The following is a 57671-nucleotide window of genomic DNA, read 5'->3' as shown; positions in this document are numbered from 1 at the left end:
CGAGCAGATCAAGACCCTGCGTCTGGCCGCCGGGCTGTCCCAGCGAGAGTTGGCCGCCGCCGCGGGGCTGCACCAATCCGCCCTCAGCGCCATGGAACGCGGCGAGGGCAAGGACGGCCCGACCTATCGCAAGCTCCGTATGATCGCGAAGGCGATGGGCCTGCGCATGGTGTTCGTGCCCAATGAGGTGCGGGAGAACACGGCCAGCCACGCGGTCGAGGCAGTGTGCACTCCATCCCCTGGCAAACAGTACCGGATTTCGGGTTCAGAAAAGGTCGCGTCGAAGCAGTCTCGAAAATTCCGTAGCCTTCTGTCGACACAAGTGCGCGCACTAAACGTGCCCTCAAAGACGAAGACTAGGCGCGCTTGAGCGATCTTGCGGCCATCGAGGTAACCGGCGGCATCGCTGGTCTTCTGGGGTCGATTGTTCTGGCGGTCCCAGCCCTGCTCGACCTGCGCCACCGCGCCCTGTGGGACCGGCTCGACCGCCTTCGGGCGGTCCAGGGGACGACGGAGGCCGATGTCGACGCGGTGCGCGCCATGCTGCTCGACGACCTTCTTGGCGGGTACCGCCTGCACGCGCGCTGCACCCTGGGCGGCGGCATCCTGCTCGCCGTCGCCTTCCTCTGCGTTACCGCCGCCGGTCTCGGCCGCCTGACCGCCTAACCGGATGACCGAACCGGGTGCTGCTACCCGATCTGGCCCAGGGTCGGGAATGTCTCGATCATCCACTGCGCAACGTCGGCCATGCCGCCGGTCATGATGAGAATGCCGGTCAGGACCAGAAGGCCGCCGATCGCCTTTTCGACCGCACCCATGTAGCGGCGGAACCGGTTCTTGAAGCGCAGGAACGCCCCCAGCGCGAACGCGGCCAGGATAAACGGCACACCGATTCCGATGGCATACGTCCCCAGCAGCGAGGCCCCGACCCAGGGGTTCGGGTCGGACCCGGCCACGAACAGGATCGCCGCCAGAATCGGCCCGACGCAGGGCGTCCAGCCGAACGCGAACGCCAGCCCGACCACATAGGCCCCCAGCAGCCCGACCGGCTTGGTCTGCACATGAAACCGCGCCTCCCGATACAGCAGGCCGATGCGGAACACCCCCAGGAAGTGCAATCCGAGAATCACGATGATCCCGCCGGCGATGGGGCCGAGAATGTGGGCGTTCTCGGTGATGAAATTACCGGCCATGGCCGCGCCGACACCCAGAAGCACGAACACGGTCCCGAACCCGAGCACGAAGGCGATGGCCGCGCTGATGACGCGCAGGCGGGCCGCCCGCACTTCGTCAGCCTCGCCCTCCAGATCGTCCAGGCTCACCCCGCCGATGAAGCACAGGTAGGGCGGCACAATGGGCAGGATGCAGGGCGACAGAAAGCTGAGCACGCCGGCCGTCAGCGCCCCGATATAGGTGACGTTCAATCCGTCCATGAGCGGTCGGTCCCTCTCTGGCGGCCGGCCTCAGGCCTTGATGGTGATGGCGGTGTTCTCCGGCACCGAGACCGTGCCCTGGCGTTCGATGTACTGGGAGACGATGTCGTAGATCGGCGGCCCCTCCGTGCCCTCGTTGACCGAGGCCCAGCCCGCCACGATGTATTCGCGCGCCGGGTCGATGGGATCGCCGGTGGCCAACAGCGTCAGGTCGGAGATGCGCTCGCCCATCGGCTTGTGGATGTCGATGGCGTAGCCCATACCGCCGACCCGCACCATGTCGCCGCCCTGCTGGTAGAACGGATCCGTGTTGAAGAGGTTGTCCGCCACATCCTCCAGGACCGTCTTCAGCATCGCCCCCGTCATGGGCTGACGGTAGGCATTGGGATAGGTGATCGAGGTCATGGAATAGACGTCGTCCACCGTGATGTCCTGCCCCGGCAGCAGCGTCGCCCCCCAACGGAAGCCGGGGGACAGCGCGATCTCGGCGTCCCGCTCGGCCAGCAACGCCTGACAGATCAGGTCGTCGAAACTGCCGTTGAAGTTGCCGCGCCGGTACAGCAGGTCGTCGGTCTGGCCCAGCACCCGGGTGCATTCGGCCTCGTAGGGCGCCCTCACCTCCGTGATGACCTTCGCCATCTCCGGATCCGGCGTGATGACGTCCGAGAACACCGGGATCAGGCGGTAGCGGTAGTCCGTCACGCGGCCGTCCTTCACCTCCAGGTCCAGGCGCGACAGGAACTTCCCGTGCGAGCCGGAGGCGATCAGCAGCGTCTTGCCGACCGTGACCTCGCGCGGCAGGGCGTCATGGGTGTGCCCGGTCAGGATGACGTCGATGCCGTTGACCAGTGACGCCAGCTTGCGGTCGACGTCGAAGCCGTTGTGCGAGAGCAGAACGACCACCTCAGCGCCGTTGGCGCGGGCGTTGTCGACGTGCTCCTGCACCATCTCCGGCCGGATGCCGAACGACCACTCCGGGATCAGGTGGCGCGGGTTGGCGATCGGGGTGTAAGGGAACGCCTGCCCGATCACAGCGACGGCGACCCCGCCGCGTTCGAACATCTGGGTGGACTCGAACACCGGTTCTTCCCAGGTGGCGTCGATCACGTTGCCGCACAGGAACGGAAAGTCCAGTTCGCCCTCGACGGCCGCGCGCACGCGCGCCTCGCCGTAGGTGAACTCCCAATGCGCGGTCATGGCGTCGGTCTTCAGGGCGTTGAAGGCCCGGATCATGTCGGCGCCGTTGGTCTGGAGTGAGGTATACGAGCCCTGCCAGGTATCACCACCGTCCAGGAACAGCGTTTGATCCGGCCGTTCCGCGCGGATCGCGTTGACCAGAGTCGCCAGCCGGTCCAGGCCGCCCACGCGACCGTACGTCCGGGCCAAGGCGGTGAAATCCACACTGGTCAGGGCGTAGCATTCGGGCGAATCGGCCGGGATGTCATACCGAGCCAGAAAATCACGCCCGGTGATGTGGGGCGGATCGCCCGCCACCGCGCCGACCCCGAGATTGACCGAGGGCTCGCGGAAATACAGGGGACGAAGCTGCGCGTGCACATCGGTCACATGCAGCAGGGTCACCTGCCCCAGCGGATCGAAGCGCAAAAGGTCATCCTGGCTCAGCGTCTGCTGGGCCGCGGCCCGCCGCAGGGCCAGGGGGCTGCCCATCAGAATCGCGGTGGCAGCCGTGGTCCGCAGGAAGTCTCGCCGCGTGAACATGAGCGTGTCTTTCGTGTTGGCGCACCCGCATAGAGGGCCGCGTCAGGCCATGGGCCGCCCGCAGCGTCCGCCCCGCGATCAGGGCGGACACCGGCACGGACCACGCCGGAGGGGGACAGGAGGCCTACTTACGCACGGAGGGCGATTCGACGGGCAAGCCGTTGCCGCGCCACGTCACATACAGCTCCAGATTGGTGTACTCGTCCGAGCCGTAGGGGAACGGCTCCGCCCGGATGTTCCGGTTGCAGCCCCGGAAGCGGCGGTGCAGCGAGCCCAGCGTCTGCCATTTCAAACGATAAGTCGGGAACCCATTGGCCTGCCCTTGGCTGAGGGTCTCGGCGCGGATCAGGTCACCCGGATGGTCCACATGGCAGTGGGTACAGGCCATGTCGAGCTGCCCTCGCCGCTCCTCATAGAATGCTTTGCCCTTCTCGAAGAACGGCGCGGCGGGACCGTCCACGGACACATCAACCGGCAGCCCCTTGGACTGGTGCTTGACGAAGGCGGTGATCCCCAGCAGGTCGTCGCTTTCCCATTCGAACGGTTCGGCCTGCATCTGCGTCTCGCGACACCAGTTGATGCGCTGCTCGATGTTCATGAGCTTGCCCCAATCCTCGAAGTAGATCGGGTAGTGCGTGGCCACGTCCGCCATGCTCTCCTCGGCATCGCCGTGGCAGTCGGCGCAGGCCTTGCCGGCCGCGCCCTCGGCGGTGTCCCAGAGTTCCGCGCCGCGCTCCAGCCACAAGAACGCGGGGTTCTGGAAATCGTCGTCCTGCATGGCCCGGGTCTGTGCCCCGGCATACGTGTAGCCGGACCGGACATCCCCCACCTTGTACGGCCCCCAGTCGATGCGCGTGCCGTCCCCGTCTGCGGCGACCGCACCGGTCGCCGGCACCGCCGCGATCACAAGGCCCGCCATCAGGCGCGACAGGCGCCCCCCACCCGGGATCTTCACCATCCTGGTCATGTGTCCTCCCCCGTTCCTGGTCGTGAAGCCACCCCACGGGACGGATGCGCCGGTCCGCGCCTTTGCGGCGCTGTTGACGGGCGCGTGGATCGCATCGACCACAGCGCCCGATCCGACGCCCGCCCCCGGGCGCACAGGTGCCGTACCGGTCAGGTCACCTCGATGGACTTGGTGTCCTCGTAGACCGACCCGTCGTCGTCGAACCAGCGGAAGGTAAACTCCCCGCTTTCATCGACTTTGGCGTTGAAGGACAGGTACGGATTGGCCGAGATCGCAGGCGCCAGATCGACGGAGAAGAACTCCGTGCCGTTGAACTCGGCCGTGAACTTATGAATGATCTGGCGCGGGATCGGATTGCCATCCTTATCCTTGCGCTGGCCGGACTCCATGTCGTGGTTGATGAGGGTCTTGATCTCGATGATCTCGCCTGCGGCCGCCTTTTTGGGGGCCTTCACGCGCGGTCGTATGGTCGCCATGGTCTGAGTGCTCCTGAACGCTGTCCGGCGGCCGTCGTCGGGACGGCGCACCCCGGCTTGGGAACGATGCGGGGGGGCCGGCCGATCAGCCGCCGCAGCCGCCGATCGTCACCTTGACCTGCTTCGAGCCCATCAGGGCGGTTCCGTCGCTGAGGCGGGCGACCGCCACAACATTCTGGGTTCCGGCCAGCCGCATGCGGGTCGACCCTGCGGCCACGCCGCTCATGGGGGTGAAGTGGAACACGGCGACATCCGGGGATGGATTGCCATCGGCCATCACCATCACGTCCTTGACGTACAGGTCCTCGCCCATGGGCGCGTCGACCGTGAACGACAGTGGCACCGTGTTGCCGTTCTCGGCGATTTCCGGCAGGTCGAGCGCCACACCCGACTCGTCCGGAACGTCGCCGACCATGCCCTTGATGGCTTCGGTCACCGCCGCCTCATCGGCATTGGCGAGCCCGGGGATCACGGTCAGGCCAGCCACAACGGCCGCCCCGCCGCCCAGGCTGAACAGCACGCTGCGACGGCGGATACCGCCATCCTCTATGTTTACTTGCATAGGAACTGTCTCCTCTCCGTTCGCGCCGCCCCGGTCGAACCGACTCCAGCGCGCCGTTAGTTCTTCGCCTTGCTCGTATCCTTAAGGGTCATCAGGTAGGCAATGATGTCCTCGACCTGCTGCGCGGTCAGGATGGGCCTGCCCTCGAATCCCTTCAGCACGCGATTCAGGCCCTCGGTCTTGTAGAACGCGGGCATCATCGACTGGGGGTTCAGCACCTTCGGGTCTACAATCCGCAGGCGCAACTCGCCCGCGCTGTACAGGTCGCCGACCCCGTACAATGCCGGAGCAGTCTCGCCGTGGAACTGTTCCTCCGGGATGGGCATCTGATGGCAGCTCAGGCAGTTGCCGAGCTTGCGGTTGATGACCCAGTTGCGGCCCATCGCCGGATCGCCCGGTGTGTCCGTTAGCGGCTCCGGAATCGTATAACCGCCCTGGACGGTGTACGACGGCGGCGCGGCAGCGTGGGCCGGGACCGAGGCCGGCACCGCGACCAGGGTCAGGCCCGACCCGGCCAGACCCAGCTCGGCCAGAAGACCAAGACCGGGCCATCCGGCCCGTGTTTTGGAGCGTCCGTTGCTGTGCATTCCCCCAGATCCTCCCTTCGTCGGTCCTGTCGCCGGGACACCCGATCGAACACCGGGCATCGGGCGACGCGCCGCGCCCGTCCACGGGACAGACGACCGCAGCCATGCCGCGACGACGCCACGCAGGGCGTCGTCCGCCGAAGCGGGAGAGACTCGTCCTTTGGGATCGTTGCCCACGCCTCAGGCGCCGGCCCCCATGGGGCCGTCCGACGGCGGGTCCGTCCCTCCCTGAACACGGGTTCCGTCGTTGCGGAACCGCTTTTGTTTTGCGAACCCCGACCGCGCCCCCAGACAAACCGGCGCGCGGTGGTGCCCGATGTGGTTCGCCCGGTTTGGACGAACGCTACTGGACCGTAGCGCATTAGCTTTTTATAATTCAAGCATGATCCAATGGATCTCTGATGGCAAGACTCCGTTTTCCGCCTCAAACCGAGCGGCCGACGGCGCCTGCGACGGGGGTTGGATCGCACTCCGAACCCGCGAGAGGGAGGCCGTCCAATGTCCGAAGCCCACGGTTTCCTCTCGATGCACGTGCGCCGAACGCCCCGCCGAATCGGTCGGCCGGGGTTGGCGGCGGCGGCATTCCTGGTCCTCGGAACGTGTGTCGCGTGGGCCCCGGCTCCGGCGACGGCCGCCGAACTGGTGATGTTCGAATCGGCAACCTGTCACTACTGCGCGCAGTGGCATACCGACCTCGGCCCGATCTATCCGAAGACAGCCGAGTCGCGGACCGCGCCATTGCGGCGGGTCGATCTGCAGGACCCATGGCCGGCGGACCTGCGCGACCTGCGGGCCGTCTCGTTCACCCCCACGTTCGTTCTTGTGGACAACGGGGCCGAAGTGGGTCGCATCACCGGCTATGCCGGGGACGAGTTTTTCTGGTTCCAGCTCGACGCCCTGTTGCAGAAGCTGCCGGCACCCGACGGCGGACGCTGACCGACGCGAACGGCCGAGCTGTCCGCATCCAAGAACACAAAAACCTAAAAAGACGTTCCCAAACCGGATCACTCAGGGAGGATCACGCCATGCAGTCTTTTTCGGATCGGCGATTGACCGGACTCGTCCGCGCAATCGCGGCCGGGGCGCTCGCGCTCGGCCTTCTTGCGGCGCTGGTCACCGGCCCGCTGACGCCTTTCGCCCCCTCCGCCCACGCCAGCGACACCGCCCTTATCGAGCCGACCCTGGGCGAGGACGGCCTGTATCACCATGACTTCTTCCTGCAATCATTCCTAGATATCAGCGAGGATCTCGCCGACAGCCACGCGCAGGGCAAGCGGCTGGTCGTGGTGTTCGAGCAGCGCGGCTGCATCTACTGCAAGAAGGTCAACACCGAGGTCTTGGCCGATCCGGCGATCAATGCCTATGTGCGTGAGCACTTCAACGTCCTGCAACTCAACCTGTTCGGCGAGCGCCATGTGACGGATCTGGACGGCGAGGAGATGCCGGAGAAGCAGTTGGCTCGCCGCTGGGGCGTGCTGTTCACCCCCACGTTCATCTTCCTACCCGAGGACCCCGCCGACGCCGCGGGTCAGACCGGCAAGGAGGCGGCCGTGTTCCATATGCACGGCGCCTTCGGCAAGGGCACGTTCACGTCTGCGTTCGAATGGGTGAAGCAGAAGGGCTACGCGACGGACAGGCACTTCCAGCAGTTCGTCGCCGACCGCATGGCCGCGCGACAAGCCGCCGAAAGCGAGGCGGCAAGCCAGTAGCGTCCTCGCCGAGCCAAGACACGCAGCACCCGGCGCCACCCCAGGGCGGGGCCGGGTGTGATCCCTCATGCGTTCCGCCCGTCACGCATCCAAGTTAACGACGTTCAGGGCGTTTTCCTGGATGAAGTCGCGGCGCGGCTCCACCAGATCGCCCATCAGGCGGGAGAAAATGCCCTCCGCCGCGTCGACGGCGCTGACCTTCACCTGCAACAGCGAGCGCGCGTTCGGGTCCAGCGTGGTCTCCCAGAGCTGGTCCGGGTTCATCTCGCCCAGGCCCTTGTAGCGCGAAAGGCTGATGCCCTTGCGACCGGCGGCCATGACCGCGTCCGCCAGCCCGACCGGGCCGTGCAACGTCACCTCGCCCGCGCTCGACGTCAGCGTCATGGGGTGGTCGTAGACCTCGCGCAGTTCCGCCGCCCGCCCGTGCAGGTACACCGCCTCCGGGCTGTGCAGCAGCGCCGCGTCCAGATGGTAGCGTTCCGTCACCCCGCGTCGCGTGCGGGTGAACAGAATGCTGCCGTCGCCCGCCAGCGCCTCGCCGCGCCAGCCGCGTTCGCCTTCCGCCGACAGGGTGTCCAGGCGGGTCGCCACCTCCGTCGCGCGGGCCGTGGTGGCAGCAGGATCGGCCAGCGTCTCCGGATCGAACCCGTCCACAATGGCCACCTGCTCCAGCAGCCACACCGGCACCCGATGGCTGATCGGCAACAGCGTCGCTTTCATCAGGCGGGCGTGTTCGGCCTGCTGGCGCAAATCCTCGCCGATCACCGCGGTGCCATCCCCCAAAGTCAGGCGCAGATCGCCCAGACCAATGTCGATGAGGTGGCGTTCCATCGCGCGCTCGTCCTTGAGGTAAACCTCGGAACTGCCCCGCTTGGCACGGAACAGTGGCGGCTGCGCGATGTAGAGATAACCGCGTTCGATGATCTCCGGCATCTGCCGGAAGAAGAAGGTCAGCAGAAGGGTGCGGATGTGGCTGCCGTCCACATCGGCGTCCGTCATGATGATGATCTTGTGGTAGCGGATCTTCGATATGTCGAAGTCGTCGGGGCCGATCCCCGTGCCCAGTGCGGCGATCAGCGTGCCGATTTCCTGCGACGACAGCATCTTGTCGAAGCGCGCCCGCTCCACGTTCAGGATCTTGCCGCGCAACGGCAGAATGGCCTGGAACCCACGATCCCGCCCCTGCTTGGCGGAGCCACCAGCCGAATCACCCTCCACGATGAACAGTTCGGACTGGGAGGGATCGCGGTTCTGGCAGTCCGCCAGCTTGCCCGGCAAACTGGAGATGTCGAGCGCGCCCTTGCGCCGCGTCAGTTCCCGGGCGCGGCGCGCCGCCTCGCGCGCCGCCGCCGCCTCAACGATCTTGCCGACGATCTTGCGGGCTTCCTGCGGATGCTCCTCCAGCCACTGGCTCAAGCGGTCGGACATGATGCCCTCGACCACCGGCCGGACCTCGGACGACACCAGCTTGTCCTTGGTCTGACTGGAGAACTTCGGATCCGGCACCTTCACCGACAGAACGCAGGTCAGGCCCTCGCGCATGTCATCGCCGGTGGGCGTGACCTTTTCCTTCTTCAGCAGGCCAGAGTCCTGGGCGTACTGGTTCAACGTGCGCGTCAGCGCGCCCCGGAAGCCCGCGAGATGGGTCCCGCCGTCGCGCTGGGGGATGTTGTTGGTGAAGCACAGCATCGTCTCGTGGTAGCTGTCGGTCCACTCCATGGACACTTCCACGATGATGCCGTCCCGCTCCCCGGTCACGGTGACCGGCGGGGTGTGCAGCGGCGTCTTCGACGTGTCGAGGTACGCCACGAACGCCTGGATACCGCCCTCGTAATGCAGATCGACCGAGGCCGGGCTGCCCGTACGGCTATCGGTCAGCTTCAGGTACACCCCGGAGTTCAGGAACGCGAGCTCCCGCAGGCGGTGCTCCAGCGTTTTGAAATCATAGGCGATATTGGAAAAGATCCCGGTCGACGCCTTGAACGTGATCTCGGTGCCGGTGCGGTCGCCGCACGGCCCGACGACGGCCAGCGGCGACTCCGCCTTACCGTCGCGGAAGCGCATGTGGTGCTCGTTCCCGTCGCGCCAGATTCGCACCTCCAGCCACTCGGAAAGCGCGTTCACCACCGACACGCCGACCCCGTGCAGGCCACCCGAGACCTTGTAGCTGTCCTGGTTGAATTTTCCGCCAGCGTGCAACTGGGTCATGATGACCTCGGCCGCCGACACGCCCTCACCCCGGTGCAGGTCGACCGGAATCCCGCGCCCGTTGTCGCGAACGGTCACCGAGCCATCGGTGTTCAGAATCACGTCGGTCCGGTCGCAGTAGCCGGCCAGCGCCTCGTCGATGGCGTTATCCACCACCTCGTAGACCATGTGATGCAGCCCGGAGCCATCATCGGTGTCTCCGATGTACATGCCCGGTCGCTTGCGGACGGCCTCCAGCCCCTTCAAAACCTTGATGGATTCGGCGTCGTATGCGTGCTGCGCCATGCGGGATCCCATTCGTGCTCAGGAACGTGGTTCAGTCTACCAGATTGCCGTCATCGAGACGGAGAAATTGCGCGCGGCCCACGAAGGCGTCGAACAGCGCCGTGTCCGTGCCGGTCAGCCAGGCCTGGGCGCCAAGCCCCGCCAGGGTCTCGGCCAGCGCGGCCCGGCGCGTGGCGTCCAGATGCGCCACCACCTCGTCCAGCAGCAGCAGCGGCGCCCCGCCGCGCGCCGCCATGACGACCCGCGCCTGCGCCAGCACCACGGCGATCAGAACCGCCTTCTGCTCCCCGGTCGAGCACTGCCCGGCCGGCCGGTCGCGCCCGACATGCCGCACCAGCAGATCCGCGCGGTGCGGCCCGAGGCCGGTGGAGCCGCCAGCCTCCGCGTCCGCCATGCGGCGGGTGGCCATGGCCTCGCGCAGCCAGTCCTCCACGGCCAGGGCCGGCTGATGATCCAGGGCCTCCTCCGCCGCGCCCTCCAAGGCCAAGGCGGCGCGCGGAAAGGGCCCATCGGCCTCCCCCAGGGCCGCCGACAGCCGGGCGACCAGATCGCGCCGCGCGGCGGCGATCGCGACCCCATGACGCGCGAGGGTGTCCTCCAGCGCATCCAGCCACGTGGCTTCGCGCCCGCCGCCGCGCCCCTCCCGCAGCAACCGCCCGCGCTCCCGCAGGGCGTGGGCATGTGCGGCACAACGGCCGGCGTGATCCGGGTCCAGCGCCTGCACCAGACGGTCGAGAAACCGCCGCCGCCCGCCGGAGCCGTCCCGGAACAGGCCGTCCATGGCGGGCACCAGCCAAAGAGCGCCGACGTGGCGCCCCAAAGCGGTCTGCCCCCGGGCGGTCTCGCCATTGATGCGCACCACGCGGCGGTCCGGCGCCCCCTCCCCGCCCGGGGCCGCGATCAGGCCGCTGCCGAGCGTCACAGGGCCGTCCGCCGTGTCCAGGGTGGCGGCCACCGCCCAGGCCCCCGATTCGGCGCCATGCCGCGTGATCTCGGCGAGACGGGCGGCCCGCAGACCGCGCCCCGGCGTCAGCAGGGACAGGGCCTCCAGAACATTGGTCTTACCGGCGCCGTTCGGCCCCGTCAGGACCACCGGCGTCGGCGCGACCTCCAGCCGCAGTCGGCCGTAACACCGGAAGTCCGTCAGCGTCAGACGGCGCACCGCCGGCAGGGCAGCCCCCGCTGGCGGCATGGACGACACGGACCGCCCGGTCGGGACCGAACCCGCCGGCGCCATTACACCCGCATCGGCATCAGCACATAGATGGCGGAGCCGTCCGCGACATCGCGAATCACGGTGGGCGCCGAAGCGTCCGCCATGATCAGGCGCACCGCGTCGCCCTCGACCTGCGCCAGGATGTCGAGCAAGTAGCGGCTGTTGAACCCGATCTCGATCGGCGCCGCATCAAAACTGGCCTCAATCTCCTCGACCGCGCTGCCCGCGTCCGGGCTGTTGGCCGAGAGGGTCACCTGGCCCTTCTCGACCGTCATCTTCACGGCGCGCGACTTCTCCGCCGAAATGGCCGAGACGCGGTCGACCGCCTTGCCGAGCGTGGCGCAATCGATCTCCAGAACCTTGTCGTTGTCGACGGGGATGACGCGCTCATAGTCCGGGAACGTGCCGTCGATCAGCTTGGAGACCATCACGCAGTCGTCAAACGCGAAGCGGATCTTGGCATCCGACAGCGAGACCGACACGTCCATGCCCGTCTCGTCGATCAGCTTGCGCAGCTCGCCCACCGTCTTGCGCGGCACGATGATGCCCGGCATGCCGGCCGCGCCCTCGGGCAACGGCACCTCGACCCGGGCGAGCCGGTGGCCGTCCGTCGCCACCGCGCGCAGCACCGGCACGCCGTCGCTGGTCGTCGCGTGGAGGTGAATGCCGTTGAGGTAGTAGCGCGTCTCCTCGGTGGAGATCGCGAAGCGCGTCCGGTCGATCATCCCGCGCAGATCGGCCGCCGACAGCGAGAAGGAATGCGTATACGTGCCGGCGGTCATGGCCGGGAATTCGTCCACCGGCAGGCACGACAGGTTGAACCGAGATCGGCCGGAGCGCAGAACCAAGTGGTTGCCCTCGCCATCCAAACTCAACTCGACCTGGGCGCCATCCGGCAGTTTGCGGACGATGTCGTACAGGGTGTGCGCCGGTGCCGTCGAAGACCCGGCGTGGGCAATATCACTGCCCACCGATTCCGCGATCTCCAGGTCCATGTCCGTCGCGTTCAACCCCAATGCACCGTCGCGCGCATCAAGTTTGACATTGGACAGGATGGGAATGGTGTTGCGACGCTCGACAACGCTCTGGATGTGTCCGAGAGACTTCAGCAGGGCGGAACGCTCAATGGTCAACTGCATGGCCGGGTCAGCTTTTTTGGACAGAAGAAGCGACGGCCGGGCCGACGCGGGGCCGCACAGTATAGCGATGGTCCCCCACCACCCAAAGCGAAATTCCGCGCTGCGCAAACCGGCTGACAGAAGCCCGCGGTCCCGCGATCCGCGCGCGCAAACCACACACATTTTTCCGCCCCTGGGCTCACGTGTAAAAATGTCGGGCAAAGCCATGCGGACATCGCATGGCAAATGTACGGAAAACCGTATGGTCTCCCGTTCGGGTGCCCCCTATTCTCCGGACATCAGTTGCGGCGCACCAAATCGCGCGATCATCCGTGTGACGGGCAGAGATCGGAGTTTGATTTGGTGTGGCCACGGAACATCGGGTGCCTCATCCGATGCGGGTCCTGTTTTTGACAGGTTCCCGACGTCTCCCAGACGTGAAACCTCCCTGTTCCACTTGCCCCGGAAAGCCTTTGCTTTCCGGGGTTTTTTTTGGGCCCGGGATGACCGCAACGGACGGCACACAAACCGGAGGCGCCGCTCGTCGGCGCACCCCGCCCCGTCAAGGCTCCGGCTGCGATCAGCCTGCCGATTTGAACGTCACGGCGTTTCGCAGCAGGTAGTCGGAAACGGCCGGCACCGGCTGTGTATCGGATATCAACAAATTCACTTTGCTCCAGTCGCACAGAAAGACCGGCGCGGTGTTATTGAATTTACTGTGATCGACCAAAAGAATCACTTGATCGCAGATATCCATCAACGTCTCTTTTACGTGACGCTCCACATCCGCCGAAGCATAGACTCCGCGCTCATCCACCGCCGCAGCCCCCAAAAAAAAGGCGCGAACGCGCAAGCGCCGCGCGTTGTCGACGGTCATGGACCCCACAAGCGCCCGGCTGGGTTCGTACAGATCACCGCCCAAGGCGATGGTCTTGGCGGCTTTCCGGTCCAGCAGATAGGTGATGATTGGGACGGAGTGGGTGACGATGGTGCCACTGAAACCTTGGGGCAGCGCTTCGGCGACCTGATAGGCGGTCGTGCCCGCATCAATGGCGATCACGTCGCCATCGTTGATCTCGGCCGCGGCGGCCACGCCGATACGACGTTTGGCGTCCGCTCCAGCATGCTCCCGGCGCAGATATTCGGTCCCCGGCTCATCCGCCCGAGGCGATGGCAGGCGCAATCCACCGCGAATGGCGATGGCATCCCCCTCGCCATCCAGGCGCCGTGCATCGCGGCGCACCGTCATTTCCGAAACGCCCATATCCCGAGCAAGATCGGAAATCGTCAAATATCCCGACTCGTGAAGTCTTTCCAAAATATAAATTCGCCGCTGTGCCGCTCCACTATAACGCAAGCTCTCCGACTCCATTTCTAGATCTCCCTTTTCTTTTTTTTCATGCCGTCGTTGGATTGGCGGCACTGCGGCCAATCGTATGGGCGGCAGAGAGCCGCGCTTTGACATGTCTTTCACAAAAGAGACTGGATTGACTGCGCCGAACACCGGATAGACGTAGGCCATACAGCGGTGGATCGCATGCCGCGCCTCCGCCGACGTCCAGAAATCTAACAAAATTGAACACCCGGACCAGAGGCGATCCGGCGGGTCCGATTCGAGTCCGGCGCGCGAATGTGTGCCGCCCCATGGCGCAACACGCGCGCCGCACACCTCAGGGCTGTCTTTACCCAAGACATAAACTTTTTAGGTTGTTTTTCGCGACAAGAGATGTTCGATATCGCACATAATGTTGTCATTTGTGGGGAAATAGTGTCGGATTATTGACATTAATGTGTTTGCTATGTACCACGATCTGAGGCGGAGAGGGAGGAAACACAGAATGTCTCGTGCACCGCGCGTCGTCTGCCTGGGGGTGATCACACTCGATGCCCTGGCATTGGTCCCCCGGTACCCCAACGCTGACGAACGGATCGTCGGCCGCCAAGTCGCCATCTCGGGCGGCGGACCGGCGGCGAATGCCGCGGTCGTTCTCGCCCGCCAGGGCGTGCCCGTCGCGTTCATTGGCCGGGTCGGCTGCGACCAGCCGGGCGAAACCGCCGTCCGGCTTCTGGCCGACGAAGGTGTGGATGTCAGCGGCGTCCTTCGCGACCCCAACGCGCCAACTCAAGCCTCCTGCATTGTCGTTGCGGAAAGCACGGCAACCCGGGCCATCTCCACGCTGGAGGTGCCGCCCCTTCCCGGTGTGGACGCCTTCGGCGAAACGGCGCAGGCCCTGATCCGCCAGGCCGAATGGATTCACACCGACCATTTGGGATTCCGCCCGGCCGCGGACTATGTGCGCCGCATGGATGGCCCCAGCCGCCCCCGACTTTCGGTGGATGCCGGGAACAGCATGCCGGACTTGGATGTGTCCGTTCTCGACCTGTTCGTGCCGACGGCAGCGTCGCTCGTCCGTCACTTCACGCAGCCGGAGACGCCCGAAGGGCTGGAAGCCGCCGCACGCATGGCCCTGGAGCAAGGGGCCGCCGCCGTGGTCGCGACCGATGGCCCCAATGGCTCCACCGCCTGGTGGGGGCCGCGCTTTTCCGCCCCGGAACCGGCCGGCCGGACCCATGTCCCCGCCACGAAAACGGTTCCCATCCTCTCCACGCTCGGGGCCGGGGATGTTTTCCACGGCGCGCTGTTGTCCGCGATCTGCCGAGGCCGCGATTGGAAACACGCGCTCCAGGAGGCCAACGCCACTGCGGCCTTGTCGTGTCGCGCATTGGATGGCCGCACGGCCGTGCCCGATCTCGCCGAACTGACCCAATTCCTCGGGGCCTGAGCGCGCCCGACGCGCCGCATGGGGGTGTCGCAGCCTGGAGTCTCCTTCCTGACGACACCGTTCCCGTCTCCGCCCGTATCTTAGAAGGAGTAACCCGTTGCAAGCAGTAGAACAGGCGTCCTCACTCAAGGATATCGCGCGACCATCCGGCGGCTTCGCAATGCTGGCCGTTGATCAACGGGAAGCCATGCGCCTGATGTTTCAGGCGGCCGGCGCGGCGGTGCCGGTGCCGGATTCCGCCCTGACGGACTTCAAGGTCATGGCGGCCAAGATTTTGTCGCCTTACGCGTCGGCGGTTCTGGTCGATCGGGACTTTGGACTGGCCCAGATCCTGAAGGAAAAGGCCGTCGCGCCGACCTCGTCGCTCATCGTTTCGGCCGACGAATTCCTGCCGGGCAACGGTATTCCTGTGGACGCCGTCCGCATCGATGATGCGGTCGATCCCGCGCAGGCCAGCAAGGACGGGGCGAAGGCCCTGAAGCTGCTGGTGTTGTGGCGCGCCGACGAGGATCCGGCCCAGCGGCTGGCGATGGTGGACGATTTCGTTCGGCGCTGCCGGTCCGCGGGCCTGCTGTCCATCATCGAGCCGGTGGTGCGGCCGCCGCGTCGCGGATGGGCCTTCGACCACGATGAGGCCATTGTCGCCGCCGCCAAGGAGTTGGGGCGCACCGGGGCCGATCTCTACAAGGCCGAAATGCCGATGGCGGGCCAGGGACGCACCGATGTGGTCCTGAAAGCCTGCCAGCGTCTGAATGACCAGATCGAAATGCCCTGGGTGATCCTCTCGTCGGGCGTCCAGGCCGACATCTTCGGCCGCGCCGTTCGCTTGGCCATGCAGGCCGGGGCTTCAGGGTTCCTGGCCGGGCGCGCCGTCTGGGCGTCCGTGATCGGGGCCGAAGACACGCCCACCATGCTCCGCGACGTGTCCGTACCGCGCCTGCAACGGCTCGGTGACATCGTCGACGAGTGCATGGCGGCGCGCTGAACACCTTAAGAAAAAAGCCGTTTCCAAACTCTGGAGGAAACCATGCCCGTGATTCAACAGGTGGAGTTCCCCGAACTTGGCGTCGTCCGGTGCGGCGAAGTCAACGAGGAGCAGCCTGACCTTGGACCGAACGAGGTGCGTCTCAGACTCTCGCACCTGGGGATCTGTGGCTCGGAGTTGCATGTCTTGGCCGGCGGACATCCGTTTGCCAAGCCGCCGACCATAACGGGACACGAGATTTCGGCGGAAGTGGTGGAGATCGGCGCCGAGGTCACCACGGTCGCGGTCGGCGACCACGTTGTCGCCGACCCCATCATGGCCTGCATGGAATGTCCCGCCTGTCGCGCCGGTCGCTACAACCTGTGTGAGCCGCCTCAGGTGGCCGGGTTCCGGGCGCGCGGGTTCGGACGCTCCATGCTGGTGCTTCCCGAACGCAACCTGCACAAGGCGGACCGCTTGGTCCCGATGCAGGTTCTGGCGTTCGCCGAGCCGGCGGCCTGCGCCTATCACTGCGTCAACCGCATGCCGAAGGCGGCGCTGGAAAACATCCTGGTGATCGGCTGCGGCACCATCGGTCTGTCGATCGTCCAGGCGCTGCGGATCATGGGGGCGGGCACCATCACCGCCATTGAACCCGATCCCCAAAAGCGCGAACTGGCCAGCGAATTCGGCGCCGCCCGCACCGTCGCACCGGGCGATTTGCCGGAAGACGACCGGTTTACCGGCGTGATCGATGTCGTGGCGTCCCAAGCCACCATGACCGAGGCCTGCACGCGCGTGGTCGCGGGCGGCACCGTCGTCTGCATGGGCGTGCCCACGGGACCGCGCGAAGTTCCCCTGCCGATGATGCAGCGGTTCGAACGCGATCTGCTCAGCTCCGGCATGTATGTGCCGGGCGACTTCGATGTGGTCGTCGGCTGGCTCGAAAAAGGCCTGTTCGACACACAGAAGCTCGTGACCGACGTCTTCCCCGTTGAGGACGTGGCCGCGGCCTATCAGCGCGCGCAAGAGAAAGATTCGATCAAAGTTTTGATCTCTTTCGAGAAATAGGGCCGCGCAACCCACGATCTCGTCTTTGAGACCCTTTCGAACGGGTACAGTCATGAGCACCACGGCTTCTCACGCGCACGTCATCCGACGTCCGCAGGATGTTGTTGACCTCGTCAACACCCATCCCGCCATCCGGTCCGGCCTCGGCATCACGTTGATCGCCCTGGGCGGCATTCTGATCGACGCCTATCAGGCCGCGATGATCGGCTTCGGCAACCGCTACATCGCGCAGGAGTTCGGCATTTCGCCGGGACTGGCCGCGACGGTGAACGCATCGGTTCTGATCGCCGCTCTGTTCGGCGGCCTGATGGCTAACCGGGTGGTGGAGCGCTTCGGCCAGCGCACCGCCTTCGTCATCGGCATGGGCATGTGCACCGTCGGCGCCGCCGCCGTCGCGTTCGCGCCCAATGTGCTCGCGCTTTTGCTCTGCCGTATCATCATGGGCATTGGTCTGGGGATCGACTTCCCCCTGGCCACCAGCGCGGTGGCGGAACTGCGCGGGTCGTCGTCCAAGAAGACCGGCACGTCCGTCAATCTGTGGCAGATGGGGTGGTACCTTTCGACCACGGTCGTCTATCTGATCCTGGTCCCCCTCGCCGCCAGCAGTGTGGCCGAGCCCGATCTGTGGCGCTACGGCATCTTTATTGGCGCCGGCTTCGCCGTGGTCGTCATGATCCTGCGTTGGGTCTATCTGGGCGAATCCGCCATGTGGGCGGCCCGCAAGAATCGGTTCGACCAGTCCTGTCGCATTCTGAAGACGCGCTATGGCGTGGACGCCCAGACGGCCTCCGACGCGGTGGCCGGGACTGAGGGCGCGACGGACCAGGTCAAGGGTGCCTACCGAATCCTGCTGTCCGGGCGCTATCGTCGTCGCACGATCCTCGGCTGCGTCGTCGCCACCATGCAGGCATGGCAGTACAACGCCGTGGGCGTGTACCTGCCGCTGACCCTGGCCGGCATCCTGACCGGCGGCTTGACCAGCGCCCTGTGGGGATCGGCCGCCGTCAATCTGCTGTGCGGCGTGACCGGCGGCGCCATCGGCTCGCTCATTGTGCAGCGCGTCGGCGCGCGTCGTCAGTCGATGATCGGCTTCGGCTTTGTGGTGGCAGCCCTGCTGATCCTGGGCCTAGTTGGCCGTGACAATCCCTGGCTGGCCCTGGGCCTTCTGGGCTCCATCATCTTCTTCCATTCGTCCGGCCCGGGCGGGCTTGGGATGACGATCGCCACCATGTCCTATCCGCCGTCCATTCGGCCGGCCGGTGTCGGCTTCGCCCGGGCGATCATGCGCACGGGGGCCATCGCCGGCCTGATCTTCTGGCCGATGCTGTGGCAGGCCCTGGGAACGGACGCCTTCTTCTGGCTGATGGCGGTGCCTCTGGTGGGCTTCCTGACCTGCGCCCTGATCCCGTGGGAACCGATCGGTGCCGACGTGGATGCCGAGGACGCGGACGTTCTGGCCCAGATCTCTAAAGGCTGATCATCGGTGGGACCGGGCCTCGCAAGGGGCTCGGTCCTTGCTGTTTGGAAGGCGACCCCGGCATCGGTACCGAGGATCGCCGAACGAGCAAAGGAACATGCAATGTCTGAGAACCAGGACCTGCGACAGATCGGTTTTGTCGGGCTGGGAGCCATGGGGGGCGCCGTCGTCAAGCGACTGGCCTCGGGCCCGTGGACGGTCAAGGCCTTTGATCTCTCGGAAGACGCCGTGGCGACCGCGGTGGCCAACGGAGCGGTGGCGGCCGCCACGGCCGCCGACGTCTTCGAGGCCTCCGATGTCGTGGTGACCTGTCTGCCGACTCCGGAAATCGTGGAGCGGTTCTGGCGGGAGCACCTTGGCCACCTGAGCGAGGGGGCCTATGCGGTCGACCTCTCGACCATTGACCCGGGGACATCACGGCGCGTGTGCGACAGCGTGGAGGCGACGAAGGCCGCCGGCTTCGTGGCCTGCACCCTGGGCAAAACGCCGGCCCTGGCAGCGGAAGGCGAGATCCCCGTCTTCGTCGGCGGCAAGCCGGAGGCCGTGGCCGCCCTGACGCCCGTCTTCGAGCATATCTCCAACGCCGTCTTCGACATGGGCTCGGTCGAGGGCGCGACGATGTTCAAGCTCATCTCCAATCTGGTGGGCATGACCAATCTGGCCGTTCTCGCTGAAGGTCTTCTGCTCAGCGACGCCGTGGGGATCGATCCGAAGACGTTCTCGGCGGCCCTTCAGACCACCGGGGGCTGGTCATCCCAGGCCGTTATCCGGCTGGACTGGATGATCGAACAGGATTTCGCGCCGCGCTTTGCCGTCGATCTGGCCGCCAAGGATTTGCGGCTGTCCGTGGATGCCGCGGCACGCGGCGGCGTCGCCACGCCGGTCAGCGCGGCGGCCCTGTCGGTGTTTTCCCTGGCGCACGCCGCGGGCAAGGGGGGGCTGGATGCCGCCGCCATCATCGCTGCCCTGGCGCCGGAGCGCGCGACGGCGGAGGACAAAGGCGGAGCCTGACGCAACACCCCGCGCGCGACAACGACGCGGGTCGGGCGCGGGGAACCCCGAAGACAATACCACTATAAAAAAAATAATACCCTTCCTGAAAGGAAGGAATAAGTGGAGGAACGTGATGAATGAGCAAGATAAATCCGCTCCGCAGTCACCTTTTGAGAAAAAAAAACTGAGGCGCGTGGTCGCAGCAAGCTTCGCCGGCGCGCTTCTGGAGTGGTACGATTTTTTCATCTTTGGGACCGCCTCAGGCCTCATCTTTAATCGGTTGTTTTTTTCCAACGCGGACCCGACTTTGGGGATGATCGCGGCGTTTGCGACCTTCGGCGTCGGGTTCCTGGCCCGCCCCCTCGGCGGTATCGTTTTCGGACACTTCGGCGACCGCGTCGGGCGCAAATCCACGCTGATCGCCACCCTGATCATCACCGGCGGCGCCACCTTCCTGATTGGGCTGTTGCCGACCTATCAAAGCATCGGGATCTGGGCGCCGATTCTTCTCGCCACCCTGCGTCTCGTGCAGGGCTTCGGCCTGGGTGGGGAGTACGGCGGAGCCGCCCTCATGACCATCGAGTCCGCGCCTTACGAGCAGCGGGGGTTCTGGGGCGCACTGCCGCAGATGGCCGCATCGGCCGGCATTATGTTGGCGACCGGTGTGTTCGCCCTGTGCAATCTGGTGTTTACCGAACAGGAACTGCTGGCCTGGGGCTGGCGCATTCCCTTCCTGTTGTCGGCTGTGATGCTGATTGTCGGTTTGCTGATCCGGCTGCATGTGGAAGAGACGCTGGATTTCAGCCAGGCGAAGGCCAAGCACGCGAAGGCCAAGACCGACGCAGCGCGCGGCACAGTGACCCGGCCCAAGGAGGCGCTGCCCATCGTCGAGCTGTTCCGTGGCCACCCGCGCGAAATCGTTCTCGCGCTGGGCGCGCGGCTGGCGGAAACCGTGTCGTCCAACATCATCAACGCGTTTGGCATCGCCTATGTGTCGACCCAACTCGCCTTGGGGCGTGAACTGCCGCTGACGGGGATGCTGATCGCCTCGTTCGTCGGGATCGGGATGTGCCCCCTGGCGGGGTGGATCTCCGACCGGGTCGGCCAACGCGCGGTCTACATGGCGGGCGCGATCGCAACCCTGCTGCTGATCTTTCCGTTCTTCATGCTGCTCAACTCCGGGAACGCCACGCTGGTCTGCCTGGCCTTCCTGGTGACCTACAACCTGGGTCCGACCCTGATGTTCGCGGTCCAGCCGACCATGTTCGCCCGCATGTTCCGGACCCGCGTCCGATACAGCGGCCTGTCGTTCGCCTATCAGTTCTCGGCCATTCTTGGGGGGCTGACCCCCTTGATCGCCGCCACGCTTCTCGCGGTTGGCGGTGGCGCGCCGTGGCTGGTCGCAGGCTATGGCGCCGTGATCGCACTGCTGTCGTTCATCTCCGTGGTGCTGGTGGACCCCGCTCCGGTGCGGGGTGTCGATGACCACCTTGCCCATGCCGGAGAGGACGTTCGCTCAAATTAGACGATGTTCGTGATCACGTCGCGCCGGTCCGCCTCGGGGTCACTCCCACGGTGTTGAGCGTTTGAGTGACGCGGCGGATCGGTGCTGAGAGGGATGAGAGATGACTGTGGCTGATGACGCCTATCAGGCAATCCAAAAAGCATTCGACGCGCCCTGGCCGGGGCCGCGCGGGGATCGGATCGCGCTCGGTCACGATGAACTGCGCGCGACCCTTTATCCCGCGGACGGCTGCCGTATCGCCTCCCTGACGGCCTTCGGGTCCGAGGTCCTGCGCAGCTACACACCGGAGCGACGCGGGTTTCAATACGGGTGTTTCCCCATGGTGCCGTGGGTCGGGCGGGTGCGGAACGGCATCCTGCACCACGCCGGGCAGGATCACCCCTTGCCGGTCAACAAGCCGCCCCACGCGATGCATGGCATGGCCTGCTTCGCGCCGTGGGACTGCCTGGAGGCCTCCGGGACCGCCGCGCTCTTCCGGCTGCGCCTGACATCGCCCTGGCCGTGGCCCGGGCAGGTCCTCCAGCGGGTTTCGATCACCAACACCACACTGGACGTGGAGTTGATGATCGAAAGCGACGGCCAGACCTTTCCCGCGGCTGCGGGGTGGCATCCCTGGTTCCGCAAATGGTTGGGACAGCCCGGGGATCCAACGCCGGTGACGGCGGGACCGCAGAGCGAGGCGCTGCGGGTGCGGTTTGCCGCCGACTGGCAGGAAGAGCCCGACGACACCGAACTCTACACGGGTCGCCGCATCGCCCCACAGCCCGGCCCCTACGATGACTGCTTCGGCTTCGAGGGGTCCCTGCGTGCCACCCTGGAGTGGCCGGATAGGCTGACGCTGGATATGACATCCCCGACGTCGACCATGGTGGTCTTCGACAAGCAGCCGGATGCGACCTGTGTGGAACCCTTGTCGGGCCCGCCGAATGGGGTGAATACGGCCCCCACCTTGGTGTCACCGGCCCAGCCGCTGCGCCTCTCCACCCGCTGGGTCTTCACACAGAGATGAGGTGCGACAGCCGGCGGCGATGAGACCCCCTCATCGCCGCCGTGCGTTCTACGCCATAGGGCGCGACGGCCGACGAGAGACGTGTCAGGCGAACCCGGTCTCGATCCGGCGGCGCAGGTGCCCCGCCAACCGGTGCGACAGATCGTGCGGGTGGATGGCGACCCGCAACGGCGTGCCCCAGAACCGCGCGTGACCGTGATTGAGCGCGTTCCAGATCCGCACCGGGCCAACGCGCACCACCGTGTCGGCCTCGAACCCGACCATGGGCACCAGGGTTAAGCGGCCCGTCCGGGCCTCGATGCGGCCCGTGAACACCTCGTAACTCTCGAACGGCAGCGCCGCCAGACGGTCCCTCGGCACGCGGCCAAGCGCCCAGGCCGGCGGCACGTACAGCGCCGGATCGGGCAGATCGTGCGCGCCGAACCACGCATGGCAGCGCGCGATCAGGTCGGCGATCCCGTCGGTGTCGAGCGCCAGATGCTCCGCCACATCGCGAGAGATCAGGAGGCTGTGCAAACGGTGCCCCAGGCCCCGGACGTGCGCCGCCCGGTGGCACCAGCCATGCCCGGCCAGCCGATGGCCCGCCCGCTGCCATCGGCGCAGCGTGTCGATCTGCGCCGGGCGCCAGTCCAGCCCCGGCACCACCAACAGGTCGACCGGGCCGGCCCCGTGCCGCTCCAGCAGCGCGAGCAGATCCGCCACCGGGTCCAAGCGATCCGGCATGACATCATGAAGGGAGACGATGGGCCGCAGGGATCCATTGCGCATGGCGGAAAGAGGACCCGTCATGCCTGTGTGGCGGCAACGGGCGCGGCCAGAACGTCGAGCCAGCCCCGGATGGCGGCGGCGTTCATCTCGCGGGCGCCCTCGGCCCCCAGCTCCGCCTTGCGGCGGCGAATCGCGGCGTCCAGGCTGGCGACGCGGGTCAGGGCCTCCGCCAGCGTCTCGCCGTCACCGATCCGGAACAGGGCGCGGTCGAGCATAGGCCACTCCGTAATGCCGCAGTGCGTCGATACCAACACCGTTCGCCCGCGTGCCAGCGCCTCCAACGCAATGGTACCCAGCGATTCCACATGAGACGGCAACACGAGGGCGTCGTGCGCATCCATCAAACCCGGCAGGCGTGCGCGCGGCGTCCAGCCGGGCAGCGTGACGTTCGCCAGATCGGCCGCCTGGGCCTCCAGCGCGGCCCGCTCCGGCCCATCGCCGGCAATGGTGAAAGCGATGTCCGGCCGGGCGCGCGCCGCGTCCATCACCGCCGCGACGTTCTTTTCCGGCGCCAACCGTCCGGCGAACAGAACCCGGCGGATCGGCCCCGCCAGCGGCGCGGGCGGTGTCTCCAGGAACCCGCGCGGGATCGGCGTGCCCATGAGCTGGACAGCGCGGGCGCCGAGGGCGCGCGCCGCATCGGCCATGGCGTGCGAGTTCGCCAGCACCACCTGCCCGCGCTCGAACAGGAAGCCGTTGGCGATGCGCATGTAGGAGCGTGGAATCATGCCGAGCGCGGTGCGCCAATACAGATCGGCCAGCCGCTCATAGTGGGTGTGGAACCCGACCACCAGCCGCGCGCCCTGCCCCGCCGCGAGCCGGGCGCCGAGCAGGCCCCACGGCCCCGGCGTCGGCACGATGACGGCGTGCGGCCGCAACGCTTGAAGCCGCCGCCGCACCGCCATCGGGTTCGGAAAGGTCAGCGTCTGGGTTGCGTCCCCCGGCAGTGGAAACGAAACCCCGCGCAGGGTGTCGTCCCGGCCCGGCGCCAGCACCGCCACCTCCCCCACCCGCTCCCGCAAATGATCCACCAGATCGGCGTAGTAGGCCCCGACCCCGTTCCGCTCCGGCTCCGCGTCCGACACGATGGCTACGCGCGATGCTTCCACGGGCCCCGGCGCGCCGGGCACGGACGGGTCTGGGATCATGGGACTCTCCGTGTTCCAGGCGCCACCGTTGCGAGGGTGGCGGGGTCCAGACCAAAGGCGCGCGCATCGTAGCGATGACCAGAGCGATAGGCCCGGGCCGCACGCGCCTCCACCTCCAGGCGGGCGTCGAACGTCGGGGCCAGGGGCAGGTCCAACGCAGCGTAGGCGCGCGTCACCGACCCACGCAGGTCGCCTTTCAGGTCCGCCATATCGATCACAACGTGGGACGGTCCGCCCGGGCCCGGCAACACCCGGTCCAGGTTGGCGTAGGCAAACCGCAGCATCGCGGTCATGCGGGCGGGAAACAAACAGCCGTCCGGATCGCTATCGAACAGCCGCGCACCGCCTTGGATCGCCGACAGTTGCGACGGCACGACGGCCTCCGGTTCCCGGTGGCAGCGGATGAAGCGCGCGTCCGGAAAGGTGTCGCGCAGCGCCCCCGCCATGCCGGCGAAGGCAGCGTTCTTGCTCAGCAGTTGCCGGTCCGCGCCATGAACGTACAGATGGCGTTGCAGCAGGCCGCGATAGAACGCCATCAGGCGATCGCGAGCGCCCGGCGGCATGTCCCGGTCGACGTGCGCCAGACGCCAGAGCGCTTCGGCGCCGGGGAACGGCACCACCAGGATGAAGCTGGCCAGTACGGGAAGGAGGGCGAGGTAGTCCTCTTCCGGGGCGTCGAGCGCGGTCGCGTGCACGTCATCGAGGCCGCCGAGCACCACCCGCTCGCCCCACCCCAGCAGCCGCCCGACCGGTCGCCCGATCCGACGGTCGAGAGCGGCCAGACCAAGCACGATCCGCCGCTGCAGGATGGACGGCGCCAGCAGGCACTCCCAGGTCCGGAAGGTCGTGAGGTTCGGGTCCTGCGCGAGCGTGCGGTGAGCCAGCGTCGTGCCGCTGCGGGGCACGCCGAGCACGAACAGCGGCGCCCGCACCACAACGCGGCGATACCCCGGGAACAGCACGTCATCAAGCGCGAGGCAGACCCAATGGACGGCTTGGAGCCCCAGGAAAAGGGGCAACCCCACCAGCGTCAGCGCAAGGCGGCGCGGCGACGGCATCCGACGGCCCGGCGGCGGCCGCAGGGCGGCACCGATCAGGCTGGCCAAGCGGCCGAGGCTGTCCCAAAGGAGCGCGATCACGGCAGGATTCAGACCTCTCCCCAAGAACCCCGGACGAGGCGCCGGCCGCGGCACGCGACACGGGGCGGCCCCGCCCCTTCCGCCAGGTTAGGTAAAGGCCGGCACGGCAGATCGCAAATGACGGTTTCACGACATCCCGGCGGTGCGGTCCGCCCGCGCCCGCCGGGGATCCGTGTCTCAGGAGCGGCTTACGGCAGCAGCGGCGACCACGCCGGGTCCGACGCCGCCGTCGGGGTCTGCACGGCGCGCTCATTGAAGCCGGTCAGATCGATGCTGTACAGGCGCGCCCCCCCGCCGCCCGGCTGCTCGCGGAAGAACATCAGGACGCGACCGTTCGGCGCCCACGTCGGGCCCTCGACCAGATAGCCCTCGGTCAGGAGGCGCTCCCCGCTGCCGTCCGGCTTCATGACGCCGATGTAGAACCGGCCGCCCTTCATCTTGGTAAAGGCGATCAGATCGCCGCGCGGCGACCACACCGGTGTCGCGTACGAGCCATCCCCGAAGCTGATGCGCGTGGCCGCACCGCCGGAGGCGCTCATGACATAGAGCTGCTGCGAGCCGCCCCGGTCGCTGTTGAACGTGACCTGCTTGCCGTCCGGCGAGAACGACGGCGAGGTGTCGATGGCCGGGTTGTTGGTCAGACGGTTGGACTGCCGCGTCCGCAGGTCCATGACATACAGTTCGGAGTTGCCCGCCTCGGCCATGCTCATGATCACTCGGTTGCCGTCCGGCGAGAAGCGCGGCGCGAAGGTCATGCCCGGGAAGTTGCCGAGAAGCTCCCGGCGGCCGGTGTCGATGTTGAACAGGTACACCCGCGGCACGCCCTGGTAATAGGACATGTAGGTGATTTCCTGGGCCGTGGGCGAGAAGCGCGGCGTCAGAACCAGCGCCTGTCCGTCGGTCAGATAGCGGTTATTGGCGCCGTCCTGGTCCATGATGGCAAGACGCTTCACCCGGTCCGTGGCCGCCCCCGTTTCGGCGATGTAGACCACGCGGGTGTCGAAGTAGCCTTCCTCACCCGTCAGGGCCTTGTAGATCTCGTCGGCGACCATGTGCGCCGCGCGCCGCCAGTTGCCGGGGTCCGTGACGATCTGCGAGCCGACGAGCTGCTGACCGGCAAAGACGTCCCACAGACGGAACCCGATCTGAAGGCGGCCGTCGGGAAGCTGCTGGGCCATGCCCTGAACCAGCGCCTGCGCCTTCAGCGCGCGCCAGTCTTCAAAGCGGGGCCGCGTGTCCAACGTCGGCAGCGTCTGGATGAAGGCCGCCGGGTCGAGAATCCGAAACAGGCCCGATCCGCGCAAATCGTTGCCGATGACGGCCGCGACCTCCCGCCCCTTCTGAACGCTGGCCGCATCCGGGCCGGCGAAGTCCGGAATGGCCACCGGAAGCGGATCCTGGCGGCCGCCGGTGATGTCGATACGCACCTGGGCCGCGGCCGGCGCGCTGGCCATCACCAAACTCAGGACGATCACAACGGGCAGCAGCAGAAGCGCGCCGATGTGCGCGCGGCTCAGGGACAGAGCGGGCAGAGAGGAAGGCATGGCGCGGGCCTCGTGTTCACCGATGCGGGATGAATCGCGGGAAATAAGCGGGCTCCTTGATGCCCAAGGAATGGGGCAGGAGTGGGGCATCCCCAAAAACACCCATCGGCCGGCTCAATCGCAGGCGACGCGGCCCGCCCCACCAGACGCCCGGGGCCCAACATACAAAACCGGCGACCCGTGGGGGAACGGGTCGCCGGCCTGGGGGATTGGAAGAATGCGAAGGGGACGCTCTCTTCAGGATTAAGAATAGGCGCGGTCACGTGACTTACGCCTTTCTTGATCATGACTCTTTTTTCATGACCCCTTGTTCATATAGGCGTCACCGCGCTCCGGCACTGGCGCGGATCAGGGTGCCGGCACCATGGGGCGTGAACAGCTCCAGCAGCACCGCGTGCGGCACCCTGCCGTCCAGAATCACCGCCGCCTCGACCCCGGTCTCGACCGCCTTCAGGCAGGTTTCCACCTTCGGGATCATGCCGCCGGAAATGGTGCCGTCGGCGATGCCGGTGTGCGCCTCGGCGGCCGTCATGTCCTCGATCAGCACGCCGTCGCGGTCCAGCACGCCCTTCACGTCCGTCAGCATCAGCAGCCGGCGCGCGCCCACCGCCGCCGCGACCGCTCCGGCCGCCGTGTCGGCGTTGATGTTGAAGGTTTCGCCGTCCTCGCCCTGCCCGATCGGCGCAATGACGGGAATCACGTCCGAGCCCTGGAAGTAGTTCAGGACATGCGGGTTGATTTTGGTCGGCTCACCGACGAAGCCCAGGTCCAACAGCTTCTCGATGTTGCTGTCCGGATCCCGCTTAGAGCGCCGCAGCTTGGTGGCGCGGATCAGGTGGCCGTCCTTGCCGGACAGGCCGATGGCGAAGCCGCCCGCTTGGGTGATGGCGGACACGATCTCCTTGTTGATGGAACCAGACAGGACCATCTCGACGATGTCCACCGTCGCGCGGTCCGTGACCCGCAGTCCGTCCACGAACTCGGACTGGATCTTCAGCCGCTCCAGCATCTTCTGGATCTGCGGGCCGCCGCCATGCACCACCACCGGGTTGATGCCGACCTGCTTCAGCAGCACCACGTCACGGGCGAAGCAACCGGACAGGGTGGCGTCGCCCATAGCGTGACCGCCGTACTTGATGACCACCGTCTCCCCAGCAAAGCGCCGCATATAGGGCAACGCCTCCGACAGGGTCTTAGCCTTCTCCAGCCAGACTTCCCTCAGGGCTTCCTTGTCCTGGGCCGTGGTATCGTATCCGGTCATCCTCTCTACCCCGTCTCTTTCCGCCGCCCCCGCCATATCCCAAGCCGCTCAGCCCACCGGCTGCGCGATCTCGGTCAGCGCGGCGCGCACCTCCGCCAACCCGGCCCCGGTCTGCGATGACGTCACCAAAATCTCGGGATGCGCCGCGACATGCGTGGCCAGCGCGGCCCGCGTCGCCTCCAGTACCGCCTGCACGGCCTGCGAGGCGGGCTTGTCCGCCTTGGTCAGCACCACCTGATAGTTCACGGCGGCCGCGTCCAGCATCGCCATGACGGTGCGGTCGACCGCCTTCAGACCGTGACGCGAATCCACCAGCAGCAGCACGCGACGGAGCGGCGGGCGGCCCTTCAGATAGGCGTTCACCAGCCGCGTCCAAGCGTCGACCTTGGTCTTAGGCGCCCGCGCGAAGCCATGGCCCGGCAGATCCGCGAGCATCAGGCGCGGCTGCCCCTCGGGCCCCAGAACGAAGAGGTTGATCTCCTGGGTGCGGCCCGGCGTGTTGGAGGTGCGGGCCAACGTCTTGCGGCCGGTCAGGGCGTTGACAAGGCTCGACTTGCCCACGTTCGAACGACCGCAGAACGCGATCTCGGGCAGGTCGGAGGCCGGCAATCCCTTCAGGTCCACCACGCCCTTGAGAAACACGCAGGGCTGCGCGAACAGAAGCCGCCCCGCCTCCAGGCGAACGGCCTCGGCGGGATGTCCCGCCGAGGCGTCCTCCGGTTGGACTGCCGAACTGTCGTCGTCCTCAGCCATTCATCGATACGCCCGTCTGCGTCATTTTTCGCCGCTCACCGACACGCCCATGCGCTTCATGATGAACCACTGTTGCGCCATCGACAGCAGGTTGTTCCAGGTCCAGTAGATCACCAAACCGGCCGGGAAGTGCGCCAGCATGAAGGTGAACATGATGGGCAGGAACATCATGATGCGCGCCTGGGTGGGATCGGGCGGCGCCGGGTTCAGCTTCTGCTGCAGGAACATCGTGACACCCATGATGAGGGGCCAGATACCGATGGCCAGAAACGCCGGAGTATCCCAGGGGATCAGGCCGAACAGGGTGAACACGTTGGTCGGATCGGGCGCGGACAGATCGTGGATCCAGCCGTAGAACGGCGCGTGCCGCATTTCGATCGAAACGAACAGAACCTTATACAGCGAGAAGAACACCGGGATTTGGATCAGGATCGGCAGGCAGCCCGAGACCGGACTGGCCTTTTCCCGCTTGTACAGCATCATAAGCTCTTGACTCATGCGCTGACGGTCGTCTTTGAATCGCTCCTGGAGCTTTTTCATCTCCGGCTGAAGCATCTTCATCTTGGTCATGGACTTGTAGGACTTGTTGGCGAGCGGGAAAAACGCCAGCTTGATCAAGACCGTGAAGCCCAGGATCGCAAGCCCAAAGTTGCCAAGGACGTCCTCCAACCACAGCAGGCCATAGAAGAACGGCTTGGTCATGAAATAGAACCAGCCGAAATCGATGGCGAGGTCGAAGTTGGTGATTCCATACTTCTCCTCGTAGCCATCCAGCAACTGAACCTTCTTGGCACCGGCGAACAGGCGGTTCGTAGTCTCGACACTGCTGCCGGGGGCCACGGTCTCGCCAGGCAGGCGATAGTCGACCTGGAACCGCTCGCGCCCCTCGACCATGCGCCGCGTGAACCGGGTCGTCGCCTCCGCCTGCTGGTCATAGGCCAGCGCCGCCAGCCAGTACTTGTCGGTGATGCCGATCCAGCCGCCAGTCGATGTCTGCTCGACCGTGGGCTCGTCTTCCTCAAGGTCCTTGTAGTTGACCTCCTTGAGGGTGCCGTCGAACACACCCAGCGGACCCTCGTGCAGGATCCAGATGCCCGTGGTCTTCGGCCGGTCCGTCCGCGAGACGAGGCCGTAGGGGTACAGCGTCACGGGCTCGCCGCCGGTGTTCTCGACCCTCTGCGTCATCGTGAACATGTAGTTCTCGTCGATCGCCACGGTGCGTACGAACCGCAGCCCCTGACCATTGTCCCAGGTCAGAGTGATGGGCTCGTTCACATGCAGCGTATCGCCCGACGCCTGCCATTGCGTTTCCGGGCCGGGCACCGGCTGCGACACGCCGGCCGGGGTGGCGGCGGCGACCCAGCCGAACTCGGCGTAATAGGGATCGACCGAGCCGGCGGGGGAGAACAGGTGGATCGGCGGGCTGTTCGGATCGAGTTCCTCGCGGTAGGTCGGCAGGGTCAGATCATCCAGACGCGCGCCCCGCAGGCGGATCGAGCCGTGCACCCGGGGCGTGTCGATGGCGACCCGCCCCCCTTCCGTGGCGGCAATCGCCTCATCGCGGGACATCGCACCGGCCGTGGCCGGCATCGAGGCGGTCTCGGCCCCCGGTGCGGACGGCACCGCGCCCCCGCTGTCGGCGGCGGGCGCCCCCGGGGCCCCGGCGGATCCCTCCCCGGGCAGCGCGCCCGGTTCGGCGGGAGACGTGGTGGCCTCGCCGGCCACCGTCTCGACGGGCTCGGGCGGCGGCACGATCACGCGCCACACCATTTCGAACCCGAACAAGACCGCGATGGAGAGCACGACCGCAAGGATCAGATTACGCTGTTCGACCATGAGTCCTTTGTCCGTCAGGAGACCCGACCCGCCAGACAGCGACCCGGGCATAGCGTGCGCGACAGCGGGGCGTCTTCGGCGCGGACCCTCCGCCAATCACGGAAGGTCCGCCTCGCGCCCACCGCCAGGACTCCGCGGTCCTGCCGTGTCGAGAGGCCCCGTCGCGTCGGAATCCGCAGTGGATACGGGGCCGTTCGACCGTTTCGGACGGGCCCGCGCTTCGGGGACGGGATCGTATCCCATGCCGCCCCAAGGATGGCAACGAAGAATCCGCCGCGCCGCCAGCCAACCACCCCGCACCACACCGTGCCGCTCCAACGCCTCCATGGCGTAGGCGGAGCAGGTCGGCATGTAGCGGCAGTTCTGACCGAGAAGCGGCGACAGAAAGAGCTGATAGACGCGGATCAGCCCGCGCAGCAGATGGCGCGGAACGTGCCCGGCGGCGGTGATCCAGGGTCCCGCCCGATCGCCCCCCGACGTCACGGGGCACTCCGGCGCGGCGGTCCGGAGCGCTTGCCGCCCCCCTTGGGCGGACGGCCGCCGCCGCCCCCATGTCGGCCCCCGCTGCGCGCGCGGTCCTCGACGACCCGACGCAACGCGCGCTCCAAATCGTCCAGCAGGCGCGCGAAGGCCTGGGCGTTTGTCTCCTGCCGTCCGATCAGCACGTAATCCCAGCCCGGCCGGGCGTGGCCGGGAAAGATCGCGTCGGCGGCCGCACGCAAGCGGCGCCGCGCGCGGTTGCGCACGACGGCCTTGCCGACCTTGCGACTGCAGGTAAAGCCGAGACGAGGGACCGGCGGCTCCGCGTCCGGGGACAGGCGCCGGACGGCCGGATTGGGCGCGGCCTGAAGAATAAAGCCGGCCGTCACGACCTTGCGGCGCCCCCCCGCCACACGCAGGAAATCGCCCCGTCGCTTGAGGCGATCAGGGCGCTCGCCGGACTCGGTGTCCGGCGGTGTTTCCGTGGCGCTGGACGCGGGCGCGTTCATCATGGACACCCGGGAAGAGACCCGATCCGGGCTGGACCATCCGGCTCCGGCGGGTTCGTTCGGGTCGGCGGCGACCCGCCCGGGGCCGGCGTCGTACGGGCGACCGGTTACGCGCTCAGACGCTTGCGGCCCTTGGCGCGACGAGCGGCGAGCACACGGCGACCGCCAACGGTGGCGCTGCGGCTACGGAAGCCGTGGCGCCGCTTGCGGACGAGCTTGGAGGGCTGATAGGGGCGTTTCACGGCGGCGACTCCGTCTGACACATCAATGAAGTTTGGGAGCGCGGTTTATATAGGGGCCTTCCAAGGGAGTCAACGTCATGCAACGGCGAGAGATGCGCGCGAGCACGCAATCCCGTCGGCGTGTGAACAGACCCTGGCACTGAACGGGAGCATTGAACTGGCCTCACCGCTGTATCAAATGGTCCACTATGAGTCAGGAGTCCGTCCATACGTCCGTCGATACGGAGCCCCGGGACGGCACCGCCCCGCCGGACGCACCCGCCGGCACAGGCACGGGTCGCGGTCGGAGCCTTGCGCGCCTTTTGATCGCCCTCGGCTTCGCCGCCGGATTCGTCGGGTTCCTTGCCCTGGGCGGCGACCTGTCGCAGACGTTCGAGACCCTGGCCGCGAATCATGCCGCCGTCTCCTGCTGGGTCGACACGCACAAGGGCCTCGCCGCGCTCGCCTTCGCGACGGCCTATGTCCTGGTGGTCGCCTTCAGTGTGCCCGGCGCTGTGTGGATGAGCATCGTCGGCGGCTATCTCTTCGGCACCGTGGCGGCCACCGCGCTGATCGTGGTCAGCGCCACCCTTGGGGCCACCGTGATCTTCCTGGCCGCCCGCTTCGTGTTCGGTGACGCTTGGCGGGACAGCCTGCGCGGAAGCATCGCCCGCCTTCAGCAGGGGCTGCGCGAGAACGCCTTTTCCAGCCTGCTCGTGCTGCGGCTGATCCCGCTGTTTCCGTTCTGGCTGGTTAATCTGGTGCCCGCGTTCGTGGGCGTGCCTATGGGCACGTTCATCGCGGCCACCGCGCTCGGGATCATTCCCGGCGCGGCCGTCTATGCCGGCGTCGGCAACGGCCTGGATGCCGTTTTTGCCGCCGGGGAGGTCCCCGACCTCGGCGTGATCTATGACACAGCGGTGTTCGCCCCGCTACTCGGCCTCGCCGCCCTGGCGATGCTGCCCACGGCCTACCGCCTCTGGAAAGGTCGCGGGCCATGACGCAGCGCGCCTCCCGCCTCCTTCGCCCCGACCTGTGTGTCATCGGCGCCGGCTCGGCCGGGCTGACCGTCGCCGCCGGAGCTGCCCAGATGGGGGCGTCGGTCGTTCTGGTCGAGCGCGGCGCGATGGGCGGCGACTGCCTGAACACCGGCTGCGTGCCGTCCAAGGCGCTGCTGGCCGCCGCCGCCTCGGCCCAGGCCGCCCGCACCGCCGAACGGTTCGGCATCGGCCTGCCCGAGCCGGCCATCGATTTCCCCGCCGTGATGGCCCACGTCCGCGACGTCATCGCCCAGATCGCGCCCATGGATTCAGTGGCGCGGTTCGAGGGCTTGGGCGTCACCGTGCTGCGCGACCATGCCCGCTTCGTGGACGCCCGCACGGTGGAAACCGGCACCGGCCAGTGCATCCGGGCGCGCCGGGTGGTGATCGCCACCGGATCGCGCCCCGTCGTGCCGCCGATTCCCGGCCTGGCAGACGGGCCGTTCCTGACCAACGAAACCATCTTCGACCTGACGGACCGGCCGGAGCATTTGGTGATTCTCGGCGGCGGCCCCATCGGCTGCGAGCTGGCGCAGGCCTTCCGCCGGCTGGGCAGCGCGGTCACGCTGATCGAGGCCAAGCGTCTCCTGGGCCGAGACGACCCGGAGCTGACGGCCGTGGTGCGCGACCGGCTGACGGCGGAGGGTGTCCGCATCCACGAGGCCTGGTGCGCCGAATCCGTCACCCAGCAAGCCGGCCGCGTGCGGGTGCGGGCGGCGGATGCGACCGGCGCAACGGCGTCGTTCGAGGGCTCGCACCTGCTCGTGGCTCTGGGGCGCGCACCCGTCGCGGACGCCCTGAACCTTGACGTGGCCGGGATCGCCCACACGGCCCGCGGCATCACCGTGGACGACGGGCTGCGCACGACCAACCGGCGGGTCTATGCCATCGGCGACGTCACCGGCGGCCCGCAATTCACGCATGTGGCGGGCTACCATGGCGCCCTGGTGCTGAAGTCGGCGCTGTTCCGCCTGCCCATCAAGGCATCGGCGACCGCCCTTCCCCACGTGACCTTCACGGACCCGGAACTCGCCGCCATCGGCCTGAGCGAAGCCGAGGCGCGGGCGCGCCACGGCGACGCGGTCCGGGTGTTGCACTGGCCGTTCGCGGACACCGACCGGGCCCGCTGCCAGCGGGCGACCGACGGACTCGTAAAGGCCGTCACCGACCGCAAGGGCCGCATCCTCGGCGCGGCCATCGTCGGGGCCCAGGCCGGAGACCTGCTAGCGCCCTGGATCCTGGCCCTGCACCGGGGCGTGCCGGTGCGCGCCTTGGCGACCATGGTCGCGCCCTACCCCACCCTCTCGGAGACCGCAAAGCGGACGGCCGGGGCGTACTATGCGTCCCGGCTGTTCTCCGACCGAACCCGGCGTGTCGTGCGTCTGCTATCCCGGCTCGGGTAGGACCGTCACCCGAACGTCGTTTCCACCATGCGGAATTCAATCACCCTATCCGCTCGGGCAGGGGGCGTTCCGCATCGCACCCGCGAGAATCATCGTTTTCCCTGTGGAATCAATACTCTCGCCAGCCCGTCCGAGCCACCCTTTGGAGCGGTCGCGCGCCCACGCACCCAACCGCGCTCGCCGCAAAGGGTTCAGTTTGCGCAACAATGATATTGAACTGTCGTCCTTTCGTTACACATTATTTTCTAGGGAACGGGGCTCCGCGCATCATTCGGACCCAGACCTAAAACCAGAAGGATGTGGGAGGACACACCGTGCTGACGTCACTCAGGACCCAGGCCGCGGCCGCCGCCTGCGCGCTCGCCGTTGCCGTGACCGCCCCCTCGGCCCAGGCGGCGGACTGGGAGCCGCACAAGCCGATCGAAATGGTCATCATGGCCGGCCAGGGCGGCGGCGCGGACCGCCTCGCCCGTTTCTTTCAATCCCTGATCCAGAAGCACGATCTGACGAACATGCCGGTCCTACCCGTCAACAAGGGCGGCGGCTCGGGCGCCGAAGCCTTGCGCTACATGAAGGACAACGCCGGCGACGCCCACAAGGTGATGGCGACCCTGAACAGCTATTACACCACGCCGCTGCGCCAGGACATCGGCGTGGATATCGAGACCTTCACCCCGATCGCCCGCATGGCCGTGGATACGTTCGTGCTCTGGGTCAACGCCGATTCGGACATCCACACCCTCGACGAGTTCGTGACGGCGGTGAAGGAGGCCGACGGTTCCTGGAAGATGGGCGGCACCGGCACCGGTCAGGAGGATTCGCTGGTCACCGCCATGCTGGAGCAGGAGTTCGGGATCAAATTCACCTATGTGCCGTTCGACGGCGGCGGAACCGTGGCCAAGAACCTTGTCGGCGGACACATCGATTCGACGGTCAACAACCCCTCGGAGCAGCTCCCGTTCTTCCGCGCCGGCAAGTCCCGGCCGATCGCGACCTTCACCGAGGCGCGGCTGGAGCCGCTGCCGGACGTGCCCACGATGACCGAGCTGGGCCATGACCTGACTTACGGCATGCAGCGCAGCTTCGTCGGCGCGCCCGGCATGCCCGCCGACGCCCAGCAGTACTACATCGACCTCTTCACCAAGGTCTCAGAGAGCGAGGAGTGGCAGGAGTACGCCGCCAGCGAAGCGCTCGACACCAAGCTGCTGACCGGCGACGCCTTGCAGGAGTACTTCCTCAAGGAACGCGCGACCCACGCGAAGATTCTGGGCATCAACTAAGGATAAGCGTGCCTCCGCCGGATCCACGACTCCGGCGGCAGGATCAGACCCGACGCGGGGCGGCTGCCGGTTCGGCACCGCCCCGTATCCGGTTTTGTGCGCTCATTTGCGCGGAAAACGAGACAAAACCGCACCTCGACCCCATTTCAAGAAACGGTTTCCACGATGCGGCAGAACACTCCACCAACCCTTGCGGCTGACGCATGGCCGCCCTCATCTTTTTGCGGGGCTGCTAAGACTCCCCCGTCCCGGCCGGCCGCGCGCCCCCTCCCCGTCAGCCAGGAGTGTCCCCATGCATAGAGCGGAAATGATCATGGCGATCGCACTGATGGCGCTGTCGTCGGTGTTCATGATCATGGCCACCGATCTGCCCATCGGGTGGGTGCGGGGCTCCGGGCCGGGCGGCGGCGCGTTCCCGTTCTGGCTGTCGGCCATCATGTTCGTCAGCGCAGCGTTCATCCTGATCCGGGAGCTGCGCAAGCGGCTCACCCGGCAACAGGCCCTGCGCCATTTCATCGACAGCGTCGCCCTGCTCGACATCGGGCTGGTGGTCGGCGCCCTGCTGATCACCATCGGCCTGATGCACGTGGTCGGGACCTACATCGCGCTGCCGCTGTTCCTGGCGTTCTATCTGCGCGTGATGGGCCAGCACGGCTGGCTGCTGACCGCCGCCATCGCGCTGATCACGCCCGTGGTCGTGTTCCTGTTCTTCGAAGTGACGCTGCGCATCCTGCTGCCCAAGGGCATCACGGAGCCGCTGTTCTACCCGCTGTACGCCTTTTTCTTCTAGGAGTCGTCGCCCCATGGAAATGCTCGCCCATCTGGCCGACGGCTTCGCGCTCTCGCTCAGTCCGCTCAACCTGATGGTCATTACCCTCGGGGTGACCATCGGCTTGTTCGTCGGCGCCATGCCCGGCCTGGGATCGGTCAACGGCGTGGCCATCCTGCTGCCCCTGACCTTCCTGGTTCCGCCCGCCTCCGCCATCATGTTTCTGGGCGCCCTGTATTACGGCGCCATGTACGGCGGCGCGATCAGTTCCATCCTGCTCGGCATTCCCGGCGCCTCCACCGCCGTCGCCACCACCTTCGACGGCCGGCCCATGGCCCAGCAAGGCAAGGCCGGGCTGGCGCTGATCGCGGCCGCCGTGGGGTCCTTCGTGGGCGGCACCATCTCGGTGATCCTGTTCACGCTGTTCGCCCAGCCGCTGGCCGACATCGCGCTGGCGTTCGGCCCGGCCGAGGAGTTCGCGCTGGTTCTGCTGGCCTTCACGACCTTCGTGGGGCTCGGCGGGGACGATGTGGCCAAGACCATCGTCATGATCGCGTTCGGGCTGGTGCTGAGCACCGTCGGGCTGGACCTGATCTCCGGCCAGCCCCGTCTGATCTTCTTCGACCTGCCGGGGTTCTACAGCGGCATCAGCTTCCTGGTGCTGGCCATCGGCGTCTACGGCATCGGCGAGATCCTGTGGACGCTGGAGACGACGCGCGGCAGGGCCCAGGTGATGACCGCCCGCATCGGCGTGAAGGACCTGTGGACCGGCATCAAGCTCCTGCGGCACTCCCTGCGCACCATGACCGTGGGCTCGCTGCTCGGGTTCTTCGTCGGCCTGCTGCCGGCGGCCGGGGCCACGCCCGCGTCGCTGATGTCCTACGGCATGGCCAAGACCTTCTCGAAAAAGCCGGAGACGTTCGGCAAGGGCGCCATCGACGGCGTGGTGGCCCCGGAGACGGCCAACAACGCCGCCAGCACGGGCTCCCTGATGCCGATGCTGACCCTCGGCATTCCGGGTTCGCCCACCACGGCGCTGCTGCTGGGCGGCATGGTCATGTGGGGCCTGATGCCCGGGCCGATGCTGTTCATCGAAGAGCCGGACTTCGTTTGGGGCCTGATTTCCAGCCTGTACACCGCCAACGCCTTCGCCGTGATCGTCAATCTGGCCCTGATTCCGCTGTTCGTGTATGCGCTACGCATGCCGCTGTCGATCCTGGCCGCCATGGTGATCGTGCTGTGCATCGTGGGCGGCTACGCCCCCGACCAGCGCCTGCACGACGTCTGGCTGATCGCCGCTTTCGGCATCGGCGGCTATCTGCTGCGCAAGCTGCACTATCCGCTGGCGCCGCTGGTGCTGGCGCTGGTGCTTGGCCCGCTGATGGAAAAGGCGTTCCGGCAGGCCCTGATCGCGGCCCAGGGTGACGCCATGACGTTCATCGAGCGCCCGCTGTCCGCCACCTTCCTGGTCGTGGCCGGGCTGTTCCTGCTGCTGCCGCTGGCGCAGGCGATCCGGCACCGCAAAACGCCCACGGAGCCGGCTAACGGCTCGGCCGGCGCGTAACCCCGCCCGGCCCCACACCAACGAAAACCGAAGACACGCGATAACGAGGGACACCAAGACATGTCAGACACCGTGCGCGACCTGCTGCGCCCTCACGACCCAGACTCCCTGGCGATCGGCGCGCTCGACCGGCCTTGGCTCACGTTCGGGGGCCTCAACGATCTGGCCGACGCCACCATGGCCAGCCTGAACGCCATGGGGGTCGGCCGGGGCGACCGCGTCGCCATCGTGCTGCCGAACGGACCGGAGATGGCCACGGCCTTCATCACCCTGGCCGGGTGCTGCGACACGGCGCCGCTCAATCCGTCCTATAAAGAGGACGAATACGATTTCTATATGAGCGACCTGGGCGCCAAGCTGCTGGTGGTGGCCGAGGGCGACGACGGTCCCGCCGTCAGCGCCGCGCGCCGCCATGGCATCCGCATCGCGCGCCTGAGCGTGCCGGAGGGCGCGGCCGCCGGCGTGTTCACCCTGGCCGCCGAGGATGGGGCCGGCGGGACCGCCGCCAATCCGGGACCGTCCGGCCCGGACGACGGCGCGCTGGTGCTGCACACCTCCGGCACCACGTCGCGGCCGAAGATCGTGCCGCTGCTGAACCGCAACGTCGCGGCCTCCGCCCGCCACATCGGCGCGATCCTGAACCTGACCCCGGCGGACCGCTGCCTGAACATCATGCCGCTGTTCCACATTCACGGCCTGATCGCCGCCGTCACGACGTCGCTGGCGCAGGGGGCGTCGGTGTGGTGCTCGCCCGGGTTCAACGCGCTCCAGATCTTCACCTGGATGGATACCGCCGAACCCACCTGGTACACGGCCGTCCCGACCATGCATCAGGCGATCCTGAGCCGCGCGCCCCGCAATAAGGAGAGTGTCGCCCGCGCCAAGCTGCGCCTGATCCGCTCGTCGTCGTCCTCGCTGCCGCCCCAGGTCATGACCGCGCTGGAGGACACCTTCGGCTGCCCGGTGATCGAAAGCTACGGCATGACCGAGGCCACCCACCAGATGACCTCCAACCCGCTGCCGCCGGCCGAGCACAAGGCGGGCTCCGTGGGGCTGCCCGCCGGACCGGCGGTGCGCACCGCGCACGAGACGGAGAACGAACTGCTCGCCCCCGGGGCCATCGGGGAGGTGGTCATCAGCGGCCCCAACGTGACGCCCGGCTACGAATCGAACCCGGCCGCCAATGAAAAGGCGTTCTTCGAGGCCGAAGGGCAGCGCTGGTTCCGCACCGGCGACCAGGGCCAGTTCGATTCGGACGGCTATCTGCGCATCACCGGCCGCCTGAAGGAGATCATCAACCGGGGCGGCGAAAAGATCAGCCCGCTGGAGGTCGACGACGTGCTGATGGACCATCCGGCCGTGCAGCAGGTGGTCACCTTCGGCATGCCTCACCCCAAGCTGGGCGAGGAGGTCGCGGCCGCCGTCGTTCTGCGTGAGGGCCAGACCGCCGGGGAGCGGGACCTGCGCGACTTCGCCGCCGACCGGCTGGCGGACTTCAAGGTGCCGCGCAAGGTCATCATCCTCGACGAAATCCCGAAGGGCGCCACCGGCAAGCTGCAACGCATCGGGCTGGCCGAAAAGCTGGGGGTGAGCGGATGAAGATTTGCATCTACGGTGCGGGCGCCATCGGCGGCTACATGGGGGCCAAGCTGGCCAAGGCCGGGGCCGACGTCAGTCTGGTCGCGCGCGGCCCCCATCTGGCGGCGATGAACGCCAACGGCCTGACCCTGATCGAAGGCGACACGCGCGAAACGGTCCCCGTGCGAGCGTCTGAGGATCCGGCGGATCTCGGCGTGCAGGACTACGTCATCATCACGCTGAAGGCCCATTCCGTGCCGGCCGTGGTGGAGCGCATGCAGCCGCTGCTGGGGCCGGACACCACGGTGGTCATGGGCGTTAACGGGGTGCCCTGGTGGTACTTCTACAAGCTTCCCGGGCCGTGGGAGGACCACCGCCTGCCCAGCGTCGACCCGGGCGACATGCAGTGGACCGGCATCGGACCGGCTCGGGTGCTGGGCTGCGTGGTCTACCCCGCCGCCGAGGTCGCCGAGCCGGGCGTCATTCAGCACATCGAGGGCAACCGGTTCAGCCTCGGTGAACCCGACGGCAGCAAGTCGGAGCGGGCGAACCGGCTCTCCAAGGCGCTGGGCGCCGTGGGGCTGAAGGCGCCGGTGCGCCCGGCCATCCGCAACGAGATGTGGGTGAAGCTGTGGGGCAACCTGTCGTTCAACCCCATCAGCGCGCTGACCGGGGCCACCCTGGATGTCCTGTGCACCGACCCCGGCACCCGGGCCGTCGCCCGGGGCATGATGGTGGAGGCCCAGGCCATCGCCGAGACGCTGGGCGTGAAGTTCCCCATCGACGTCGACCGCCGCATCGAGGGCGGCGCGGAAGTGGGGGCGCACAAGACCTCCATGCTCCAGGACCTGGAACGCGGGCGTCCCATGGAAATCGACGCGCTGGTCGCCTCGGTGCAGGAGATGGGGCAGCTTGTGGAGGTCCCGACCCCCACCATCGACACGGTGCTGTCGTTGATCCGACTGCGCGCTCGCGTTGCCGGATGCTATGATGGATAGTAATCCAGTATTCTATCCATGACTATATCGGCCGATCACGGCCCGCATGAGTGGACGCGCCCCTTTCTCGGACCCACGTTCCCCGCTAAACTGAACGTGGCATAAGGTTCGACAGGGCAGGTTGCAGGCAGGCCCGAGCGGTCGGACGACGGACCAAGGAGGACCGATCCGGGACTGAGCCAAGGGTGGACACCGTGTCCGGTGATGGTGCCGCTCCGAACGTAAATGTTGCAGCGCAACGCCTCGATCGGGTAAAGGTCGTAAACTCGGTCGCACGTTCGAGCCTTATCGTGCGGAACGCCATCGGCGCTCGGCCTCGCGCAACGAGGCCGGACCCAGCCGGGGGCCAATCAACGAACATCACCATCACAACACTGAGCGGGGAACATCCATGTCCGAAGGTCGCGTTGCACTCGTCACCGGTGGCACCCGTGGGATCGGGGCCCAGATCAGCATTGAACTCAAGGACGCGGGGTACCGGGTCGCCGCCAACTACGGCGGAAACGATGCCGCCGCCGAGAAATTCAAGGCGGAGACCGGAATCTCAGTCTACAAGTTCGACGTCTCGGACCATGAGGCGGTGAAGGCCGCCATCGATCAGATCACGGCCGACCTGGGGCCGATCGAGATCCTGGTGAACAACGCGGGCATCACCCGGGACAGCACCCTCCACCGCATGACCTTTGACCAGTGGAACGCGGTCATTCAGACCAACCTGTCCTCCGCGTTCAACACCACGCGCTGCGTGATCGAAGGCATGCGGGAGCGAAACTTCGGCCGGATCATCAATATCACCTCAATGAACGGCCAATGCGGCCAGATCGGTCAGGCGAACTACGCCGCCGCCAAGTCCGGCATGAAGGGCTTCACCAAGTCCGTCGCGCTGGAAGGCGCCAGCAAGAACATCACCGTCAACAACATCGCCCCGGGCTACACGGACACCGAAATGGTCCGCGCCGTGCCGGCCAACGTGCTGGAGAAGATCGTCGCCGGCATTCCGGTGAAGCGGCTGGGCTCGGTCCACGACATCGCCCGTGCGGTGACCTTCCTGGCGGCCGACGAAGCCGGCTTCATCACCGGCTCCACGCTGTCGATCAACGGCGGTCAGCATATGTACTAAACGGGGATGCGGGCCCGCGCCCGGTCCGGGACGCCCAGCCCGGCCGGTCGCAGATCCCCTGCCCTGCGGTTTTGGAAGAGCGGTCGCGCCTGGCGCGGCCGCTTTTTTCGTTTGCGAACCTGCGGGCTGACCCGGAAGAATGCGGCGAACCGAAGGCGACACGCGAACCCGACGCGCGGACGTGCTACGCTGACCTAGTGAATCCCACAAGGGCGCGTCAGCGCCCTCTTTATGCGTGCAAACTCCTTATATGCGCTCGTTTTGCGTCCCATTGTCCGATCTCTGGTCCCTGAGGCGCGCGGTTTGCCGCGCGCACCCCCCTGAGACAGGAGTACCCACTCTGGTCCTGATGGCACCGCGAGAACACGTGGAAGGGAGTGGAGGGCGTCGTACGGAACGTCCGGACACCTCTCCGCCCGGCCGAGCCCCGGAGTGTGGCGCACCTCGGCCTGCGACGCGGATGTGGGCGTCCCGCGCTCGGACCCTGCTGGCAGTCCTCGCCCGGGCGGTCATGGTCGCCCTCGCGGTCCCCACGATAGGGCGGGCGCAGACGGTGCCCGCCGCACCGACGCCATCCGAGACGCTCCCATCCGCGACGATCATGCCTCCGCTGGCCGATCTCGTGGCCCACCCGCTGTTTGCGGCCGTGGTCGAGCTTATTATCCTGGGGACCATATTTGCGGCCCTGACGTGGTGGCAAGGGCGCCGCCGCCGCGCGGCGGAGCAGGAGGCCGAATCCCTGGCCGAGCAGGTGACCGCCCTCCGCGAAACCCTCGGGGCCGGACGCGATGGCTATTTCCTGTGGCTGCACCGACCGGCCGAAGCCCTATGCTCGCGGCGCCTGTCCGTGCTGCTGAACTTGCCGAACGGCACCGCCTCGACACTTGCGAACGTCGTGGCCGACGTGAACGAGGACAGCCGGCCGGGCCTGGAGCGCGCCATCGACCGGCTGCGCGACACGGGCGCGCCGTTCACGCTGGAGGCGCCCCATGGCCCGGCCCGACGACGCCTGGAGTTCAAGGGCCTAAGGGTCCAAAGCTGCGACGATGATCGGGCCCTTGCCGACGTGCTGTGGGTGCGCGACGTGACCGATGACGGCCGCGCGGTGGACCGCCTCAGCGAGGAGACCGCGCGCCTCAATCAGGCCCACGCGCATCTCCGCGCCACGCTCGACGCCCTGCCCGTGCCGCTTTGGGTGCGCGATGGCGACCTCAGCCTGACGCTCTGCAACGACACCTACGCTCGGGTTGTGGAAGCCCCAGACGTCGTCACGGCGGTAACCGAGAACTGCGACCTGTCCTCCGGCGAGACCGGGCGGGAGTTGCGCGCCCTCGCCGCGCGCAGCCGGGCCGCCGGAACCGCACTGTCCGACCGGTTCCATCTGGTGATCGGCGGCGCCCGCCGGCTCATGGAAGTCGTCGAAACGCCGTTCACCGATGAGTCCGATCCCGGACTCGGCCGCTTCACGGTGGGTCTGGCCCAGGATCTGTCCGCCGTCGAGGACCTGGAGGCCCGCCTCGCCCGCGAACAGGCCAGTCGCTCTGTCGTGCTGGAGCGCCTGTCCACGGCCATCGCAATCTTCGGGACGGCCACCCAACTGACCTATCACAACCCAGCCTTTGCCGCCCTGTGGCAACTCGATCCGGATTGGCTGCGGGATGCCCAGCCGGCGTATGGGGATCTGCTCGACCTGCTGCGTGACCGGCGGGCGCTGCCCGAGGTCCCCGACTATCCGGCGTTCCGCACGGCGGAGGTTCAGCGGCTTTCGAGCCTGATCGAGCCCATCGAGGATCTGGTACACGTGCCGGACGGCACGACCCTGCGCCGTGTGGTGGCTCCGCAGCCGGTGGGTGGGTTCCTGGTCACCTACGAGGATGTGACCGACGCCCTGTCGCTGGAGCGGTCCTTCAATACGCTGTCGGCCGTGCAGCGCGAGACCCTCGACCATCTGCACGAAGCGGTCGGCGTGTTCGGCGCCAACGGCCGGCTCAAGCTGGCCAACCCGGCGTTCGAGCGCCTCTGGGGCCCGGCGGTCACGGCCGGGCCGGAGACGCCGCCGCAGTTGTCCGCCTTCCTGGACCTGCTGCGCGACCACTTCGCCGACGAGAACAGTTGGCGCCATCACCGCTTTGCCGTCCTCAGTCCGCCGTCCATGCGCACACCGCACCGGGGCCGGGTCACGGTCGTCGACGGCACGGTGTTGGATTACGCCTGCGTGCCGCTGCCGGATGGCGGGGTGCTGCTCAGCTACAACGACGTATCGGACACGGCCCGCATTGAGCAGGCGCTCCGCGAGCGCGCGCAGTCCCTGAGCGCGGCCAGTATGCTGCGCGCCGATTTCATCGCCAGTCTGTCCTATGAACTGCGCACACCGCTGACCACCATCTCGGGCTTCTCGGAGCTGCTGTGCGGGGAGTACCACGGCAGCCTGAACATTCAGCAGATCGACTACGCCCAGTCCATCGCCGAGACCGCCCGCGAACTGGTCTCCGTCCTGGACGACATCGCCGATCTGGTCACCATAGAGGCTGGGCGCGCGGCCCTGGAAGTGGATACCTTCGACCTCGTCGCGACGCTGTCGGCGGTGCGCGACATGAGCCGGACCATCACCCAGCGCCGGGCGGTGGCCGTGGAGCTGGACTGCCCCACCGACCTCGGCTGGATGGTCGGCGACCAAACCCGGATCAAGCAGATCCTGTTCCACCTGATCGCCAGCGCGGTGAAGGACAGCCCCGCCGGCAGCCGGGTCGTGTTGTCCGCCAGCCGCGAGATCGACGAACACGATGCCGAGTGGATCGTGCTCCAAGTCACTGATCAAGCCGGGGAGACCGCCGGCCGCCGGCTCTCGTCCGGGGCCGGGCTGCTTCAGGGCAGCAGTCTGACCATGCTGCTCGCCCGCCGTTTCTCGGAAATGCACGGCGGCAGTATCGATGTCACCCCGCGTCCGGCACAAGGCACCACCGTAACGTGCCGCGTGCCGTCCGGGCGCAGCGACGGCGATGCGCTGATGATGCGCCAGGATGGCACGGGGCGTATCCGCCTGCGCGCGCTGGACACGGTGGGCACCGCGTCAGCGCGGAGCGGGCCCGCCGAATGACCTCACGGCCCCCGGCTCACGGAGCCCGTTCCACCCCCCGCCCCGTCTTTGCACCCAACACTAGGATTGGCATGATCCGCACCGTTCCCTCACCGACCCGCCTCCTCCTTTTCGGATTGGCGCTGATCCCCCTTTTGGCCGTGTTCGTGGCCGGCGCGTTCGCCTCCGCCGCCATCGCGGTCATTCTGCTGGGTGGGCTCTGGACCGCACTCCGGACCCAGGCGTGGATCGCGTTGGGCGGACTGGCCGTCCTGCTCGCCGTCACCGCCGGGATGGCGCTGACGGTCGGGGGCAAACCGACGGAGGGGGTTCTGTTCGCAACCACCGCCATCGCGGCCCTGGCGTGGCGACGGCTTCCCGGGCGGCTGCCGCCCGAGACCCTGCGACACGCCGGTCAGGCCTTCGCCGCCGCCGCGGTCCTGCTGCCGGTGCTGTTGCTGGCCCGCGCCCAGATCTTCCATGCGGACATCATTCCCCCGCTGTCGAACACGCCGGACCTGCTGGCGAAACCGATGTTCATCGCGATGGCGCTGCTGCCCGGTGCCCTTCTTGTGCTCTGGCGCCTTCAGCACCGGACGCTGGCCGTGCTGTTCGTGATCTTCATGGCCATCATGGCGGTCGGCAGCCAGTCGTCCACGGCGACGTTGGGCTTCGCGCTGGGCATCGCCGCCCTGATCGCAGGCCGCATCCGGCCGGTGTTCGGCGTTGGAATCGCCGCCGCCATTGTGCTGATGCCGCTGGTCCTCTCGGTCGGCATCCAAGCCGCCGGGGTGTCCGACTGGTCGGAGATCGGCCTGCGACCGAGCTGGACCTACCGCCTGGAGCTGTGGCAGCGCGCCTTGATCCTGTTCGAGCAGGCCCCGCTCACCGGCCATGGCTTCGACAGCTACGCCACCGCGCAGACCACCGTGGACATGGGATCCCTTGAGTTCGAGGTCGTGGGACCGAACCACACGCACTCGGCCGCAATGCAGCTGCTGGCCGAGGGCGGCCTACCGGCGCTGGTCGCCTTCGGCCTCCTGTTCGCCCTGGCCGCCCGGCCTCCAGGCCAAGACGCATCCGATCGATGGCGCATCGCCGCGCGCCTGGGCACACTGGCGGCGGGCCTGACCCCGGCCGCCCTCGGCGTCAACCTGTGGTCCGACGTCACCACCATGCTGGTGGTCTATCCGCTGTTGGCGCTGACGCTGTTCGCGCCGCGGGCCGGACCGCCTCAGGCCCGTTCCGGCGATGGGTGAAAGCAGACGGGAACCCGCCGCAGGCCCGTGGCGATCCGCGCATACTCGGGCGTGTCGTCGGGCGTCAGGACTCCATGCCGCACGGCGAAGTCCAAAATGACGTGCGGTACGTTGAACTTGAAGGCGTCGGGCTCCCGCAGCGTCTCCAGCACCCGCTCAATAGGCCAGAGCATGAAGGCCTGGATCTCGCCGTCCTGGTTGTCCGGCACGATCGACTCCGGCAATTCCAGGTCGAACACGAACAGCGTATCCGGCTTCAGCCCCAGGGCCGTCTCGACGCAATAGGAGACGAGGCCGGCCGGGCGCGCGCCGCCGGCCACGTCGGGCGTCAGCCCGGCCTCCTCGGCGCATTCCTTCAGCACGTTCTCCATCAGGCCGAGGCCCACCGCCTGACCGCCGGCCACCATGTTGTCGAGTCGTCCCGGCGCCACCGTCCGATCATCCGCACGCCGGGCGATCCACATATGCAGACCGTCGGGCCGGCGCACAAAGCCATTGATATGGACTCCGAACGCCCGCACTCCCAAGGCCGCCACGTGGGCCCGGTCGAGCGCAAACAGAACCGGCTCGCCCCACCGTTCAACCACTGGATACAACTCCCCCCGCCGGGGCGGGATCAGCCCCTCGTCGATCAAGGGTGACAGGGCGGCGGCCACCGCCGCCGTCCGGGCGTCCGGTGACGCCGCAGCGCCGCCGATCGCAACCCCGAACGGCCCGACTTCAAACACGCCACCGGGGATCAGGGCCAGCCGTTCGGCCACGCCGTGCCGCATCCATCCAATCTCGCGGCCGGCCACGAACACCGGCCGGAAACCGCTCATGTCGTGCGTGTTCAAAGCGTCGATATGATCCATATACAGCATTGCACATCGGGTCCGTGGCTGGGGAAACGCGGCGGCCGCCGCCATGGGGACCGCCCGTCCACCATGACCCGCCCGACCGGCCCCGTCCACCCGGCACCCGACCACCCGGCACCCGACCATAGCGGAAGGATTCAGAAGGACCGTCGGGGTGTACCCATCCGGTGGCTCATCCGGGGGTATTGTCACGCCCCGCGAAGTGCGAAAGGATCGGCGGAACGGGGGCGCTGCATCCAGCCCGTGTCCGCCAGGGACGCGGCGCTTGTGTGTGCCTCACCGGAAGCCCTGCCCGTGCACAGACCGTCTCGCGATACCCTGATCTCGTACATCATCGGTGCCGCCCTGATAGTCCCGATGATCCTGCCCGTCCTGGACAACATCGAGGAAGGCCGGCGCCTCTTGGAAGTGGGCGCGCTGTCTGCCCGGGACCGCCTGCGTCCGAACGGCCTCGGTCCCGTATCGGGTTTGATGCTGTATGTTTTCGCAACCCCGATCGCCATCACCCTGTCCCGCACCCTGCGCACCAAGCTGGTGATGATCGCCGGGCTGGTCGTGCTGTCGCTGGCGGTCTCCTCCATAACGACGACCATTGAACAGGGCGATGTGGTCCTGGGCCTCAGCGCCGCTTGGCTAACCCTGGCGACGGTCGCCGCCATCGCCCTGCTGGCTTGGCGGCACCACGCCCATGGCGAGGCGGCCATGCGCAAGCGCGCCGAGGATCTCGTCGCCATCGTCCGCGATGAGGTCGATCAGTCCCGCGTATCCAGCGCCGACCAGGTCGCGGCCCAGGTCGCAGCGACGCAGGACGACGACTTCCGCGATGTGGATCTCGCGGAAAAGATGGCGCTGGCGGCGATCTGGCAAAGCGCGGTGGACGGCGGGTTCAAGACCTTCGATCGCCGGGTCCTGAGGGCGCTGGCAAGCGTGCGCAGCGATATGAGCGGCAACGCTTCGGTGGACCCCCATGGCCTCGGCCTCGCCGTACTCGACCGTATCGTGGACCGCGCCCGCCGGCATCTGCGCCAGGACCGCCCGCGCCACGGCAACACCGCCGGGTACGGAACGCCTCAGGCCGGCGGACGTTGACGCCAAGGTAGTCGGCGGCGCTCACCGCGCAGGACGACAATCGTCGGTGCGCGTGCTATGTCTCGAATACGGAATTCGAGCACCGCGGTTCCCCATCAGTGTCCCGCTGCCCCACCGAGGCGCCGCACGGCGTCGGTCGACCTCAGACGTGAGCGGATGCGCCATGAGACGCCAAGAGCCCCCGCCCCCCGTGATCCGCCGTCTGCCCAGCGTGGCCACGCTGATCGTCGCCGGCGTCATCTCGTTTGCCTGGACCGGGCTGGTCTGGGACTATGGGCGGCAGGAGGTCGGCTGGGACGCAATGCGGACGGCGTCCCCGACCGACATCGCCACCTTCCTGGCCGCCGCCACCGCGCCCCTGGCCGCGATCTGGCTCGTAGCGGCCTTCATCCTGACGGCCCTGGCCCTGTTCCAGACCCAGGCCGACGTGCGCGCAACCCAGCGGCAGGCCGCGCGCACCACCGAGGAGATCGAAGCCCTGGTGCGCACCAGCATCGAAATGCAGGAGCAGGCCCGCCGACAGTCGTTCCTGAATGGCGTGGACCTAGCGCTGAAGGACTTGAACAGCCAGGCCGGCATGGTCACCGGCCGGCTTGGTGTTCTGAGCGCCGAGGAGACCGAATACCTGTGGGCGCTCAACGCCGCCGGGGACCCCTGGGCGTTCTGCCACGCCTTGCTGGAACGCTCCGAGAGGCAGGCGGAGTTCGTGGATCTGGTGGCGCAGCGCGTCGCCAGCGACGAGATTGCCTCGGCCGGCTTGCAGCGGTTCCTGCGCCGCTACGAGCGCCTTCTGACCCTGGCGAAGGAGTATGACGCCGACAAGCTGGTGCGCGAGGTGCTGGAAGACGGCCCCCTCGATCGCCTGTACACGCTGTTCGAACGGGTTTCGGCCCACGTGCCGGCGCAGGTCTCCCCGCTCGTGATGCCGGAGAGGGAGACTCCGAACGGCGCGCCCGCCGAGCCGTGGGGGCACGATCACGTTCCGGTTTACGGTCGGCAGGACGGCGCGGCATGACGGACCCCACCCGCCACCGATCGCGGCGGGCCCCGCCCAAGCGGCCCCTGGAACGCTGGCTTGATCGTCTGCGCGCCCTGTTCGGCGCGGCACCCAAACAGCCCACGCAACGACGCCGTCCGGCCAAAGCCGCCAAACGGCCGTCCCGGCCCGGGACATCCGCACCGTCACACCCGCCGCGCCGGCAAGACACGCCGGCCCGCAAGGCCTTGATTGCCGAGGCGATGCGAGTGCATCGCGCCAAGCGGGGGATTCTGGACACGCTGGGCGACGAGGACCGCATCCTACTGGAGGTGCTGGCGCACCACCTTCTGGTCGTCGAGCCTGAGATGCGCGCGCGAAAAGACTCTTCTGGCGTGCCCCACGCACCCGACCGCGCCCAGGGCGACGGCGCCCCCACCGAACCGGATCCGGCCGCGTCCCCGGCGTCGCCACCACACCCCGCTGCCGCACAATCGTCCGCCGCACAATCGTCTATTGACGATACCCCGGGCCGACCACAAGCTACGTCCCTACGGGGGAACCGGCGTTGAGCACGCCATTCCCGGTTCTTCTGGCCCACGTTTTCAGCCAGATGGGCGGGATCTGACGCGTGAAGGGGGACATGCTCTTCGCGTCGGTCCACGTCTGTGGGCGCCTTCACACCAGGAACAACGGTTCGTTATGAGCGACTCGGACGATGTCCGCATTCTCCGATTGGAGTTGCGGGAGCTGTTTGATCGGATCCAGACCATCCGCCAGGAAATCGCGTCGATCCGCCGGCCGGGCGAGCAGCGGGACCGCTTCGCGACCATGTCGGATGAGTTGGACGCCATCGTGGACGCCACGGAAACGGCGACCAACACCATCATGGAAAACGCCGAGGCCATCGATGATCGGGTGCGGACCGCCCGGACTTCGGTCGAGGATCCGGCGCTGACCGAAGCACTGGATGCGATCCCCAATCACATCGGCAGCATCTTCGAGGCCTGCAGCTTCCAGGACATCACCGGGCAGCGCATCACCAAGGTCGTCAAGACGCTGCAATACATTGAACAGCGCGTGAACGCCCTGATCCACATCTGGGGCGAGTCCGAGCTGTCCGACGTCAAAACGCACGCCGACGACGAGGATCGGCCCGACGGCGACGAAAGCCACCTGCTGAACGGTCCGCAGTTGGCCGGCCATGGGGTCTCGCAGTCCGATGTCGACGCCATTCTGGGCCACGCCCTGCCCGAGGGCGGCGAGGTCCCGGACCTCGACGCATCCCAGGTGCCGCCGGACACGGACGACACCACACCGCCCTCGGCCGCTTCACCCTCGGCCAAAGCGACACCGAAGCCACGGACGGGCGTCGCGACGCCGTCGCCGCACAAAGACAAGGGCGGACCGTCCGGCATGGATCAGAGCGATATCGACAACCTGTTTGACTGACGGCCCGCGCCGCGACCGCGCGGCGTCCGGAGCCCTGACCGCATGCCGTTCCGTTTCGTCCACACCGCCGACATCCACCTGGACTCACCGCTGCGCTCGCTGGCGCTGCGGGACCCGGCGCTGGCCGATCTGATCGGCGGCGCCACGCGCGCAGCGTTTGTGGCCACCGTCGAAGTGTGCCTGTCGGAGCGGGTCGACGCCCTGATGATCGCGGGCGACCTGTACGACGGCAGCCAGACCTCCATGAAGACCGCCGCGTTCCTGGCGGCGGAACTGCACCGGCTGCACACGGCCGGCATCCAGACCTTCATCGTGCGCGGCAACCACGACGCGGAGTCCAAGATCACGCGGGAACTGGTGCTGCCGGAGAGCGTGCGGGTGTTCACCGGGCGCGCCGAGTGCCATGTGCTGCCGGGCGCGGCGGACGGTCGCGACGTCGCGGTGCACGGCATCAGCTTCGCCCAGCCGCACGCGCCGGAGAGCCTGCTGCCCAAGTTCAAGGCGGCGGCCCCGGACGCCCTCAACATCGGCCTGCTGCACACCAGTCTCGGCGGCGCCCCCGGCCACGATACCTACGCGCCCTGCTCCGTCACCGATCTGATGGCGACCGGATTCGACTACTGGGGACTCGGTCACATCCACGCCCGGACGGTCCACCGCGCCGCCGGCCCGGCCATCGTCATGCCGGGCCAGCCCCAAGGCCGCGACATCAACGAAGCCGGGGCGAAGTCCGTCACCCTGGTCTCGATCGACGGCGGCGGCAGCATCGCGCTGGATGAGCGCATCACCGCCCGGGCGCAGTTCGCGCGCGTGCCGGTCGCGGTCGACGGCGTAGAGGACTGGCGCGCCCTGCTGGACCGCATCGAGACCGCGCTGTCCCAGGCCCGCGTGGCCGCGCCCTGCGAGCATCTGGTTGCGCGCCTGCACCTCACGGGGGAGACGCCCCTGGCATGGCGCATCCGCGTGGACGGCGATCTCCTGCAAGTGGAGGCCCGCCTGCGCGCGGACCGGATCGGGGCGACGTGGATCGAGGCCATAGAGACCGACGTTCGGCCGCCGCGCACCACCATGCCCGCGACCGGCGCGGCCAACCCGGCGCAGGAGTTGCGCGCGCTGGTGGCGGAGGACGTGGTCCCCTCCGCCTCCTTCCAGACGCTGGCGCGGGAGATCGCCGAAGAGGTCCGCGATCAGCTCCCCCGCGACGCGCGCGCCCTGTTCGGCACGGACGAAGCGGCCTTCGCGGCCGTCCTGGCGGATCTGATCGACGGCGGCGCGGAGGAGGTCCTGGCCCATCTGCACGGGTCCGAGTCCCAACCGGAGCGCGACGCATGAGGCTGCGCCGGCTCCACCTGACCCGCTACGGCAAGTTCACCGACCGCACGCTGGACTTCGGCCCGCGCCCCGACGGCCCGGACCTGCACATCCTGTACGGCCCCAACGAGGCCGGAAAGTCCACCGCCCTGTCGGCGTTCCTGGACCTGCTGTACGGCATCCACGGCCAGACGCCTTATAATTTTCTTCATGATTACAAGGCGATGCAGATCGGCGCGACGCTGGAGGCGGACGGCGCATGCTCGGACTGGATCCGGGTAAAGGCCAACAAGGCCAGCCTGCGCGACGGCCGCAACCAGCCGGTCGCCGACGCCGCGCTGTCCACCCTGCTCAGCGGCCTCGACCGCGACGCCTACCGCAGCATGTTCTCGCTCGACGACGACACGCTGGAACAAGGCGGCGAGACCATCCTGAACAGCGAGGGCGACCTGGGCCAGTTGCTGTTCGCCGCCAGCGCGGGCCTGTCGGACCTGACGCAACGGCTGGACGGCCTGACCGCCGACGCCGAGCGGATCCACAAGGCGCGCAGCCGGTCCTCCGAACTCGCGGAGTTGAAACGCGAGGTCGAGGCCCTGGATCAGGAGCGGCGGGACATCGACGTTCAGGCCTCCGAATACGCCCGGCGAGTCAAAGCCCGCGATCAGGCCGGCGCCGCCTACGATGCGGCGGCGGAGACCGTGGCTGCTGCCCGCGCCCGCGCCGACACCGTCGCCCGGACCCAACAGGCGCTGGAGCACGCCGCCACCCGGACGCGGCTGCAGGCGGAGATCGCCACGTTCGGGGATCTGCCCGATCCGCCGCCGTCCTGGCACGACGCCATCGGCCCGCTGATGGAGCGTCAGGCCCGCCTCAGCACGACCCGCGACGACCTCGACCGGCGGATCACGACGCTGGAGGAGGAGTTGGTGGAGATCACGGTCGATGAGGCCGTGCTCGCGGTCGCGGACCGCCTGGACCGTCTGCATGGGCTGGAGGGTCGGTATACCACGGCCGCCGACGACCTGCCCCGCCGCCGGTTGGAGCGGCGCGACCTCGACAGCCAGATCGCCAGCGTGCTGCACCGGCTGGGTCATGCGGCAGACACGGATCCGCGTGCGCTGGTGGTGCCGGCCGCCACGGTCGGTACCCTCCGCGCGCTGATCGCCCGCCATTCCGGCATCGCGGGGACGCTTGAGTCCGCCCGCGTGGAGCACGAGAAGGCCACCGGCCGGCTCGGCGACGCCCAGGCCGACCTGAACCTTCTCCGGACTCATAACGCGACGGACGCGGACCCGAACACACCGGCCTGGGGCGCCCTGAAGGCCGCCACCGTGGCCGTGCGTGCCGACGACGCAACGCCCCGGCTGCATGCGGCGGAGCCGGAGCGGGCGCGGCAGGCTCAGGCGCTCACCGACGCCCTGGCCGCGCTGGCGCCCTGGACGGGCGACGCCGAGGCCCTCGCCCGCCAGCCGGTGCCGCCGGCCGAACAGATCGACACATGGCGCGCCGCTTTGACGGAGGCCGACGCGGCCCTGAAAGACCACGCCCGCACCCTCGCCCAGCTGGAGGACGACCGCGCCCGCTTGGTCCGAGAGATGGAGGCGGTCCGCACCGCGACCGGCGTGGTGGACGACCAGACGGCGGCCGAGCGCCGCGCCGCGCGCGACGCCGCCTGGACCGCGCACCGGGCCGCGCTGACCCCCGCGACCGCCGATGCGTTCGAGGCCGCGTTGCGCGCCGACGACGCCGCCGGGGCGTCGCGGTTGCTTCAGGCGACGGACGTGGCGCGATTGCGCGAGTCCGCCATCACCCTGGAGACGACCGAGGTCACGTTGGTCCAGGCCCGCAACCGCCGCGACCAGGATCAGGCGGCCCACGATACGCCCACGAAAGAGATCAAGGCCGCGCAAACCGCCCTGGGCCTGCCCCCGGACGGGGCGCTGCCGACCCTTCAGGCGTGGTTGGCCCGGCGCGACAGCGCGCTTCAGGTCCGCGCGGCGCTGGCCGAAACCGACGCGCGCCTCGACGCCCTGAGAGACGCCGCCACCCGCGCCCACGACCGGCTCACCGACGCCCTGACCGCCGTGGGTGTCGTCCTCCCGGCGGAGGCGTCGCTGGCGGCCCTGCTCGACACGGCCGAGGGCGCGCTGGCCCGGCACACCGAGCGCACCACCCGGCTGGACGCCGCGCAAAAGGCCCTGCGCGCAGCGGAACAGGACGTGGCGGAGCGGACCCGGGCGCTCAACCGGGCGCGCGCCATGGAAACGGAGTGGCGCACCGCCTGGACCGAGGCCCTGACCGGCGGAGGGCTGAAGGCGGATCCCACGCGGACCACACCGGACGCCCCCCCGGACGCCCCCCCGGACGCCCCCCCGGACGCCCCCCCGGACGCCTTGGGGCCGGTTCTGGACGATCGGGGCGCCCTGGCGACCCTGCTGGAGACGCGCGACGCGCTCGACGGACGCATCCAGGCCATGGAGCAGGATCAGGCCGCCTACACCGAGGCGCTGACGGCGATTCTCGCCGACCTGGGCCACACCACGGCACCGGAGCGCCCTCTGGAAACCGCCGATGGGCTGCGCCACAGGCTGGCGGCGGCGCGGCGGGCGGTCGAGAGGCGGGCCGACCGGACCGGGAGCCTGGAGACGGCCCAAGCCGACCGCGCCGCGCTCGACGGCCCGCTGGCGGAGGTGACCCGCCAAACCGACGCCATGACCGGCCTGTTCGATGTGGAGACTTTGACCGACGTCGCCACCGCCTTGCGTCATGTCGCCCAGCGCGACAGCGTGCGCGCCCGCCTGCGTGACACCGAAGACGCCCTGCACACGGCGTTGCGCGTCACCGACCCGGCGGAGGCAGACGCTCACCTGGCCGATGTAGACCCGCAGGCCCTGGCGACCGAGGCCGCCGATCTCGACGGCCGCCTGACCGACCTGGAAACCCGCCGGCTGGAGCTGTTCGCCGCGCGCACCCGGGCGGAGGACGATCTGGCCGCCGTGCAAGGCGACGACGCCGTGGCCCGGCTGGAGGAGCGGCGCCGCACGGTGCTGCTGACGATCGAGGACAAGGCCCGGCAGCACCTTCGCCTACGCCTGGGCATCGCGGCGGCGAAACGGGCGCTGTCGCTGTACCGGGAGCGGCACCGCTCCGCGATGCTGGCTCGCGCGGCGGAGGCGTTCACCACCATCAGCCGGGGCGCCTACACCAGCCTCACCGCACAACCGCGCGGCAGCGACGAGGAACTGATCGCGCTGGACGCCGGTGGCGGCTCCAAGCCCGTGTCCGGGCTGTCGAAGGGCACGCGGTTCCAGCTCTATCTCGCCCTGCGCGTCGCCGGTTACCACGAGTTCGCGGCACAGGCGGCGCCGGTGCCGTTCATCGCCGACGACATCATGGAAACGTTCGACGACTTCCGCGCCGAAGAAGCCTTTCGCCTGTTCGCCGGCATGGCGGAGGTCGGACAGGTGGTCTACCTCACCCATCATCGCCATCTCTGTCGGATCGCGCAGGCCGTCTGCCCGTCCGCGCAGATCCACAACCTGGACGCGGCGGCACGGTCGGAGACCTGACGTCCCTTGCCGGGCTTCGGGCGTGCCCCATATCGCAGGGAACGGGACCGATCGGTCCGAAATATCCGCCCCCGACGGAGGCCTCTTATGATCGACCTGTACTTCTGGCCCACGCCCAACGGGCTGAAGATCTCCATTCTGCTGGAGGAACTCGGCGTGCCTTACACGGTGCACCCGATCAACATCACCAAGGGAGACCAGTTCTCGCCGGAGTTCCTGGCGATCTCCCCCAACAACCGCATGCCGGCCATCGTGGACCATGAACCAGACGACGGCGGCGACCCGATCAGCGTGTTCGAATCCGGCGCCATCCTGACCTATCTGGCGGACAAGCACGGCCAGTTCGGCGGCAACACCCCGCGCGAGAAGATCGCGGTCAGCGAATGGCTGTTCTGGCAGATGGGCGGCCTGGGGCCGATGGCCGGGCAGGCGCATCACTTCCGGCAGTACGCGCCGGAAACGATCCCCTATGCCGTGGACCGCTACACCAAGGAAGTCGGCCGGCTGTACGGCGTGATGAACACGCGGCTCGGCACGGTGCCGTTCCTGGCGGGCGAGTCCTACTCGATCGCCGATATGGCAGCGTGGCCCTGGGTGGTGTCCTACGAGAAGCAGGGCCAGGACCAGGAGGCCTTTCCGAACCTGAAGCGCTGGTTCGACACTATCGCCGCCCGCCCCACGGTCGAGAAGGGCCGCCGGATCGGCGAGGCGTGGCGCGCGGAGCACAGCAACACCAGCGACGAGGCCCGCAAAATCCTGTTCGGCCAGACGGCGCGGTAAAACCAACGGCCGGCGACCCGCGCGGTCCTACATCTCCAGGAACGCGCGGGCGAGGGCCAAGGTCGCGCGCCGGGGGCCGGAACTGTCGATCCGCTCCCAGGTCATCGGTCCGAGGTCCAGGGTGCGCTGGAACGCCAGCACATCCGGCGTAGCGTCGGAAGCGTTATGGCGCCGGCTGCCGATGCGCTTCATGGCGACGTCGTCCGGGGCCTCCAGCCACAGTCCGTAGAACGGCACACCGGCTTCCCGGGCCACGGCCTCGATGCCCACGCGCTCCTCCGGCGTCGCGAACACCCCGTCGGCGATCACAGCGTGGCCCTGTGCCAGAACGGCCCGGGCCTCGTTCCCCAAGGCGGCATAGGTCGCCCGGGTCACATCCTCGGTGTAACCGTCGGGACCCAAATGATCATAGGGGCCGCTGCCCATCAGGCGCTTGCGCAGCACGTCCGTGCGGCTGACCAAAGCCCCCGGAGCCGCGCCGACATGCGGCGCCAATTCGCGCGCCAGCCGGGACTTTCCGCTGCCCGACAGCCCCCCCACCGCGATCAGGCACGGCGGCGGCGGCGCCAGATAACCGAGCGCGCGATCCAGGTACGCGGTGGCACGGCGGGCAAGCTCCTGCGCGTGGGCCGGATCGCCGCTGGTGGTCGCCAGGGTCGCATTGATGTGGGCACGGATGGTGGCGCGCATCGCGAGGAACACCGGCAGCGCCGCCAGCCCCTCGATATCCGGATCATGCTCCATCGCGTGATTCATGACGATGGAGGCCAAGCGCCGAAACCCGCGCTGGTCCAGGTCCATCAGCAGGAACGCGAGGTCATACAACGTGTCGATAACGGCGAAGGTGTCGTTGAACTCGATGCAGTCGAACAGCGTCGGCGCATCGTTCCACAGGCAGATATTGCGCAGGTGAAGGTCGCCGTGGCAGCGCCGCACCCGCCCCTGCTGCCCGCGCCGGATAAGCAACGGCGCCCGCGCGTTCAACGCCGCCACGGTGCGCGCCGTCAGCGTTTCCACCGTCGCGGGGTCCAGCACCGCCGGGGCCGATGCCAGCATACTGTCGCGGTTGCCCCGGGCCACAGCGACCATCCGGGCGGCGTTGTCCTCGCAGGGCACTACCTCGGCCTCGGCATGATAGGCGACCACCACGCGCGCCAGTGCCGTCGCACGGTCCCGGGTCAGTTCCCCGCGCACCAGGAGCCGGCTGAACAGGTCCTGCTCGTCGAAACGACGCATGAGCACGACCCAGTCCACCGCCGCGCCGTCGCCGTCGATGGCAAGCTGGCCAGCGTCGTCCCGCGTGATCGGTGCCACACCCAGATACAGGTCGCGCGCCCCGCGCCGGTTCAGCGCCACCTCCGCCGTGCAGGCGCGTTGCCGATCCTCCAGCTGCGTGAAGTCCACGAACGGCAACCGGACCGCACGCTTGAGCTTCAGCGCCCGTTCCCCGGCCAAAAAGACGGCCGAGATATGCGTATGAATCTGATCGACACGCTCAACGTGGGCCCCATGCGACTCGGGTCGCGCCAGGAAGGCAAAAATGTCGCGTTGCGCGTCGGGTATCATTCACGTCCGCCTGACGGGCCAGAAGGCTGGGGATGCGCTGGAGGACCAGCCTACACCGTATGCCAGAATAGCGCAGGGGCCGCTCGGGTCCAATGCCCCCGCGTCTCTCCGAACCGTTCGGGCAGGGCACACCCTGGGACGTCCGCGCGGAACGGGCGGCGCCGGGGTAGCACGCGGCTCGGCTCAGCGGGCGCGGGACGGCCGCGGCATGCGAATCCAGGGC

Annotated in this window: 50 protein-coding genes (2 of these 50 running past the window's edge); 27 read left to right on the top strand and 23 right to left on the bottom strand. The window is 67.9% G+C overall.

Annotation, left to right across the window (positions count from 1 at the left end; translation table 11 throughout):
• Nucleotides 1-370 carry the 3' portion of a helix-turn-helix domain-containing protein gene (locus GGD82_RS09025; RefSeq protein ID WP_211364703.1) on the top strand. 185 nt of this gene lie to the left of the window's left edge, so the window shows 370 of its 555 coding nt (coding positions 186-555); the start codon falls outside the window, past its left edge; the stop codon is at nt 368-370.
• Nucleotides 367-666: a hypothetical protein gene (locus tag GGD82_RS09020; RefSeq protein ID WP_150061253.1), complete on the top strand. Its 300-nt coding sequence runs from the start codon at nt 367-369 to the stop codon at nt 664-666. Before GGD82_RS09025 ends, GGD82_RS09020 begins: the two co-directional genes overlap by 4 nt.
• A gap of 23 nt (nt 667-689) precedes the next feature.
• Here GGD82_RS09020 and GGD82_RS09015 read toward each other — a convergent pair whose 3' ends face one another.
• The 6 genes from GGD82_RS09015 to soxX all read right to left on the bottom strand — a co-directional run bounded on the left by GGD82_RS09015 (nt 690) and on the right by soxX (nt 5744).
• On the bottom strand, nt 690-1433 hold the full coding sequence (locus GGD82_RS09015) for a cytochrome c biogenesis CcdA family protein (RefSeq protein WP_150061254.1): 744 nt from the start codon (nt 1431-1433) through the stop codon (nt 690-692).
• A 30-nt stretch (nt 1434-1463) separates the two neighbouring features.
• Nucleotides 1464-3152 (bottom strand): thiosulfohydrolase SoxB, encoded by a 1689-nt coding sequence (gene soxB / locus GGD82_RS09010; RefSeq protein ID WP_150061255.1) that lies wholly within the window; start codon nt 3150-3152, stop codon nt 1464-1466.
• A 124-nt stretch (nt 3153-3276) separates the two neighbouring features.
• Nucleotides 3277-4119 (bottom strand): sulfur oxidation c-type cytochrome SoxA, encoded by an 843-nt coding sequence (gene soxA, locus GGD82_RS09005; protein WP_246163722.1) that lies wholly within the window; start codon nt 4117-4119, stop codon nt 3277-3279.
• Nucleotides 4120-4268: 149 nt separating this feature from the next.
• Nucleotides 4269-4595, bottom strand: a complete 327-nt coding sequence (gene soxZ / locus GGD82_RS09000; RefSeq protein ID WP_150061256.1) for a thiosulfate oxidation carrier complex protein SoxZ — start codon at nt 4593-4595, stop codon at nt 4269-4271.
• Nucleotides 4596-4680: 85 nt separating this feature from the next.
• Entirely contained in the window at nt 4681-5157 is a 477-nt protein-coding gene (gene soxY, locus GGD82_RS08995; protein WP_150061257.1) for a thiosulfate oxidation carrier protein SoxY, read from the bottom strand.
• A 56-nt stretch (nt 5158-5213) separates the two neighbouring features.
• On the bottom strand, nt 5214-5744 hold the full coding sequence (soxX, locus tag GGD82_RS08990; RefSeq protein WP_150061258.1) for a sulfur oxidation c-type cytochrome SoxX: 531 nt from the start codon (nt 5742-5744) through the stop codon (nt 5214-5216).
• A 498-nt stretch (nt 5745-6242) separates the two neighbouring features.
• Here soxX and GGD82_RS08985 point away from each other — a divergent pair, with 498 nt between their 5' ends.
• Nucleotides 6243-6680: a thioredoxin fold domain-containing protein gene (locus GGD82_RS08985; protein ID WP_246163723.1), complete on the top strand. Its 438-nt coding sequence runs from the start codon at nt 6243-6245 to the stop codon at nt 6678-6680.
• Between the two features lie 89 nt (nt 6681-6769).
• Nucleotides 6770-7453 (top strand): thioredoxin family protein, encoded by a 684-nt coding sequence (locus tag GGD82_RS08980; RefSeq protein ID WP_150061259.1) that lies wholly within the window; start codon nt 6770-6772, stop codon nt 7451-7453.
• A gap of 81 nt (nt 7454-7534) precedes the next feature.
• Here GGD82_RS08980 and gyrB read toward each other — a convergent pair whose 3' ends face one another.
• From gyrB to GGD82_RS08960, 4 genes are all read right to left on the bottom strand, one after another.
• Nucleotides 7535-9946: a DNA topoisomerase (ATP-hydrolyzing) subunit B gene (gene gyrB, locus GGD82_RS08975; protein WP_150061260.1), complete on the bottom strand. Its 2412-nt coding sequence runs from the start codon at nt 9944-9946 to the stop codon at nt 7535-7537.
• Nucleotides 9947-9977: 31 nt separating this feature from the next.
• Nucleotides 9978-11138 (bottom strand): DNA replication/repair protein RecF, encoded by a 1161-nt coding sequence (gene recF / locus GGD82_RS08970; RefSeq protein ID WP_150061261.1) that lies wholly within the window; start codon nt 11136-11138, stop codon nt 9978-9980.
• A gap of 44 nt (nt 11139-11182) precedes the next feature.
• Nucleotides 11183-12301: a DNA polymerase III subunit beta gene (dnaN, locus tag GGD82_RS08965; protein ID WP_150061262.1), complete on the bottom strand. Its 1119-nt coding sequence runs from the start codon at nt 12299-12301 to the stop codon at nt 11183-11185.
• Between the two features lie 559 nt (nt 12302-12860).
• Entirely contained in the window at nt 12861-13802 is a 942-nt protein-coding gene (locus tag GGD82_RS08960; RefSeq protein WP_170284168.1) for a DeoR/GlpR family DNA-binding transcription regulator, read from the bottom strand.
• A gap of 316 nt (nt 13803-14118) precedes the next feature.
• Here GGD82_RS08960 and GGD82_RS08955 point away from each other — a divergent pair, with 316 nt between their 5' ends.
• The 7 genes from GGD82_RS08955 (at nt 14119) to GGD82_RS08925 (ending at nt 22102) form a co-directional block, all read left to right on the top strand.
• Nucleotides 14119-15063, top strand: coding sequence for a carbohydrate kinase family protein (locus tag GGD82_RS08955; RefSeq protein ID WP_170284169.1), 945 nt, complete (start codon nt 14119-14121; stop codon nt 15061-15063).
• A 97-nt stretch (nt 15064-15160) separates the two neighbouring features.
• Nucleotides 15161-16048: an aldolase gene (locus GGD82_RS08950; RefSeq protein ID WP_281292718.1), complete on the top strand. Its 888-nt coding sequence runs from the start codon at nt 15161-15163 to the stop codon at nt 16046-16048.
• Between the two features lie 42 nt (nt 16049-16090).
• The gene (locus GGD82_RS08945; RefSeq protein ID WP_150061265.1) at nt 16091-17098 is read left to right on the top strand and encodes a zinc-dependent alcohol dehydrogenase; all 1008 of its coding nucleotides are present in this window, start codon (nt 16091-16093) and stop codon (nt 17096-17098) included.
• A 52-nt stretch (nt 17099-17150) separates the two neighbouring features.
• Entirely contained in the window at nt 17151-18575 is a 1425-nt protein-coding gene (locus GGD82_RS08940) for an MFS transporter (RefSeq protein WP_150061266.1), read from the top strand.
• Nucleotides 18576-18677: 102 nt separating this feature from the next.
• A complete protein-coding gene (locus GGD82_RS08935; RefSeq protein ID WP_150061267.1) occupies nt 18678-19586 on the top strand; it encodes an NAD(P)-dependent oxidoreductase in 909 nt (302 codons plus the stop codon).
• On the top strand, nt 19519-21093 hold the full coding sequence (locus GGD82_RS08930; RefSeq protein WP_311731933.1) for an MFS transporter: 1575 nt from the start codon (nt 19519-19521) through the stop codon (nt 21091-21093). The genes GGD82_RS08935 and GGD82_RS08930 overlap by 68 nt, the downstream gene beginning before the upstream one ends.
• 100 nt (nt 21094-21193) lie before the next feature.
• Nucleotides 21194-22102: an aldose epimerase family protein gene (locus tag GGD82_RS08925; RefSeq protein WP_150061269.1), complete on the top strand. Its 909-nt coding sequence runs from the start codon at nt 21194-21196 to the stop codon at nt 22100-22102.
• 84 nt (nt 22103-22186) lie between these two features.
• Here the strand turns inward: GGD82_RS08925 and GGD82_RS08920 are convergent, their stop codons facing one another.
• From GGD82_RS08920 to rpmH, 10 genes are all read right to left on the bottom strand, one after another.
• Nucleotides 22187-22870, bottom strand: a complete 684-nt coding sequence (locus GGD82_RS08920) for a polysaccharide deacetylase family protein (protein ID WP_150061270.1) — start codon at nt 22868-22870, stop codon at nt 22187-22189.
• A gap of 17 nt (nt 22871-22887) precedes the next feature.
• Entirely contained in the window at nt 22888-24018 is a 1131-nt protein-coding gene (locus GGD82_RS08915) for a glycosyltransferase (protein WP_150061271.1), read from the bottom strand.
• Nucleotides 24015-25157: a sulfotransferase gene (locus GGD82_RS08910; RefSeq protein WP_150061272.1), complete on the bottom strand. Its 1143-nt coding sequence runs from the start codon at nt 25155-25157 to the stop codon at nt 24015-24017. The genes GGD82_RS08915 and GGD82_RS08910 overlap by 4 nt, the downstream gene beginning before the upstream one ends.
• A 188-nt stretch (nt 25158-25345) precedes the next feature.
• Nucleotides 25346-26701, bottom strand: coding sequence for a Tol-Pal system beta propeller repeat protein TolB (gene tolB / locus GGD82_RS08905; protein ID WP_150061273.1), 1356 nt, complete (start codon nt 26699-26701; stop codon nt 25346-25348).
• Nucleotides 26702-27023: 322 nt separating this feature from the next.
• Nucleotides 27024-27962, bottom strand: coding sequence for an acetylglutamate kinase (gene argB, locus GGD82_RS08900; RefSeq protein ID WP_150061274.1), 939 nt, complete (start codon nt 27960-27962; stop codon nt 27024-27026).
• Nucleotides 27963-28010: 48 nt separating this feature from the next.
• Complete coding sequence (gene yihA, locus GGD82_RS08895; protein WP_150061275.1) at nt 28011-28715, bottom strand: ribosome biogenesis GTP-binding protein YihA/YsxC; 705 nt, start codon at nt 28713-28715, stop codon at nt 28011-28013.
• A gap of 21 nt (nt 28716-28736) precedes the next feature.
• Entirely contained in the window at nt 28737-30551 is a 1815-nt protein-coding gene (yidC, locus tag GGD82_RS08890; protein ID WP_150061276.1) for a membrane protein insertase YidC, read from the bottom strand.
• A 96-nt stretch (nt 30552-30647) separates the two neighbouring features.
• The gene (yidD, locus tag GGD82_RS08885; protein ID WP_150061408.1) at nt 30648-31001 is read right to left on the bottom strand and encodes a membrane protein insertion efficiency factor YidD; all 354 of its coding nucleotides are present in this window, start codon (nt 30999-31001) and stop codon (nt 30648-30650) included.
• Between the two features lie 29 nt (nt 31002-31030).
• Nucleotides 31031-31543, bottom strand: a complete 513-nt coding sequence (rnpA, locus tag GGD82_RS08880) for a ribonuclease P protein component (protein WP_246163724.1) — start codon at nt 31541-31543, stop codon at nt 31031-31033.
• A 104-nt stretch (nt 31544-31647) separates the two neighbouring features.
• Nucleotides 31648-31782 (bottom strand): 50S ribosomal protein L34, encoded by a 135-nt coding sequence (gene rpmH / locus GGD82_RS08875; protein ID WP_150061277.1) that lies wholly within the window; start codon nt 31780-31782, stop codon nt 31648-31650.
• A 188-nt stretch (nt 31783-31970) separates the two neighbouring features.
• Here rpmH and GGD82_RS08870 point away from each other — a divergent pair, with 188 nt between their 5' ends.
• The 10 genes from GGD82_RS08870 (at nt 31971) to GGD82_RS08825 (ending at nt 45848) form a co-directional block, all read left to right on the top strand.
• Nucleotides 31971-32762, top strand: coding sequence for a TVP38/TMEM64 family protein (locus tag GGD82_RS08870; protein ID WP_150061278.1), 792 nt, complete (start codon nt 31971-31973; stop codon nt 32760-32762).
• Nucleotides 32759-34204: a dihydrolipoyl dehydrogenase family protein gene (locus GGD82_RS08865; RefSeq protein ID WP_150061279.1), complete on the top strand. Its 1446-nt coding sequence runs from the start codon at nt 32759-32761 to the stop codon at nt 34202-34204. Before GGD82_RS08870 ends, GGD82_RS08865 begins: the two co-directional genes overlap by 4 nt.
• 314 nt (nt 34205-34518) lie before the next feature.
• Nucleotides 34519-35484: a Bug family tripartite tricarboxylate transporter substrate binding protein gene (locus GGD82_RS08860; RefSeq protein ID WP_211364705.1), complete on the top strand. Its 966-nt coding sequence runs from the start codon at nt 34519-34521 to the stop codon at nt 35482-35484.
• Between the two features lie 313 nt (nt 35485-35797).
• Nucleotides 35798-36274 (top strand): tripartite tricarboxylate transporter TctB family protein, encoded by a 477-nt coding sequence (locus tag GGD82_RS08855; protein ID WP_211364706.1) that lies wholly within the window; start codon nt 35798-35800, stop codon nt 36272-36274.
• 13 nt (nt 36275-36287) lie between these two features.
• A complete protein-coding gene (locus tag GGD82_RS08850; protein ID WP_150061281.1) occupies nt 36288-37817 on the top strand; it encodes a tripartite tricarboxylate transporter permease in 1530 nt (509 codons plus the stop codon).
• A gap of 60 nt (nt 37818-37877) precedes the next feature.
• Nucleotides 37878-39416, top strand: coding sequence for an acyl--CoA ligase (locus GGD82_RS08845; protein WP_150061282.1), 1539 nt, complete (start codon nt 37878-37880; stop codon nt 39414-39416).
• A complete protein-coding gene (locus tag GGD82_RS08840; RefSeq protein ID WP_150061283.1) occupies nt 39413-40393 on the top strand; it encodes a 2-dehydropantoate 2-reductase in 981 nt (326 codons plus the stop codon). Before GGD82_RS08845 ends, GGD82_RS08840 begins: the two co-directional genes overlap by 4 nt.
• Before the next feature lie 391 nt (nt 40394-40784).
• Nucleotides 40785-41513: an acetoacetyl-CoA reductase gene (gene phbB / locus GGD82_RS08835; protein ID WP_150061284.1), complete on the top strand. Its 729-nt coding sequence runs from the start codon at nt 40785-40787 to the stop codon at nt 41511-41513.
• Nucleotides 41514-42114: 601 nt separating this feature from the next.
• Nucleotides 42115-44610 (top strand): sensor histidine kinase, encoded by a 2496-nt coding sequence (locus tag GGD82_RS08830; RefSeq protein WP_170284170.1) that lies wholly within the window; start codon nt 42115-42117, stop codon nt 44608-44610.
• A gap of 71 nt (nt 44611-44681) precedes the next feature.
• Nucleotides 44682-45848 (top strand): O-antigen ligase family protein, encoded by a 1167-nt coding sequence (locus GGD82_RS08825; RefSeq protein ID WP_170284171.1) that lies wholly within the window; start codon nt 44682-44684, stop codon nt 45846-45848.
• Here GGD82_RS08825 and GGD82_RS08820 read toward each other — a convergent pair.
• Entirely contained in the window at nt 45824-46711 is an 888-nt protein-coding gene (locus GGD82_RS08820) for an NUDIX hydrolase (RefSeq protein WP_150061287.1), read from the bottom strand. The genes GGD82_RS08825 and GGD82_RS08820 overlap by 25 nt on opposite strands.
• A 288-nt stretch (nt 46712-46999) precedes the next feature.
• Between GGD82_RS08820 and GGD82_RS08815 the strand changes: the two genes are divergently transcribed.
• The 6 genes from GGD82_RS08815 (at nt 47000) to GGD82_RS08790 (ending at nt 55882) form a co-directional block, all read left to right on the top strand.
• Nucleotides 47000-47794 carry a hypothetical protein gene (locus tag GGD82_RS08815; RefSeq protein WP_150061288.1) on the top strand — a complete coding sequence of 265 codons (795 nt, stop codon included), beginning with the start codon at nt 47000-47002 and terminating at the stop codon, nt 47792-47794.
• Between the two features lie 163 nt (nt 47795-47957).
• On the top strand, nt 47958-48809 hold the full coding sequence (locus GGD82_RS08810; RefSeq protein ID WP_150061289.1) for a hypothetical protein: 852 nt from the start codon (nt 47958-47960) through the stop codon (nt 48807-48809).
• Nucleotides 48810-49472: 663 nt separating this feature from the next.
• Nucleotides 49473-50222, top strand: coding sequence for a protein phosphatase CheZ (locus GGD82_RS08805; protein WP_150061290.1), 750 nt, complete (start codon nt 49473-49475; stop codon nt 50220-50222).
• A 42-nt stretch (nt 50223-50264) separates the two neighbouring features.
• The gene (locus GGD82_RS08800; protein WP_150061291.1) at nt 50265-51554 is read left to right on the top strand and encodes a metallophosphoesterase family protein; all 1290 of its coding nucleotides are present in this window, start codon (nt 50265-50267) and stop codon (nt 51552-51554) included.
• Complete coding sequence (locus tag GGD82_RS21405; protein ID WP_150061292.1) at nt 51551-55102, top strand: ATP-binding protein; 3552 nt, start codon at nt 51551-51553, stop codon at nt 55100-55102. Before GGD82_RS08800 ends, GGD82_RS21405 begins: the two co-directional genes overlap by 4 nt.
• A gap of 87 nt (nt 55103-55189) precedes the next feature.
• Complete coding sequence (locus GGD82_RS08790) at nt 55190-55882, top strand: glutathione S-transferase N-terminal domain-containing protein (protein ID WP_150061293.1); 693 nt, start codon at nt 55190-55192, stop codon at nt 55880-55882.
• A gap of 27 nt (nt 55883-55909) precedes the next feature.
• On the opposite strand, the gene GGD82_RS08785 is transcribed toward GGD82_RS08790, so the two are convergent.
• Together GGD82_RS08785 and GGD82_RS08780 are read right to left on the bottom strand one after the other, a co-directional pair.
• Nucleotides 55910-57448: a bifunctional aminoglycoside phosphotransferase/ATP-binding protein gene (locus tag GGD82_RS08785; protein WP_150061294.1), complete on the bottom strand. Its 1539-nt coding sequence runs from the start codon at nt 57446-57448 to the stop codon at nt 55910-55912.
• A gap of 183 nt (nt 57449-57631) precedes the next feature.
• Nucleotides 57632-57671, bottom strand: partial view of a hypothetical protein gene (locus GGD82_RS08780; protein ID WP_221240748.1) — the end only. It continues 356 nt past the right edge of the window; the window shows 40 of its 396 coding nt (coding positions 357-396); its start codon lies off the right edge, out of view; its stop codon occupies nt 57632-57634.

This window comes from Roseospira marina (genome assembly GCF_014197855.1).
Lineage (GTDB): Bacteria > Pseudomonadota > Alphaproteobacteria > Rhodospirillales > Rhodospirillaceae > Rhodospira > Rhodospira marina.
This window is presented reverse-complemented; position numbering and strand designations above follow the sequence as displayed.

Bases quoted from the DNA above. Each gene is read 5' to 3' on its own strand.
- GGD82_RS08925 (WP_150061269.1), top strand. From the start codon at position 21,194: ATGACTGTGGCTGATGACGCCTATCAGGCAATCCAAAAAGCATTCGAC.
- GGD82_RS08940 (WP_150061266.1), top strand. From the start codon at position 17,151: ATGAGCACCACGGCTTCTCACGCGCACGTCATCCGACGTCCGCAGGAT.
- GGD82_RS08805 (WP_150061290.1), top strand. From the start codon at position 49,473: ATGAGCGACTCGGACGATGTCCGCATTCTCCGATTGGAGTTGCGGGAG.
- GGD82_RS08800 (WP_150061291.1), top strand. From the start codon at position 50,265: ATGCCGTTCCGTTTCGTCCACACCGCCGACATCCACCTGGACTCACCG.
- tolB (WP_150061273.1), bottom strand. From the start codon at position 26,701: ATGCCTTCCTCTCTGCCCGCTCTGTCCCTGAGCCGCGCGCACATCGGC.
- soxX (WP_150061258.1), bottom strand. From the start codon at position 5,744: ATGCACAGCAACGGACGCTCCAAAACACGGGCCGGATGGCCCGGTCTT.
- GGD82_RS08935 (WP_150061267.1), top strand. From the start codon at position 18,678: ATGTCTGAGAACCAGGACCTGCGACAGATCGGTTTTGTCGGGCTGGGA.
- GGD82_RS08790 (WP_150061293.1), top strand. From the start codon at position 55,190: ATGATCGACCTGTACTTCTGGCCCACGCCCAACGGGCTGAAGATCTCC.
- GGD82_RS08845 (WP_150061282.1), top strand. From the start codon at position 37,878: ATGTCAGACACCGTGCGCGACCTGCTGCGCCCTCACGACCCAGACTCC.
- GGD82_RS08840 (WP_150061283.1), top strand. From the start codon at position 39,413: ATGAAGATTTGCATCTACGGTGCGGGCGCCATCGGCGGCTACATGGGG.
- rnpA (WP_246163724.1), bottom strand. From the start codon at position 31,543: ATGATGAACGCGCCCGCGTCCAGCGCCACGGAAACACCGCCGGACACC.
- GGD82_RS08945 (WP_150061265.1), top strand. From the start codon at position 16,091: ATGCCCGTGATTCAACAGGTGGAGTTCCCCGAACTTGGCGTCGTCCGG.
- GGD82_RS08930 (WP_311731933.1), top strand. From the start codon at position 19,519: ATGCCGCCGCCATCATCGCTGCCCTGGCGCCGGAGCGCGCGACGGCGG.
- GGD82_RS08855 (WP_211364706.1), top strand. From the start codon at position 35,798: ATGGCGATCGCACTGATGGCGCTGTCGTCGGTGTTCATGATCATGGCC.
- GGD82_RS08810 (WP_150061289.1), top strand. From the start codon at position 47,958: ATGAGACGCCAAGAGCCCCCGCCCCCCGTGATCCGCCGTCTGCCCAGC.
- dnaN (WP_150061262.1), bottom strand. From the start codon at position 12,301: ATGCAGTTGACCATTGAGCGTTCCGCCCTGCTGAAGTCTCTCGGACAC.
- yihA (WP_150061275.1), bottom strand. From the start codon at position 28,715: ATGGCTGAGGACGACGACAGTTCGGCAGTCCAACCGGAGGACGCCTCG.
- GGD82_RS08865 (WP_150061279.1), top strand. From the start codon at position 32,759: ATGACGCAGCGCGCCTCCCGCCTCCTTCGCCCCGACCTGTGTGTCATC.
- GGD82_RS08870 (WP_150061278.1), top strand. From the start codon at position 31,971: ATGAGTCAGGAGTCCGTCCATACGTCCGTCGATACGGAGCCCCGGGAC.
- GGD82_RS08955 (WP_170284169.1), top strand. From the start codon at position 14,119: ATGTCTCGTGCACCGCGCGTCGTCTGCCTGGGGGTGATCACACTCGAT.
- GGD82_RS08830 (WP_170284170.1), top strand. From the start codon at position 42,115: ATGCCTCCGCTGGCCGATCTCGTGGCCCACCCGCTGTTTGCGGCCGTG.
- GGD82_RS08915 (WP_150061271.1), bottom strand. From the start codon at position 24,018: ATGATCCCAGACCCGTCCGTGCCCGGCGCGCCGGGGCCCGTGGAAGCA.
- soxB (WP_150061255.1), bottom strand. From the start codon at position 3,152: ATGTTCACGCGGCGAGACTTCCTGCGGACCACGGCTGCCACCGCGATT.
- soxA (WP_246163722.1), bottom strand. From the start codon at position 4,119: ATGACCAGGATGGTGAAGATCCCGGGTGGGGGGCGCCTGTCGCGCCTG.
- GGD82_RS08825 (WP_170284171.1), top strand. From the start codon at position 44,682: ATGATCCGCACCGTTCCCTCACCGACCCGCCTCCTCCTTTTCGGATTG.
- GGD82_RS08820 (WP_150061287.1), bottom strand. From the start codon at position 46,711: ATGCTGTATATGGATCATATCGACGCTTTGAACACGCACGACATGAGC.
- gyrB (WP_150061260.1), bottom strand. From the start codon at position 9,946: ATGGCGCAGCACGCATACGACGCCGAATCCATCAAGGTTTTGAAGGGG.
- recF (WP_150061261.1), bottom strand. From the start codon at position 11,138: ATGCCGCCAGCGGGGGCTGCCCTGCCGGCGGTGCGCCGTCTGACGCTG.
- GGD82_RS08850 (WP_150061281.1), top strand. From the start codon at position 36,288: ATGGAAATGCTCGCCCATCTGGCCGACGGCTTCGCGCTCTCGCTCAGT.
- GGD82_RS08960 (WP_170284168.1), bottom strand. From the start codon at position 13,802: ATGGCCTACGTCTATCCGGTGTTCGGCGCAGTCAATCCAGTCTCTTTT.
- soxZ (WP_150061256.1), bottom strand. From the start codon at position 4,595: ATGGCGACCATACGACCGCGCGTGAAGGCCCCCAAAAAGGCGGCCGCA.
- soxY (WP_150061257.1), bottom strand. From the start codon at position 5,157: ATGCAAGTAAACATAGAGGATGGCGGTATCCGCCGTCGCAGCGTGCTG.
- GGD82_RS09015 (WP_150061254.1), bottom strand. From the start codon at position 1,433: ATGGACGGATTGAACGTCACCTATATCGGGGCGCTGACGGCCGGCGTG.
- argB (WP_150061274.1), bottom strand. From the start codon at position 27,962: ATGACCGGATACGATACCACGGCCCAGGACAAGGAAGCCCTGAGGGAA.
- GGD82_RS08985 (WP_246163723.1), top strand. From the start codon at position 6,243: ATGTCCGAAGCCCACGGTTTCCTCTCGATGCACGTGCGCCGAACGCCC.
- GGD82_RS08920 (WP_150061270.1), bottom strand. From the start codon at position 22,870: ATGCGCAATGGATCCCTGCGGCCCATCGTCTCCCTTCATGATGTCATG.
- GGD82_RS21405 (WP_150061292.1), top strand. From the start codon at position 51,551: ATGAGGCTGCGCCGGCTCCACCTGACCCGCTACGGCAAGTTCACCGAC.
- GGD82_RS08785 (WP_150061294.1), bottom strand. From the start codon at position 57,448: ATGATACCCGACGCGCAACGCGACATTTTTGCCTTCCTGGCGCGACCC.
- phbB (WP_150061284.1), top strand. From the start codon at position 40,785: ATGTCCGAAGGTCGCGTTGCACTCGTCACCGGTGGCACCCGTGGGATC.
- yidC (WP_150061276.1), bottom strand. From the start codon at position 30,551: ATGGTCGAACAGCGTAATCTGATCCTTGCGGTCGTGCTCTCCATCGCG.
- GGD82_RS08980 (WP_150061259.1), top strand. From the start codon at position 6,770: ATGCAGTCTTTTTCGGATCGGCGATTGACCGGACTCGTCCGCGCAATC.